63 protein-coding genes (1 of these 63 only partly in view) are annotated in these 53,997 nt (G+C 61.8%); 28 read left to right on the top strand and 35 right to left on the bottom strand.

Annotation, left to right across the window (positions count from 1 at the left end):
• The 6 genes from AC07E3_RS03365 to AC07E3_RS03340 form a co-directional block, all read right to left on the bottom strand.
• Positions 1–642 carry the 5' portion of a succinate dehydrogenase iron-sulfur subunit gene (locus AC07E3_RS03365; protein WP_065816939.1) on the bottom strand. Its footprint begins 141 nt before the window's first position, so 642 of the gene's 783 nt are visible here — the first part of the coding sequence; the start codon lies at positions 640–642; its stop codon lies off the left edge, out of view.
• 12 nt (positions 643–654) lie between these two features.
• Complete coding sequence (gene sdhA, locus AC07E3_RS03360) at positions 655–2,505, bottom strand: succinate dehydrogenase flavoprotein subunit (RefSeq protein ID WP_478360297.1); 1,851 nt, start codon at positions 2,503–2,505, stop codon at positions 655–657.
• An 8-nt stretch (positions 2,506–2,513) separates the two neighbouring features.
• The gene (gene sdhD, locus AC07E3_RS03355; RefSeq protein WP_478360296.1) at positions 2,514–2,897 is read right to left on the bottom strand and encodes a succinate dehydrogenase, hydrophobic membrane anchor protein; all 384 of its coding nucleotides are present in this window, start codon (positions 2,895–2,897) and stop codon (positions 2,514–2,516) included.
• Positions 2,898–2,899: 2 nt separating this feature from the next.
• Positions 2,900–3,307: a succinate dehydrogenase, cytochrome b556 subunit gene (sdhC, locus tag AC07E3_RS03350; protein ID WP_025031366.1), complete on the bottom strand. Its 408-nt coding sequence runs from the start codon at positions 3,305–3,307 to the stop codon at positions 2,900–2,902.
• 227 nt (positions 3,308–3,534) lie between these two features.
• Positions 3,535–3,903, bottom strand: coding sequence for a hypothetical protein (locus AC07E3_RS03345; RefSeq protein ID WP_478360295.1), 369 nt, complete (start codon positions 3,901–3,903; stop codon positions 3,535–3,537).
• A gap of 10 nt (positions 3,904–3,913) precedes the next feature.
• On the bottom strand, positions 3,914–4,405 hold the full coding sequence (locus AC07E3_RS03340) for a GNAT family N-acetyltransferase (RefSeq protein ID WP_478360294.1): 492 nt from the start codon (positions 4,403–4,405) through the stop codon (positions 3,914–3,916).
• A gap of 134 nt (positions 4,406–4,539) precedes the next feature.
• Between AC07E3_RS03340 and AC07E3_RS03335 the strand changes: the two genes are divergently transcribed.
• The gene (locus tag AC07E3_RS03335; protein ID WP_336069855.1) at positions 4,540–4,905 is read left to right on the top strand and encodes a hypothetical protein; all 366 of its coding nucleotides are present in this window, start codon (positions 4,540–4,542) and stop codon (positions 4,903–4,905) included.
• A 9-nt stretch (positions 4,906–4,914) separates the two neighbouring features.
• Positions 4,915–5,751 carry a COG3904 family protein gene (locus tag AC07E3_RS03330; RefSeq protein WP_478360293.1) on the top strand — a complete coding sequence of 279 codons (837 nt, stop codon included), beginning with the start codon at positions 4,915–4,917 and terminating at the stop codon, positions 5,749–5,751.
• A 46-nt stretch (positions 5,752–5,797) separates the two neighbouring features.
• Here AC07E3_RS03330 and AC07E3_RS03325 read toward each other — a convergent pair whose 3' ends face one another.
• Together AC07E3_RS03325 and AC07E3_RS03320 are read right to left on the bottom strand one after the other, a co-directional pair.
• Positions 5,798–6,016: a helix-turn-helix domain-containing protein gene (locus AC07E3_RS03325; RefSeq protein ID WP_336069853.1), complete on the bottom strand. Its 219-nt coding sequence runs from the start codon at positions 6,014–6,016 to the stop codon at positions 5,798–5,800.
• A 5-nt stretch (positions 6,017–6,021) separates the two neighbouring features.
• The gene (locus AC07E3_RS03320) at positions 6,022–6,567 is read right to left on the bottom strand and encodes a DUF2975 domain-containing protein (RefSeq protein ID WP_065816933.1); all 546 of its coding nucleotides are present in this window, start codon (positions 6,565–6,567) and stop codon (positions 6,022–6,024) included.
• Between the two features lie 83 nt (positions 6,568–6,650).
• Here AC07E3_RS03320 and AC07E3_RS03315 point away from each other — a divergent pair, with 83 nt between their 5' ends.
• Positions 6,651–7,262, top strand: a complete 612-nt coding sequence (locus tag AC07E3_RS03315) for a hypothetical protein (protein WP_478360292.1) — start codon at positions 6,651–6,653, stop codon at positions 7,260–7,262.
• Between the two features lie 4 nt (positions 7,263–7,266).
• Here the strand turns inward: AC07E3_RS03315 and leuC are convergent, their stop codons facing one another.
• The 10 genes from leuC to AC07E3_RS03265 form a co-directional block, all read right to left on the bottom strand.
• Entirely contained in the window at positions 7,267–8,682 is a 1,416-nt protein-coding gene (gene leuC, locus AC07E3_RS03310; protein WP_478360291.1) for a 3-isopropylmalate dehydratase large subunit, read from the bottom strand.
• A 261-nt stretch (positions 8,683–8,943) separates the two neighbouring features.
• Entirely contained in the window at positions 8,944–9,465 is a 522-nt protein-coding gene (locus AC07E3_RS03305) for an MgtC/SapB family protein (protein WP_478360290.1), read from the bottom strand.
• A gap of 45 nt (positions 9,466–9,510) precedes the next feature.
• Entirely contained in the window at positions 9,511–10,332 is an 822-nt protein-coding gene (locus tag AC07E3_RS03300) for an amino acid ABC transporter permease (RefSeq protein ID WP_336069842.1), read from the bottom strand.
• Positions 10,333–10,394: 62 nt separating this feature from the next.
• Positions 10,395–11,204 carry a transporter substrate-binding domain-containing protein gene (locus tag AC07E3_RS03295; protein ID WP_336069839.1) on the bottom strand — a complete coding sequence of 270 codons (810 nt, stop codon included), beginning with the start codon at positions 11,202–11,204 and terminating at the stop codon, positions 10,395–10,397.
• 172 nt (positions 11,205–11,376) lie between these two features.
• Complete coding sequence (rplS, locus tag AC07E3_RS03290) at positions 11,377–11,901, bottom strand: 50S ribosomal protein L19 (RefSeq protein WP_065817109.1); 525 nt, start codon at positions 11,899–11,901, stop codon at positions 11,377–11,379.
• 211 nt (positions 11,902–12,112) lie between these two features.
• Entirely contained in the window at positions 12,113–12,466 is a 354-nt protein-coding gene (locus tag AC07E3_RS03285) for a DUF4260 domain-containing protein (protein ID WP_336069836.1), read from the bottom strand.
• Positions 12,463–13,164, bottom strand: coding sequence for a tRNA (guanosine(37)-N1)-methyltransferase TrmD (trmD, locus tag AC07E3_RS03280; RefSeq protein ID WP_478360289.1), 702 nt, complete (start codon positions 13,162–13,164; stop codon positions 12,463–12,465). The genes AC07E3_RS03285 and trmD overlap by 4 nt, the downstream gene beginning before the upstream one ends.
• Positions 13,161–13,724, bottom strand: a complete 564-nt coding sequence (rimM, locus tag AC07E3_RS03275; protein ID WP_336069832.1) for a ribosome maturation factor RimM — start codon at positions 13,722–13,724, stop codon at positions 13,161–13,163. The genes trmD and rimM overlap by 4 nt, the downstream gene beginning before the upstream one ends.
• 50 nt (positions 13,725–13,774) lie before the next feature.
• A complete protein-coding gene (locus AC07E3_RS03270) occupies positions 13,775–14,137 on the bottom strand; it encodes a cell division protein ZapA (RefSeq protein ID WP_478360288.1) in 363 nt (120 codons plus the stop codon).
• An 8-nt stretch (positions 14,138–14,145) separates the two neighbouring features.
• Positions 14,146–14,418 (bottom strand): DUF4164 domain-containing protein, encoded by a 273-nt coding sequence (locus tag AC07E3_RS03265; protein WP_007008306.1) that lies wholly within the window; start codon positions 14,416–14,418, stop codon positions 14,146–14,148.
• A gap of 444 nt (positions 14,419–14,862) precedes the next feature.
• On the opposite strand from AC07E3_RS03265, the gene tkt reads away from it, so the two are divergent.
• The 5 genes from tkt to AC07E3_RS03240 all read left to right on the top strand — a co-directional run bounded on the left by tkt (position 14,863) and on the right by AC07E3_RS03240 (position 22,423).
• Entirely contained in the window at positions 14,863–16,857 is a 1,995-nt protein-coding gene (gene tkt, locus AC07E3_RS03260; protein ID WP_478360287.1) for a transketolase, read from the top strand.
• Positions 16,858–16,993: 136 nt separating this feature from the next.
• Positions 16,994–18,001 (top strand): type I glyceraldehyde-3-phosphate dehydrogenase, encoded by a 1,008-nt coding sequence (gene gap, locus AC07E3_RS03255; protein ID WP_322340276.1) that lies wholly within the window; start codon positions 16,994–16,996, stop codon positions 17,999–18,001.
• Between the two features lie 138 nt (positions 18,002–18,139).
• Positions 18,140–19,951 (top strand): potassium/proton antiporter, encoded by a 1,812-nt coding sequence (locus AC07E3_RS03250; RefSeq protein WP_478360286.1) that lies wholly within the window; start codon positions 18,140–18,142, stop codon positions 19,949–19,951.
• A gap of 137 nt (positions 19,952–20,088) precedes the next feature.
• Complete coding sequence (locus AC07E3_RS03245; protein ID WP_336069821.1) at positions 20,089–21,291, top strand: phosphoglycerate kinase; 1,203 nt, start codon at positions 20,089–20,091, stop codon at positions 21,289–21,291.
• Between the two features lie 109 nt (positions 21,292–21,400).
• Complete coding sequence (locus tag AC07E3_RS03240; protein WP_349365994.1) at positions 21,401–22,423, top strand: class I fructose-bisphosphate aldolase; 1,023 nt, start codon at positions 21,401–21,403, stop codon at positions 22,421–22,423.
• A gap of 95 nt (positions 22,424–22,518) precedes the next feature.
• Here AC07E3_RS03240 and AC07E3_RS03235 read toward each other — a convergent pair whose 3' ends face one another.
• Both AC07E3_RS03235 and AC07E3_RS03230 read right to left on the bottom strand, forming a co-directional pair.
• Complete coding sequence (locus AC07E3_RS03235; RefSeq protein WP_478360285.1) at positions 22,519–22,845, bottom strand: hypothetical protein; 327 nt, start codon at positions 22,843–22,845, stop codon at positions 22,519–22,521.
• Positions 22,846–23,151: 306 nt separating this feature from the next.
• Complete coding sequence (locus tag AC07E3_RS03230) at positions 23,152–23,313, bottom strand: hypothetical protein (RefSeq protein ID WP_336069814.1); 162 nt, start codon at positions 23,311–23,313, stop codon at positions 23,152–23,154.
• 150 nt (positions 23,314–23,463) lie between these two features.
• Between AC07E3_RS03230 and AC07E3_RS03225 the strand changes: the two genes are divergently transcribed.
• From AC07E3_RS03225 to AC07E3_RS03200, 6 genes are all read left to right on the top strand, one after another.
• On the top strand, positions 23,464–25,365 hold the full coding sequence (locus tag AC07E3_RS03225) for a propionyl-CoA synthetase (RefSeq protein WP_478360284.1): 1,902 nt from the start codon (positions 23,464–23,466) through the stop codon (positions 25,363–25,365).
• A gap of 83 nt (positions 25,366–25,448) precedes the next feature.
• Positions 25,449–26,243 (top strand): SDR family NAD(P)-dependent oxidoreductase, encoded by a 795-nt coding sequence (locus AC07E3_RS03220; protein WP_336069809.1) that lies wholly within the window; start codon positions 25,449–25,451, stop codon positions 26,241–26,243.
• A gap of 60 nt (positions 26,244–26,303) precedes the next feature.
• Positions 26,304–26,465, top strand: coding sequence for a hypothetical protein (locus tag AC07E3_RS03215; RefSeq protein ID WP_171900094.1), 162 nt, complete (start codon positions 26,304–26,306; stop codon positions 26,463–26,465).
• Positions 26,466–26,490: 25 nt separating this feature from the next.
• Positions 26,491–27,078: a DJ-1/PfpI family protein gene (locus tag AC07E3_RS03210; RefSeq protein ID WP_478360283.1), complete on the top strand. Its 588-nt coding sequence runs from the start codon at positions 26,491–26,493 to the stop codon at positions 27,076–27,078.
• 112 nt (positions 27,079–27,190) lie between these two features.
• The gene (locus tag AC07E3_RS03205; RefSeq protein ID WP_223005549.1) at positions 27,191–27,565 is read left to right on the top strand and encodes a VOC family protein; all 375 of its coding nucleotides are present in this window, start codon (positions 27,191–27,193) and stop codon (positions 27,563–27,565) included.
• A 12-nt stretch (positions 27,566–27,577) separates the two neighbouring features.
• Complete coding sequence (locus tag AC07E3_RS03200) at positions 27,578–28,288, top strand: helix-turn-helix transcriptional regulator (protein ID WP_007008294.1); 711 nt, start codon at positions 27,578–27,580, stop codon at positions 28,286–28,288.
• A gap of 309 nt (positions 28,289–28,597) precedes the next feature.
• Here the strand turns inward: AC07E3_RS03200 and AC07E3_RS03195 are convergent, their stop codons facing one another.
• Positions 28,598–29,311 carry a DUF1013 domain-containing protein gene (locus tag AC07E3_RS03195; RefSeq protein ID WP_065816913.1) on the bottom strand — a complete coding sequence of 238 codons (714 nt, stop codon included), beginning with the start codon at positions 29,309–29,311 and terminating at the stop codon, positions 28,598–28,600.
• Between the two features lie 228 nt (positions 29,312–29,539).
• Between AC07E3_RS03195 and AC07E3_RS03190 the strand changes: the two genes are divergently transcribed.
• A complete protein-coding gene (locus tag AC07E3_RS03190; protein WP_478360282.1) occupies positions 29,540–31,738 on the top strand; it encodes an esterase-like activity of phytase family protein in 2,199 nt (732 codons plus the stop codon).
• A 103-nt stretch (positions 31,739–31,841) separates the two neighbouring features.
• Here AC07E3_RS03190 and AC07E3_RS03185 read toward each other — a convergent pair whose 3' ends face one another.
• A complete protein-coding gene (locus AC07E3_RS03185) occupies positions 31,842–32,852 on the bottom strand; it encodes an NAD(P)H-quinone oxidoreductase (RefSeq protein WP_478360281.1) in 1,011 nt (336 codons plus the stop codon).
• Positions 32,853–32,956: 104 nt separating this feature from the next.
• Here AC07E3_RS03185 and AC07E3_RS03180 point away from each other — a divergent pair, with 104 nt between their 5' ends.
• Together AC07E3_RS03180 and AC07E3_RS03175 are read left to right on the top strand one after the other, a co-directional pair.
• Entirely contained in the window at positions 32,957–33,151 is a 195-nt protein-coding gene (locus tag AC07E3_RS03180; protein WP_065816910.1) for a DUF1192 domain-containing protein, read from the top strand.
• Positions 33,152–33,355: 204 nt separating this feature from the next.
• Complete coding sequence (locus AC07E3_RS03175; RefSeq protein WP_336069795.1) at positions 33,356–34,618, top strand: MFS transporter; 1,263 nt, start codon at positions 33,356–33,358, stop codon at positions 34,616–34,618.
• 328 nt (positions 34,619–34,946) lie between these two features.
• Here the strand turns inward: AC07E3_RS03175 and AC07E3_RS03170 are convergent, their stop codons facing one another.
• Positions 34,947–35,126, bottom strand: a complete 180-nt coding sequence (locus AC07E3_RS03170; RefSeq protein WP_007008288.1) for a YdcH family protein — start codon at positions 35,124–35,126, stop codon at positions 34,947–34,949.
• Between the two features lie 241 nt (positions 35,127–35,367).
• On the opposite strand from AC07E3_RS03170, the gene AC07E3_RS03165 reads away from it, so the two are divergent.
• The 3 genes from AC07E3_RS03165 (at position 35,368) to AC07E3_RS03155 (ending at position 37,240) form a co-directional block, all read left to right on the top strand.
• The gene (locus AC07E3_RS03165; protein ID WP_171900098.1) at positions 35,368–35,577 is read left to right on the top strand and encodes a YdcH family protein; all 210 of its coding nucleotides are present in this window, start codon (positions 35,368–35,370) and stop codon (positions 35,575–35,577) included.
• A 92-nt stretch (positions 35,578–35,669) separates the two neighbouring features.
• Positions 35,670–36,161 (top strand): 5-(carboxyamino)imidazole ribonucleotide mutase, encoded by a 492-nt coding sequence (purE, locus tag AC07E3_RS03160; protein ID WP_478360280.1) that lies wholly within the window; start codon positions 35,670–35,672, stop codon positions 36,159–36,161.
• 2 nt (positions 36,162–36,163) lie between these two features.
• Positions 36,164–37,240 carry a 5-(carboxyamino)imidazole ribonucleotide synthase gene (locus AC07E3_RS03155; RefSeq protein WP_336069791.1) on the top strand — a complete coding sequence of 359 codons (1,077 nt, stop codon included), beginning with the start codon at positions 36,164–36,166 and terminating at the stop codon, positions 37,238–37,240.
• Here AC07E3_RS03155 and AC07E3_RS03150 read toward each other — a convergent pair.
• On the bottom strand, positions 37,227–37,640 hold the full coding sequence (locus tag AC07E3_RS03150) for a lysozyme inhibitor LprI family protein (protein WP_478360279.1): 414 nt from the start codon (positions 37,638–37,640) through the stop codon (positions 37,227–37,229). The genes AC07E3_RS03155 and AC07E3_RS03150 overlap by 14 nt on opposite strands.
• A gap of 196 nt (positions 37,641–37,836) precedes the next feature.
• On the opposite strand from AC07E3_RS03150, the gene ykgO reads away from it, so the two are divergent.
• Complete coding sequence (ykgO, locus tag AC07E3_RS03145) at positions 37,837–37,962, top strand: type B 50S ribosomal protein L36 (protein WP_007008283.1); 126 nt, start codon at positions 37,837–37,839, stop codon at positions 37,960–37,962.
• Positions 37,963–38,044: 82 nt separating this feature from the next.
• Positions 38,045–38,626, top strand: coding sequence for a tetratricopeptide repeat protein (locus AC07E3_RS03140; RefSeq protein WP_418793045.1), 582 nt, complete (start codon positions 38,045–38,047; stop codon positions 38,624–38,626).
• A gap of 81 nt (positions 38,627–38,707) precedes the next feature.
• On the opposite strand, the gene pyk is transcribed toward AC07E3_RS03140, so the two are convergent.
• Together pyk and AC07E3_RS03130 are read right to left on the bottom strand one after the other, a co-directional pair.
• Entirely contained in the window at positions 38,708–40,144 is a 1,437-nt protein-coding gene (pyk, locus tag AC07E3_RS03135; protein ID WP_478360278.1) for a pyruvate kinase, read from the bottom strand.
• Positions 40,141–40,623: a DUF1036 domain-containing protein gene (locus AC07E3_RS03130; RefSeq protein ID WP_336069782.1), complete on the bottom strand. Its 483-nt coding sequence runs from the start codon at positions 40,621–40,623 to the stop codon at positions 40,141–40,143. Before AC07E3_RS03130 ends, pyk begins: the two co-directional genes overlap by 4 nt.
• Positions 40,624–40,816: 193 nt before the next feature.
• Here AC07E3_RS03130 and AC07E3_RS03125 point away from each other — a divergent pair, with 193 nt between their 5' ends.
• From AC07E3_RS03125 to AC07E3_RS03115, 3 genes are all read left to right on the top strand, one after another.
• Entirely contained in the window at positions 40,817–41,614 is a 798-nt protein-coding gene (locus tag AC07E3_RS03125; RefSeq protein WP_292898089.1) for an N-formylglutamate amidohydrolase, read from the top strand.
• 10 nt (positions 41,615–41,624) lie between these two features.
• Positions 41,625–41,933, top strand: coding sequence for a DUF1244 domain-containing protein (locus AC07E3_RS03120; protein WP_404934214.1), 309 nt, complete (start codon positions 41,625–41,627; stop codon positions 41,931–41,933).
• A gap of 137 nt (positions 41,934–42,070) precedes the next feature.
• The gene (locus AC07E3_RS03115) at positions 42,071–42,334 is read left to right on the top strand and encodes a DUF2312 domain-containing protein (RefSeq protein WP_229449591.1); all 264 of its coding nucleotides are present in this window, start codon (positions 42,071–42,073) and stop codon (positions 42,332–42,334) included.
• 69 nt (positions 42,335–42,403) lie between these two features.
• On the opposite strand, the gene amaB is transcribed toward AC07E3_RS03115, so the two are convergent.
• From amaB to AC07E3_RS03100, 3 genes are all read right to left on the bottom strand, one after another.
• The gene (gene amaB, locus AC07E3_RS03110; protein WP_478360277.1) at positions 42,404–43,918 is read right to left on the bottom strand and encodes an L-piperidine-6-carboxylate dehydrogenase; all 1,515 of its coding nucleotides are present in this window, start codon (positions 43,916–43,918) and stop codon (positions 42,404–42,406) included.
• Between the two features lie 185 nt (positions 43,919–44,103).
• Complete coding sequence (locus AC07E3_RS03105) at positions 44,104–44,997, bottom strand: LysR substrate-binding domain-containing protein (RefSeq protein WP_404934212.1); 894 nt, start codon at positions 44,995–44,997, stop codon at positions 44,104–44,106.
• 114 nt (positions 44,998–45,111) lie between these two features.
• Positions 45,112–46,143: a sugar-binding transcriptional regulator gene (locus tag AC07E3_RS03100; RefSeq protein ID WP_292898093.1), complete on the bottom strand. Its 1,032-nt coding sequence runs from the start codon at positions 46,141–46,143 to the stop codon at positions 45,112–45,114.
• Positions 46,144–46,275: 132 nt separating this feature from the next.
• Here AC07E3_RS03100 and AC07E3_RS03095 point away from each other — a divergent pair, with 132 nt between their 5' ends.
• The gene (locus AC07E3_RS03095; RefSeq protein ID WP_478360276.1) at positions 46,276–47,034 is read left to right on the top strand and encodes a hypothetical protein; all 759 of its coding nucleotides are present in this window, start codon (positions 46,276–46,278) and stop codon (positions 47,032–47,034) included.
• Between the two features lie 9 nt (positions 47,035–47,043).
• Here the strand turns inward: AC07E3_RS03095 and ptsP are convergent, their stop codons facing one another.
• The 5 genes from ptsP to AC07E3_RS03070 all read right to left on the bottom strand — a co-directional run bounded on the left by ptsP (position 47,044) and on the right by AC07E3_RS03070 (position 51,908).
• Complete coding sequence (gene ptsP, locus AC07E3_RS03090; protein ID WP_478360275.1) at positions 47,044–49,032, bottom strand: phosphoenolpyruvate--protein phosphotransferase; 1,989 nt, start codon at positions 49,030–49,032, stop codon at positions 47,044–47,046.
• A gap of 38 nt (positions 49,033–49,070) precedes the next feature.
• Positions 49,071–49,454 carry a PTS glucitol/sorbitol transporter subunit IIA gene (locus AC07E3_RS03085; protein WP_336069761.1) on the bottom strand — a complete coding sequence of 128 codons (384 nt, stop codon included), beginning with the start codon at positions 49,452–49,454 and terminating at the stop codon, positions 49,071–49,073.
• 174 nt (positions 49,455–49,628) lie between these two features.
• Positions 49,629–50,633 (bottom strand): PTS glucitol/sorbitol transporter subunit IIB, encoded by a 1,005-nt coding sequence (gene srlE / locus AC07E3_RS03080; RefSeq protein ID WP_478360274.1) that lies wholly within the window; start codon positions 50,631–50,633, stop codon positions 49,629–49,631.
• Between the two features lie 14 nt (positions 50,634–50,647).
• The gene (gene srlA / locus AC07E3_RS03075; RefSeq protein ID WP_418793070.1) at positions 50,648–51,388 is read right to left on the bottom strand and encodes a PTS glucitol/sorbitol transporter subunit IIC; all 741 of its coding nucleotides are present in this window, start codon (positions 51,386–51,388) and stop codon (positions 50,648–50,650) included.
• Positions 51,389–51,470: 82 nt separating this feature from the next.
• Positions 51,471–51,908: a transcriptional regulator GutM gene (locus tag AC07E3_RS03070; RefSeq protein WP_336069754.1), complete on the bottom strand. Its 438-nt coding sequence runs from the start codon at positions 51,906–51,908 to the stop codon at positions 51,471–51,473.
• Positions 51,909–52,087: 179 nt separating this feature from the next.
• Between AC07E3_RS03070 and AC07E3_RS03065 the strand changes: the two genes are divergently transcribed.
• Together AC07E3_RS03065 and AC07E3_RS03060 are read left to right on the top strand one after the other, a co-directional pair.
• Complete coding sequence (locus tag AC07E3_RS03065; protein WP_336069751.1) at positions 52,088–52,735, top strand: hypothetical protein; 648 nt, start codon at positions 52,088–52,090, stop codon at positions 52,733–52,735.
• Positions 52,736–52,792: 57 nt separating this feature from the next.
• On the top strand, positions 52,793–53,479 hold the full coding sequence (locus tag AC07E3_RS03060) for an HAD family hydrolase (RefSeq protein WP_478360273.1): 687 nt from the start codon (positions 52,793–52,795) through the stop codon (positions 53,477–53,479).
• Between the two features lie 273 nt (positions 53,480–53,752).
• Here AC07E3_RS03060 and AC07E3_RS03055 read toward each other — a convergent pair.
• Positions 53,753–53,997: 2-oxo acid dehydrogenase subunit E2 (locus tag AC07E3_RS03055; protein WP_478360272.1), on the bottom strand; the 245-nt coding region annotated here is incomplete at its 5' end.

Raw genomic sequence — 53,997 nt, 5'->3', positions numbered from 1 at the left:
CTCGCCCGTCTTCTCATCGCGCGAATCGATCAGCCAGCGATAGGCCTGAAGCAGCACGGCGGGACCGAGATAACGCTCGCCATTCCACCAGTAGCTCGGGCACGAGGTCTGGCAGCAAAAGCACAGAATGCACTCGTAAAGCCCGTCGAGCTTGGTGCGGTCCTCATGGCTCTGCTTCCACTCGGTCGCGGGCTCCGGCGTGATCGTCTGCAGCCAGGGCTCGATGGAGGAAAGCTGCGCATAGGGCACGGAGAGATCCGGCACCAGATCCTTCACCACCGGCATGTGCGGCAGCGGGTAGATCTTGACCGCATCCTGAGCAACCTCATCCATGCCCTTGGTGCAGGCAAGCGTGTTGGTGCCGTCGATGTTCATGGCGCAGGAGCCACAAATGCCCTCGCGGCAGGAACGACGGAAGGTCAGCGTCGGATCGATCTTGTTCTTGATGTAGATCAGCCCGTCGAGAACCATCGGCCCGCAATCATCCATGTCGACATAATAGGTGTCGACGCGCGGGTTCTCTTCATCATCCGGCGACCAGCGGTAGATCTTGTACTCGCGCAGATTGGTCGCGCCCTCGGGCTTCGGCCAGACCTTGCCCTCCTTGACGCGGGAATTCTTGGGAAGGGTGATTTCAACCATGACTTCCTCGCCTCAGTAAACCCGCGCCTTGGGCGCGATTTTCTTGGGATCGATGCCGCCATCTTCCGGCTTCAGCATCGGGTCGGTGTGGACGGGACGATAGTCGAGCGTGACCTTGCCGCTCTCATCGACCCAGGACAGCGTGTGCTTGCGCCAGTCCTCGTCGTTGCGGCCGCCCATCGGACCATCCTTGTAGTCCTCGCGGGCGTGGGCGCCACGGCTCTCCTTGCGCGCCTCGGCGGCATAGACCGTGGTGATGGCGTTGGCCATCAGGTTTTCCAGCTCCAGCGTCTCCATCAGATCGGAATTCCAGATCATCGAGCGGTCGGAGACCTTGACGTCCGGAAGCTCCTTCCAGACAGCACTGATGCGCTCGCAGCCCTGCTCCAGCGATTCCTGCGTGCGAAACACGGCGGCGTCTTCCTGCATGGCGCGCTGCATTTTCTCGCGCAGCTCCGCCGTGGGCGTGGAACCGGAGGCATGACGCAGACGGTCGAAGCGCTCCATGATCTTTTCGCAGGCAGCCTCGTTGAGTGCGGGCACTGGCGCATCGCGGTCGACAACCTCGCCGGCGCGGATGGCAGCGGCACGGCCAAAGACCACCAGATCGATCAGCGAGTTGGAGCCCAGGCGGTTGGCGCCATGCACAGAGGCACAGGCCGCCTCGCCAACGGCCATCAGGCCGGGCGCTACCGCATCGGGGTTGTCCTTCGTCGGGTTCAGCACTTCACCCCAGTAATTGGTCGGGATGCCGCCCATATTGTAGTGGACGGTCGGCAGGACCGGGATCGGCTCGCGGGTCACATCGACGCCGGCGAAGATGCGGGCCGATTCGGCGATGCCGGGCAGGCGCTCGTGAATGACCGCCGGGTCCAGATGATCGAGATGCAGGTAGATGTGATCCTTGTTCTTGCCGACGCCCCGGCCCTCACGGATCTCCATGGTCATGCAGCGCGAGACAACGTCGCGGGAGGCAAGGTCCTTTGCCGACGGCGCATAACGCTCCATGAAGCGCTCGCCCTCGGAATTGACCAGATAGCCGCCCTCGCCGCGCACACCCTCGGTGATGAGGCAGCCCGCCCCATAAATGCCGGTCGGGTGGAACTGCACGAACTCCATGTCCTGCAGCGGCAGGCCGGCGCGGGCAATCATGCCATTGCCGTCGCCCGTGCAGGTGTGGGCGGAGGTGCAGGAGAAATAGGCGCGGCCATAACCGCCCGTCGCCAGCACCACCATCTTGGCGGAGAAGCGATGGATCGTGCCGTCTTCGAGGTTCCACGCCACGACACCGGTGCACACACCATCGTCGGACATGATGAGATCGAGCGCGAAATACTCGATGAAGAACTCGGCGTGATTCTTGACGGACTGGCCGTAGAGCGTGTGCAGGATGGCGTGGCCGGTGCGGTCTGCCGCAGCACAGGTGCGCTGCACGGGCGGGCCGTCGCCGAAATTCTGCATATGGCCGCCGAAGGGACGCTGGTAGATCTTGCCTTCCTCGGTGCGCGAGAAGGGCACGCCGTAATGCTCGAGCTCATAGACGGCAGCCGGCGCCTCGCGGGCGAGATATTCCATGGCATCGACATCGCCGAGCCAGTCGGAGCCCTTCACCGTGTCGTAAAGGTGCCACTGCCAGTGGTCGGGACCCATGTTCTTGAGCGAAGCCGCGATGCCACCCTGGGCGGCGACCGTGTGCGAGCGGGTCGGGAAGACCTTGGTGATACAGGCCGTTTTCAGACCCTGTTCGGCCATGCCGAGCGTGGCGCGCAGACCGGCGCCGCCAGCGCCGACGACGACAACGTCGAACTTGTGGTCGACATAGGTGTAGGCGTCTGCCGCCTTCTTATCTGTTGCCTTTGCCATAACCGGGTTCAGCCTCCGAGGGCGATCTTGACGAGGGCGAGGAGAGAAACGACGCCCAGAATGAGGGTGAAGAAGATGTTGCCGATCAGCAGCGCGACCTTGCTGCCCTCACCGTGGACATAATCCTCGATGATGACCTGCATGCCGAGCTTCATGTGATAGAGCACCGACAGAACGGCGAAGGCCAGAAGCACGGTAACGACCGGATTGGCGATCGCCGCACGGACCTCTTCATAGGATGCGCCATTGTTGGCGATGACGAAGCCGATGAAGAAGATGACAAGCGGAATGTTGGCGATGGCCGTGAGGCGCTGGCGCCAGAAGTGATCCGTGCCTTCTTTTGCGGAGCCAAGACCGCGAACGCGGTTAAGCGGTGTGCGCATGTCACTCATGATCAAAACCCTCCGCGAACGGCATAGCCGATGATCCAGACCAGAATGGTCAAGACGATGGAGACCGCGATGGTGGCCTTGGCCATTTTCGTGGCCGTGGCCTTTTCAAGGCCGCGCCCCGTGTCCCACACGAGATGGCGAAGACCGCCGACCAGATGATGGATCATGGCCCAGGTGAAACCGAACAGGACGAGACGGCCGAACCAGGAGCCGTAGATGCCGTTGACGGTGTCGAAGGTTTCCTTCGAGCCGGCGGCGGCGGCAAGCCAGATGACGAAAAGCACCATCCCGAAATAAAGCGCGCCACCGGTGATGCGGTGGACAATCGACATCAGCATAGTCGGAATGAGACGATAGACCTGCAGGTGAGGCGAAAGCGGCCTGGCCTTTACAGTTGTGGATTTGCTCATGGCTTCCCCAATTCGATACCGGCGCGGCGGGGTGGCTGTTGCGAGAGCGACATCGGATCCCGAACTCGCGCCCTGCGGCTGTGGCTTTCTAATGCGGTTTTTGCAGTGCGTCAAAGCCGCAAAAGCAATCCCCTGGCCGAATATATTGCAGCCGGCGGCAGGGACGACCAGCATTGCAGGACTTTAAACGATTGAACGCATTTTTTTCCGATTTTCATGGCGGGCGCCTAACGGCGGCAGGTGATCGGAACCTTGCCGCTGACCATCCATAACGCCTCGCTGCCCTCGATCACGACGGCGTAGAGAGACTCGCCGAATCGCACGCTTTGCCCCGGCGGCGAAGCCGGAAGGTCGATCTCGACACCACGCGGGCTGACAACCGAAATGCCGCCGCTCCTTGGAGTGACCGTCATCTCCATCCCGTCATCGCAGGCCAGTTTGACAGGGCCGGAGAAGGCGAGCGTGGTGGTCTTTTTTGCCTCTTCGGATGGCGTGGCGACACAGCCGGCCAGAATGACGGCGCATCCTGCGACCGCCAAAAGGCCTGACGGGCCGCACTTGCGCAGCCGAAATAGGGACGAATCTGAAGATGTCATGCTGCCGTCTCTATTGCGGGTCCGAATCCGGAGTGCGTTCGCTGGACTGGTCGAAACGAATGACATGCGTGGTCCAGTCAGCGGGGGCGGCCATTGCCTCATAGAGCTTGCGCCCCTCCTCCGGCTGACGCGGCGCATTGAGCGCCAGGCGCGCCCAGCCGCGCTCTTCGGCCTGATCGGCGATCACATCCACCAGCGCCTTGCCGATGCCCTTGCGACGGTGGCCGTGATGCACGAAGAGGTGATCGACCAGACCGTGACGCATGCCCGACACCGGGTCCGGCAGGTCGTAGAACAGTGCAAAACCCACCAGTTCGCCGTCAAGGCTGGCACCCACCACCTCCACGGCGCGGTCCTGCAACAGGGTCTCGGCATAATAGTCGTCGGGACGGCGCGGCGCACCGCGCTTCAGCGACTGCGTATAAGCCGCCAGAAGCGGCGCCAGAGCATGCGCATCCTTGAGGCGCAGCGGATTGATGTCGATCTGATGATTCTCGCCCATGAAGCACCCTTCCCCGAAATTAACCACGTCTGTCAATCGGCATATTGGTGCGGCATGCTCGACGTGACAAAGGTTAAGAAAAGCTTAATGTATGAAGCCTGAGGGGGCCACGAAGATTCAAGGAGCGATGGTGCATGCCTTTCCGATCTCTTTTCGTGGCAGCGGCTCTTGCGGCCGCAGCAGCGACCGCCCCGGCACTGGCCGGCGGCTTTCATGATGCAGGCAACGCCCGTGTCTATGCGGATGCCTATGGAAACCTGGTGATCCACAGCCGCGCCGGCTTCAAGCGCATCATGGTCGGCAAGGGGCATCTTGCCGATGACTACCGTGCGCTCGGCATCGAGGCACCGCGTGAGACGGCCTATCTGGAACGCCGCCACGGCAAGCTCTATCTGCGCCGCTCTGCACCATGCAGCGCCGGCGTTCTGGTGAAGGGCCGCGGCTACATGTATGGCCTCTCTGAGGGCGAACTGCCCGTGCTGACGGCGCCCTGCGACTAGCAGCGATCGATGGACCATCAACTGGCGACAACTGCGGATCGGGCTTTTGCGAGCCGGCGCGTTTTCCGGCCCGCTGCAGCGCTCGATGGCTCCGTGTTGCGTGCCGCGCTGTTCGGCGCCGTCATCGGCACGGCGGTTGTGGCCGGCATGGAACTGCGCGAGCTCGCCGACAGGCACGGCGGCTTGCAGACGGGCCTGCACAGAACGCTTGAACATGCGGCTCAATTGCTGCCACGCGACAACAGTCTCACGGACGCGCATCCGCTCTGGCGACAGCCAACAGACGGCGCAGAAGAGGTTTCGCGGCCGGCGCCCAAGGCCCACAGCCTGTCTATGACGACAAGCCGCGCCGGAGTTCTTGCGCTGAAGGGGATGATTCAGCCTGGGAGCGCCGGTCGCCTGCGTGATGCGCTTGAAAGTTCGGCTTCGCCGATCACCACCATCACACTCGATTCTCCCGGCGGCTCTCTGAACGAGGCCATGGCCATGGCCCGGCTGATCCGCCAGCGCGGACTTTCGACCAGTGTCGAGGCGAGCGCGGCCTGCGCATCTTCATGCCCGCTGGTGCTGGCCGGAGGCAGGGAACGCCACGTGGAACCCGGTGCGACCATCGCCCTTCACCAGTTCTATAGTCCCGGCAGCCTCTCCGACCCACAGCAGGCTCTTTCGGACGCCCAGCTGGTGACCGCGCGCATTTCGCGCCATCTGGATGAAATGGGGGTCGATCCCGCCCTGTGGCTCCACGCGCTCGATACACCGCCGCGCACGCTATATCGTCTCACGCCTGCGCAAATGAGGGCGTATCGGCTGACAACCGGACGGCCGGGACACGCCCGGGGCCACTAGGGTCAGCCCCTGGACGGACCCGGGGGAGCGCCACGGCTCCGTTTCCTCATTGCTCATCCGTTTCCGCCTGATACTCCAGTATGTCTCCCGGCTGGCAGTCGAGCGCCTGGCAGATCTTTTCCAGCGTTTCGAAACGGACACCCCGGACCTTGCCGGATTTGAGAAGCGATACATTCTGCTCGGTGATGCCGATCTGCTCGGCGAGTTCCTTGGAACGCATCTTGCGGCGCGCCAGCATCACATCGAGATTGACCACGATCGGCATGGCGTTCACACGAAATCGCGCTGTTCGGCGCGCACCTCTGCCGCAAGCGCCATGAGCCGCCCGGTCATATACATGATGCAGGCGATGAGAACCGAGAGCATCTCCGCGCTTCCAATCCCGATGGCGAGCATCTTCTGACCCGCTGGATTGCCCATGGTGAGCGCCAGGATCATCAGCATACGAAGCACGATACTGCCTGCCGCCACGGCGACAAAAGCAGCGCTGGCGTGACGCAGCCAGTGGGCGGATTCGCCTGAGAGCGGCTCCTCTGCCGCAAAGGCGCCGAACATGCGCCACACGCAGTAGAGCGCGGTGAACAGCAGGCCAAACTGAACCGCAATCAACGCTGCCGTAACACCGATCGCGGACGAGGTGAAAGCAAGCGGTCCGGAAAGAGACAGATTGTCCCGAACCAGCGTTTCAAAGAGTCCGGGATCGGACAGCGATGCTGCGAAGAACCAGACCGCGCCTGCCGCGATGAAAGCTCCACAAACCAGCACAATAGCCTGCATCAGGCGGCTGAGCCGCCGCAGGCGCGCTACATCATGCATTCTATTCTCCTTCGGATTGCATTAATTAATGTATTACGATAATTATTTATCTCGAATCGTTCTCAATGAAAAGGGTGATCTGAATGTTTTTCGAGAAATTTATCGCCAGGGCCGTCATCGGCGCTGCCTGTGCGCTCGCGCTTTCCGCCTGTGTTTCGGGCAATCCCCGCACGCTCTATGAACTGTCGCGTTTCGACCCGCTCGACGCCGATCCGAAAGAGATTGCGATAGCTGTAAAGGCAGACAGGAACCTGCATCTGAAGCGGGGCGATGTTTTGCTGCGCATGACCCTCGAAAGTGAAGATCGACGCAGGGCGTTCGACGAACACTTCGTGCTGGCGATCACGAATGCCACGCCAGCCGCCGGACTGGCTCAATCGGTGAAGGCCGATGAACATGTTCTCACCGCCGCGATCGCCGCACCGGACATGCAGCGCTTCCGCGACACGCAGGCAAAGGCACGGAACGCGCGCGCAGCAAATGCGACCGATGGAAAGGGCTCAATCAGCGTCTCGATCACCGGCGGCTGCAGACGGGGTGCGCTGGATATGAAAACGGCTTCGGTGCGCAGTTACATGCGAACCGAAGCCGATGGCCGCTTCTTCCCGCTGACGGGAGAAATCAGACTGGCCGACATCTTTGCAAAGGCCGGCCTGCCCGCTGCAGAGGTTCCCGCCTGCAGCGAGGCGAAATAGACGATCAGCCCCTGGGCCACTCGCGGATATCGACGAAATGCCCGGCTATGGCCGCCGCTGCGGCCATAGCCGGCGAAACGAGATGCGTGCGTCCCTTGAAACCCTGACGGCCCTCGAAGTTGCGGTTCGAGGTGGAGGCGCAGCGCTCACCCGGCTTCAGGCGGTCGTCGTTCATGGCAAGGCACATGGAGCAGCCGGGTTCGCGCCAGTCGAAACCGGCAGCCTTGAAGATCCTGTCGAGGCCTTCGGCCTCGGCCTGCGCCTTCACGAGGCCTGAGCCCGGCACGATCATGGCATTCAGACCGTCCTTGACCTTCTGGCCCTCGGCGATCTTCGCAGCTTCGCGCAGATCCTCGATGCGGCCATTGGTGCAGGAGCCGATGAAGACACGGTCGACGGCAATGTCGGTGATCTTCGTCCCCGGAGTGAGACCCATATATTCAAGCGCGCGCTTCTTGGAGAGGCGCTTGGTCTCCTCGGTGATCTCATCCGGGTTCGGCACGACACCGGTGACGGAAACGACATCCTCGGGCGAGGAACCCCAGGTGACGATGGGCGGCAGATTGGCGGCGTCGAGCTTGACGACACGGTCGAACTCGGCCCCTTCGTCGGTGCGCAGGGAATCCCAGTAGGCGAGCGCCATGTCCCATGCCTTGCCTTTCGGCGCGCGCGGGCGATCCTTGATATAGGCATAGGTGGTCTCGTCCGGCGCGATGAGGCCGGCGCGGGCGCCACCTTCGATCGACATGTTGCAGACGGTCATGCGGCCTTCCATGGAAAGCGCTCGGATCGCCTCACCCGCATATTCCATGACGTGACCGGTGCCACCGGCCGTGCCGATCTCGCCGATGATGGCGAGGATGATGTCTTTCGCAGTCACGCCCGCGGGCAGTGCGCCGTCAACCTCGATCAGCATGTTCTTCGCGCGGCGCTGGATCAGCGTCTGCGTGGCGAGCACATGCTCGACCTCGGACGTGCCGATGCCGTGCGCCAACGCACCGAAGGCACCATGGGTGGAAGTGTGGCTGTCGCCGCAGACGATGGTCATGCCCGGGAGGGTGAAGCCCTGTTCGGGGCCGACAATGTGCACAATGCCCTGACGCTCGTCATTGGCGTCATAATACTCGATGCCGAAGTCGGCTGCGTTCTTTGCCAGCGCATCGACCTGAATGCGGCTTTCGGGATTTTTGATCCCGAACTTGCGGTCAGGCGAGGTCGGCACATTGTGATCGACCACGGCGAGTGTCTTTTCCGGATGGCGCACATTGCGGCTGGCCATGCGCAGGCCTTCAAAGGCCTGCGGGCTCGTCACCTCATGCACCAGGTGGCGGTCGATATAGAGCAGGCAGGTGCCATCGTCCTGTTGATCGACCAGATGGTCGTCGAAAATCTTGTCGTAGAGCGTGCGTGCTTTGGTCATTTTGTTCATCCCTAGCGGAGCGAAATGGAAGGCTGGCCGGCTAATCTTGTGTCTCGTTGCATTCCCGGTAGATCGCGAGGGAATGCCGAGCCGGTTGGCGTGTCCGCCTAAGGCAGTCGGCTCAGAAGCGAGCCGGAAACCCGCGCAAAAAAGCGGCTCGGCAGGCGCTTGACGTCCTGCAGAACAAAGCCCTTATAGGCCGGGTTTCCAAATAGTGCTTCCATGACACGGCTAATACCAGCCTTTCACGGGATCGGCAATCTATCCGTCCCGAGAGCTGGCCTGCCCTCCGCCGTGGTTTTTCGGCGGCTTGAGATCGAGCTGCGTTTCGAGACGCCGCATAAGCGCCAGAACCAGCGCGCCCAGAAAACAGGCAAGCCCGGCGATGGTCCACAGGCCAAGTCCAGCGGCAAGACCCGTTGCCGCCGCCAGCCACATACCAGCGCCGGTGGTCAAACCTCGAACCTCGCCCCGTTTGAAAATAATGAAACCGGCGGCAAGAAAAGCGACCCCAGCCGTAATTGCCTCGACAAGGCGGATTGGATCGGCCCGTACCTGATCGTCGCTGAACACCGGCATGGCCACGATCTCAAGCGCAATCACCGCGAACACAGCAGAAGCCAGACACACAAGCATATGGGTACGCAGGCCGGCCGGCCTGTCGGCCAGCTCACGCTCGAAACCCAGAATGCCGCCAAGCAGGGCCGCAACCGCAAGCCGCACTGCGATGACCTGCCATGGCAGCGTGGTTGCGGGTGCGAATTCGGCGATCAAGGCATCCATGCGAGATGAATGCACCCGGACCGCCAAGGTTCCCGGCACTCGGATCTAACGCTGGGCCTGGCTCCTGCGCATGCGCTGCTCAAGCGCGCGGAGCGCGAGCGAGAGGCCAACCGTCAGAATGAGATAGATATAGGCAACGATGGAATAGGTCTCAAAAAAGCGGAACGAGCCCGACGCATAGATCTTGCCCATCTGGGTGATGTCGGCAACGCCCAGCACCGAGACGAGGGATGAATCCTTGACCATGGCCACGAAATCATTGCCGAGCGGCGGCAGGATGGTGCGGATCGCCTGCGGCAGAATAATAAGGCGGAAACGCTGGAAGCGCGAAAGCCCGAGCGCCTTGGCTGCTTCCACCTGCCCCTCGTCCACCGACTGGATGCCGGCACGGAACACCTCGGCGATGAAAGCCGAATAGCCGATGCTGAGCGCGATGATGGCCCGCCACAGAAGCGAGATGTCCCGCACCCTGAGCTCACCCAGAATGCCGGCTTCCTGCAGAGACGCGGTCACCGCATTCCAGCCCGTCACCACAATCGGAACCCCGGCAAAGGCGATCCAGAACAGGAGCACGAGGACGGGCACGCCGCGAATGATCTCGACATAGAAGCGGGCGATCTGCCGGAGTGCCAGCGACCCGGAAAGGCTCATCAGAGCGATGCCAAGACCGACTGCCGTGGCCAGCGCAAACCCGACAACCGTGACAAAAACGGTGATGCCGATGCCCCTTGAGACAATCGTGAAAACCTGCGCGTAGAGATCGCTGGTGGCAATGAGGACTGCGACACCGAGGGCGATGGCCCCGGCGGCAGTGAGCCACCAGGGGAAATCGCGCTTGGTGGCGGGTCTGGAACCTGACACCGCCATCGGCACTAAACGCTTCTCGGCGGGCGGCCGGTCAGACCGGCAAAACGCGGATCAGCCACGTCTTACTCGCCCCTTTTGTATTCGAGAAACCACTTCGTGTTGAGCGCATCGAGCGTGCCGTCCGCCTTCATGGAGGCGATGGCCGCGTTGACGGGCGCGACGAGATCGGAACCCTTGGCGAATATGAAGCCGAAGTCCTCCGAGCCCAGCGGCTCACCGAGCATTTTGAGCGCACCATTGGAAGCGTCCACATAGCCCTGTCCACCCGTGCTGTCAGTCAGCACCACGTCGACATCGCCCGCACGCAGCGCCTGCACGGAAGCACCGAAGGTCTCGAACAACTTGATGCGCGGATTGGCTTCGTCGCCGTCGAGCACCTCATAAACGGCGGTGTAGAAGGGTGAGGTACCGGGCTGCGCGCCCATCAGACCATCCTCATAGGCAGCGAAGCTCTCCGCATCGGTGAAGTTCGTCTCGTCGCTGCGCACGAGCATGAACATCTCCGAACGCATATAGGGATCGGAGAAATCCACCTTTTCCTTGCGGTCGTCGCGGATGGTGATGCCGGTCATGCCCATATCGTACTGACCGTCGGCGACAGACTGGATCATCGCATCCCAGCTCGTGTTCTGATAGGTCACCCTGGCGTTGAGCCGCTTGGCGATCTCGTTCACCGCATCATATTCCCAGCCGACCTGCTCACCCGAGGTGGGGTCGATGAACTGGAGCGGCGGGTAGGCGTTTTCCGTTACCACAACCACTTCTCGGCCCTGAAGATCGGGCAGGTCTTCGGCGGCGGCAGTCGACAATCCTGAGAACATGAATGCAGTGGCTGCGAAGGACGCAGCCAGAAGAGACGTACGCAACGTCATGACCAATCTCCCTGTGGCGGACCGATGCTCGGCCGGGTGATTGGTTCTCCTTAAAGCAGAGCGTTTTGGAGTAAAAGAGCCAAGACGGCTTCAAAACCGCGGCAGCGGAGCCATCAAATGCAAAAAGGCGCACCGAAGCGCGCCTTTCGAATAATTTTGATGCCGAATCTGACTATTCGGCGTTGTTCTCGGCGGCTGCAGCTTCCTGCGCCTTGGCAGCCTCTTCAGCAGCCTTTTCGGCCGCGAGCGCCTCAGCAGCGGCAACCTTCTCGGCCTCGATGCGGGCCTTCTCTTCGGCTGCGGCCTGACGGACGGCGTCGTTCAGGCGGCGTGCGCGCACGCTGGTGTTCTCGGTGATGCGGGCCGACTTACCGCGACGATCGCGCAGGTAATAGAGCTTCGCGCGGCGAACCTTACCACGGCGGACCACCTCGACGCCCTCGACGAGCGGAGAGTAGACCGGGAACACGCGCTCGACGCCTTCGCCATAGGAAATCTTGCGAACGGTGAAGTTTTCCTGGAAGCCGGAACCGGAACGGGCGATGCAGACGCCTTCATAGGCCTGCACACGGGTGCGCGTGCCTTCGGTGATGCGCACCAGAACGCGAACCGTGTCGCCGGGCTGGAATTCGGGAAGCTGACGCTGTGCAGCGATCTTCTCGGCCTGCTCGGCCTCGAGCTGACGGATAATGTCCATCTCTGTGTCCTTTTGTTCTTCACGAACCGTCAGAGCGCTCATCCCAAGGGCAGTTCAAGACCGCCTGAAGAGTGCCCTCCACGCGGAGGAACAGGAGCGAATTCACGTGTTCTTTGGTTAGATCCAAACCGGCCTTGGCCGTTTACGTGCGGCGCACATACACGACATTCCAACCGGAATCAACATGAGAGAGCGATTCTGGCGTCCGAAATCAGTCTGAACCGATCCGTCCCATATGCGTGTCCCTGAACCCGCTTTCATGCTTTAGCCCGTAGCCGAGCGCCCTGTCTATGCCGATATGGGCAGCAAGAATGAGGGCAAGCTGCTGCACCAGCAGCACATCCAGCCAGAGACCGACAAGATAGAACACTACCGGCGCAATCCAGCTATGGACGGCATTATAACACCAGGCGCCGATGCGCGGTCCTGCGAGATAGCCGAGCATGGACAGGTCAGGCGCAAGGATCAGGAGCGCAAACAGCCACCAGTCGCCGCCCGAAGCCCCGTAGAGCACCATCACGACAAGCGCCAGAAACGCGTTTTCAACCTGCAGAAACCGTTTCACTCTTCTCTGTCCTTGTAGACCGACCAGAGATCCGGCCGGCGCTCGCGCGTCAGCTTTTCCGCCTCGGCCCGTCGCCATGCGGCAATCTTCGCATGATTGCCCGACAGGAGAATGTCGGGAATGGGCCTTTCTTCGAAAAGCTGGGGGCGGGTGTATTGCGGATGTTCCAGAAGCCCGCCTTCAAAGCTCTCGTCCTCGCCCGAGGCATCGTTGCCCATCACGCCGGGCAGAAGGCGGATCACCGCATCGAGGAGCACGAGGGCCGCCGGCTCGCCGCCGGAAAGCACATAGTCGCCGATGGAGACCTCTTCGAGGCCGCGCGCCTCGATGACGCGCTGGTCCACCCCTTCGAACCGGCCGCACAGGATCACCGCGCCCGGCCCGGCTGCCAGTTCGCGCACACGCTGCTGGTCGAGCGGCTTTCCGCGCGGGCTCATCAAGAGGCGCGGACGTGGATCGTCAGCCGGCGCGGCATGGTCGATGGCGCGCGCCAGCACGTCGGCGCGCATGACCATACCCGCACCGCCGCCGGCGGGCGTATCATCCACATTGCGATGTTTCGTCGTGGCGAAATCGCGGATCTGGACGGTTTCCAGCGACCATGTTCCAGCCTCGCGCGCCCTGCCGGCCAGCGACAGATCGAGCGAGCCGGGAAACATTTCAGGGTAGAGCGTGAGGATCGTCGCGTGAAACGTCACGAGACATCTCCTTCGCGCGGCATGTCGGGGTCGTCGTCTTCGACGAGACCGGCCGCTACGCGGTCGATCTCCACTTCGCCTTTTGAAACGCGCACATGCGGCACGGCGGCTCGGGTGAAGGGAACCATTGCCGAGCCGCCTTCGGCCAACCCGACCTCGAGAATGTCGCCACCGCCGAAATTGTGCAGCGCCCGCACCCTGCCAACCCGCTCTCCCTCGCCGTCGACAACGGCAAGACCGATCAGGTCGGCATGGTAGAATTCCTCTTCCCCGAGATCATCCGGCAGCGCATCACGCTCAATGAACAATGCGGTCCCGTTCAGCGCCTCGGCGGCGTTGCGGTCACCCACCTCGGCAAAGCGCGCCACAACCACGTTCTTTGCGGGTCGTACATTGAGAACGGTCAGTTTGCGCCCATCCTCGGTGGTCAGCGGACCGTAGTCGCCGATCGCCAGGGGATCGCCGGTGAAAGCCTTGACGCGAACCTCGCCACGCAGGCCCTGCGCCGCGCCGATAACGGCAAGCTGGATGCGGGTATCGCTGTTTTTCTGTCTGCTCATCTGCCTGATTTGCCACTGCGCGGTTCGGGAAAACAGGCTTATGCGCCGTTTTACGGCTTTCCGGCAAGCTTTCCGGCCAGACTTTCCATGCGTGTGGCAAGATCGTTCAGCGCGCCGGTCACGGCGGCGTCATTCTTGCCGGACTGATTCAGGGCATCGTCGCGCGTCTTGCGAAGCGTCGCGACCTCACCCTCCATGGTGCGCATCCGCTTCTGCAGCTCCGAAAGCTCATCCATCACCATGATCCCGGCCATAACCGCCAGCCGGTGGTCGCCGATCTCACCGAAAGAATCTTTTAAATGGGTGATATAACGGTCGAAACGCTGCGCCAGACTGACAAGATGCTCTTCCTGCCCCTCGTCGCAGGCCATGCGATAGGACTTGCCGTCGATCGTGACTGTAACCTGTGCCATCGCCCGCCCTACCGATCCAGCACGGCACGGATGGTCTCCATGGCCGTGACCAAACGCCGCGAGACCTCGCGGTTCACCTCTTCAAGACGCTGGGCCCGTGCTTCGGACTTGTCGATCTCCTGAGCGAGGCGCGCGCGGTCTGCATTCATGCGCTGCAGTTCGGCGTCGGAATCGGCAAACGCGCGATCCCGCTCAATACGCGCCTCAACGGCATCCTCAAGCGAGGACAGCGCCTTGTTCAGACGCTCGATCACCTCCTTGAGCGTGCTTTCACCACTCATGGCCGCCAACCCCAGTCGAGCATCCCCGGAACGCGCCAGCCACCAAAGCGGCGCAGGCATGCGAACTCCGAAAATGTTTTGACACAGGCAATCTTGCTTACTCTCATCCGCCCAGTGATGCACCCAGGCATGTGCCGACAGGCAAACGCACTACAGGTTTCGCGAAGCCTCGGTTGCGAATCGCTGGCCTTACTAACCAGTTACGCCGAAAAGATTAGGCGCCGTGTGAAGGTTCCGTCAACAAAACACGTCGGCTAATCCCCCAAAATGCTGTAACAGGGTTGATACAAAATCTTCCTTCCCCAACGGCAGGCAAACGCCCGCAAACCGCACCTTTGTTGACTTCAAGGCCGCAACTGCTATGTGTCGCCTGCTTTTTCCAAAGGGCCGGGACTGCCCCTGCAGTCTGCCCGACAACTGCCTAAAGCGGACCAGCGAGCAATCATGATCTCACGCGACAAACACGACCGGATGGCCAATGCGATCCGCTTCCTTTCCATGGATGCGGTCGAGAAGGCCAAATCGGGCCATCCCGGCCTGCCCATGGGTGCGGCAGACATCGCCACCGTGCTTTTCACCCGCTTCATGAAGCACGACCCGAAGAACCCGGACTGGGCCGACCGCGACCGGTTCGTTCTTTCAGCCGGCCATGGGTCGATGCTGCTTTATTCGCTGCTCTACCTGCTCGGCTACGAAGACATCACGATCGACGAGATCAAGAACTTCCGCCAGCTCGGCTCGCGCACGGCCGGGCACCCGGAATTTGGCCATGCGGCCGGCATCGAGACGACCACCGGCCCGCTTGGCCAGGGTCTTGCCAATTCCGTGGGCATGGCGATCGCCGAGCGCATCCTGAACGCCCGCTACGGCGACGACCTGGTGGATCACTACACCTATGTGCTGGCTGGCGACGGCTGCCTGATGGAGGGCATCAGCCAGGAAGCGCTGACGCTTGCCGGGCATCTGAAACTCAACAAGCTGATCGTCCTGTTCGACGACAACCAGATCTCCATCGACGGCTCCACCTCGCTGACAGACTCCACCGACCAGTGCGCGCGCTTCGAGGCCTCCGGCTGGAACACGATGCGCATCGACGGACATGATCCGGATGCCATTGCCGGCGCCATCGAATCCGCGAAGGGTTCGGACCGCCCGACCCTGATCGCCTGCCGCACCACCATCGGCTTCGGCGCACCGACCAAATCCGGCACTGCAAAGGTGCACGGCTCCCCGCTCGGTGCGGAAGAAATCGCCGGTGCACGCAAGGCGCTGGGCTGGGATGCCGAACCCTTCGCCGTTCCTTCCGACATTCTCGACGACTGGCGCCTGGCCGGCCTGCACTCGGCCAAGGAGCGCAAGGCCTGGGAAGATCGCCTTGCGGCCGCCGACGCGGAAACGCGGGGCGAGTTCGAGCGCCGCATGCGCGGCGACCTGCCGGAGACCTTCTCCGCGGCCATGCTCGAATACAAGGAAAAGCTGGCCGCCGAACCGCCAAAGGTTGCAAGCCGCAAGGCATCGGAGATGGCGCTCGAGGCAATCAACGCGGCCCTGCCGGAAACCATCGGCGGCTCGGCGGACCTGACCGGCTCCAACAACACCAAGACGAGCCAGACCGGCCCGATCAGCGCCGAGGACTTCTCCGGCCGCTATATCCACTACGGCATCCGCGAGCACGGCATGGCCGCCGCCATGAACGGCATGACGCTGCATGGCGGCATCATCCCCTATGGCGGCACCTTCCTGACCTTCTCGGACTACGCCCGCCCGGCGATGCGCCTCGCCTCGCTGATGCAGATCCGCTCCATCTTCGTGATGACGCATGATTCCATCGGCCTCGGCGAGGACGGCCCGACCCACCAGCCGGTGGAACATCTGGCCGCGCTGCGTGCAATCCCCAACCATCTCGTGTTCCGCCCGGCGGATGCAATCGAAACGGCAGAATGCTGGCAGGTGGCGATCGAAAGCCGCAAGGCACCGTCCACGCTTGCCCTTTCGCGCCAGAACCTTGCACCGGTACGCACCAGCCATGAAGCTGACAATCTCTGCGCCCGTGGTGCCTATGAGCTCGCCGGTTCCGACGACGACGCCAGGGTGACGCTCTTTGCCACCGGCTCGGAGGTGGAAGTCGCAATGGCTGCCAAGGCCCTTCTCGATGCCGCCGGCCATCCGGCCCGTGTCGTTTCGGTGCCCTGCTTCGAACTGTTCGAGCAGCAGAGCGACGACTACCGCAAGGCAGTGATCGGCAACGCCCCCGTAAAGGTGGCCATCGAAGCCGGCATACGCCAGGGTTGGGACGCGATCATCGGTTCCGACGGAATCTTCATCGGCATGACCGGCTTCGGTGCCAGCGCGCCAGCGCCTGAGCTCTACAAGCATTTTGGCATCACCGCCGAAGCAGCAGCCAGCGCCGCGCAAAAGCGGCTGGCAGAGCTCGGTTGAGCCCGATAGTGGCCCTGTTACGGTTTGGGGCGGGCGAATGCCTGCCCCGCCATCTGGATTCTCGACGCAGACGCCGCTATGAAGCGGCGTCTCCTTCCGTGCCTGCGCACGGCCACCCACTCTCCGGAGGAAGTTCATGACCGTCAAAGTTGCCATCAACGGATTTGGCCGCATCGGCCGCAATGTCGTACGCGCGATCTACGAGTCGGGCCGCAAGGACATCGACATCGTCGCGATCAACGATCTCGGCCCAGTCGAGACCAATGCCCACCTTCTGCGCTATGACAGCGTGCATGGCCGCTTCCCATCCGAGGTGAAGGTCGACGGCGACACGATCAGCATCGGCTCCGATTCCTTCAAGGTTTTTGCAGAACGCGATCCCTCCAAGCTGCCGTGGGGCGAGCTGGGTGTCGACATCGTGATGGAATGCACCGGCATCTTCACCGCCAAGGATAAGGCATCGCTGCATCTCGACGCCGGCGCCAAGCGCGTGCTGGTTTCGGCTCCGGCTTCCGGCGCCGACCTGACGGTTGTCTATGGTGTCAACCACGACAAGCTCTCCAGCGAGCACCGCGTGGTCTCCAATGCCTCCTGCACCACCAACTGCCTGGCGCCGGTGGCCAAGGTCCTGAACGATGCCTTCGGCATCGAAAAAGGCTTCATGACCACGGTTCACGCCTATACGGGCGACCAGCCGACGCTCGATACGATGCACAAGGATCTCTATCGCGCCCGCGCCGCTGCGATGTCCATGATCCCGACCTCGACGGGCGCCGCCAAGGCTGTCGGCCTTGTCCTGCCGGAGCTTAACGGCAAGCTGGACGGCGTTTCCATTCGCGTTCCGACCCCGAATGTTTCGGTCATCGACTTCAAGTTCGTGCCGAAGAAGAAGGTTACGGTAGAAGAGGTCAACCAGGCGCTCGTCGCCGCCGCCGATGGCGGCCTGAAGGGTATCCTCGCCTATACCAACGAGCCGCTTGTCTCCATCGACCTGAACCACAACCCCGCCTCCTCCACCTTCGCGCTCGACCAGACCAAGGTGATCGAAGGTGACCTGGTTCGCGTCATGTCCTGGTACGACAATGAATGGGGCTTCTCCAACCGCATGGCCGACACGGCCGTGGCCTTCGGCAAGACCATCTGACACGGTTTACAAGCCATTCTGAACGCCCGGCCACCGCGCCGGGCGTTTTTCTTTTGGCCCGGCCCTTGCATCTCACTTCCGCCGCATCTTTTATGAAAAAGAACAGCAACTTGAGGCAGGCGGGATCGAAAGAGGCGGATGGATCAGGGCATTTATCTCATAACGCTCGTGGGCACGGCTCTTGTGCTCTTCGCCGCGTTTTCGAGCCTGATTGCCTTTCGCTTCGGCGCACCGCTCCTCCTCATCTTCCTGGGCATCGGCCTGGCAGCCGGGACAGACGGGCTCGGGCTTGATTTCGACAATGCAGCGATTGCCTATTTCATCTGCTCGCTGGCATTGGCCGTTATCCTTTTCGATTCAGGGTTTGGCACGTCCATAACAGCGTTCAGGCAGGCCGCAGCGCCCGCCATCGTCCTTGCGACCATCGGCGTGTTGCTGACCGCCGGGCTCGTGGGCGTTGCAGCCTACTATGTAACGGGCTTCAGCTGGCTTGAGTCCTTCCTGCTTGGCGCAACCGTGGCATCGACCGACGCGGCGGCCGTGTTCTTCCTGCTACGGGTGGGCAACATCTCCGTGCGCGAGCGGGTGCGATCGACGCTGGAAGTCGAATCGGGATCGAACGACCCGATCGCGATCTTCCTCACGCTCTCTCTCGTCGGGCTGATCGCAGGTGGCGAAGCGATCCAGGCGGGAGAACTGGCGGTCGACGTGGCACTCGGCTTCCTGCAGCAGATGGGGATCGGACTCGTGGCGGGCCTCGTCGGCGGCTGGAGCATCGTGCGGCTGGTGGTCCGACTCAGGCTGGAACAGGGACTTTTGCCCATTTTCGTCCTTGCTCTGTCTCTGCTTGTGTTTGCGCTGGCCGGCGCCATGGGCGGTTCGGGCTTTCTCGCAGTTTATGTGGCGGGCCTGATCGCCGGCAATGCCAAGCTGCGCTCGACCGCCATGCTAAAGCGCTTTCAGGACGGCGTGACCTGGCTGGCGCAGATCATCATGTTTCTCGTGCTCGGCCTGTTTGCGACGCCGTCGCAATTTGCCGAGATCATTCTGCCGGCACTGTTTATCGGCCTGTTTCTGATTTTCGTCGCCCGTCCGCTGGCGGTGACGCTCTGTCTGATGCCGTTCCGCTTCTCGCCCGCCGAAAGCGCCTTCATCTCTTGGGTGGGCCTGCGCGGTGCCGTGTCGATCCTGCTTGCGATCACACCGCTGATCGACGAACTGCCGAATGGCCGCCCCCTGTTCAACATCGTTTTCATCATCGTGCTTGTCTCGCTGATCGTGCAGGGCTGGACGGTGGGGCCGCTGGCACGCCGGCTGGGGCTGACACTGCCGCCACGCATGGGGCCGCTGAACAAGGTTGAGCTGGAACTGCCCGGCTCCGCCCGTCATGAACTCCTCGCCTATCGCGTGGTGGCAGGGAGCCCGGTGGAGCGCGGCCAGCGCATTCCACGCTGGGCGAAGCCGTCTCTGGTGGTGCGCGACGGGCGCTCCATGACCTATCAGTATGCCGGGCGGCTCGCCGCCGGCGACCATGTCTATATTTTTGTGCCTGACCGCTATCCGCGCCTGCTCGACCGCCTGTTCGCAAGCCCGGCGGAGGTGGACCCGGAGGATGCCGATTTCTTCGGCGCCTTTGCTGTCGACCCCGAGCGGCCGGCGTCCGACATCGAAGCAGCATATGCGCCGGGACTGAGCGAAGACGACCAGAAGAAGACCATTGCCGACCTCATACGCGAACGGCTCGGTGGACGCGCCGAATATGGCGACCGGACGACCCTGGGTGAAATCGAACTGATCGTGCGCGATGTCGATGAAGACGGACGCATCAGTGCCATAGGCCTTTCGGTTGAACCGCACCCGCCCGAAGCGCGCCTGCCGCTGCTGCTCAACCCCCGCGAGATCCTGCGCCGCATCTTCCAAAAGAAGCAGCCCCCCGGCGCCAGCGCATAATCGCAACCACCATCTTGCACCCGCCGCACGGCGCTGTATGGTCGCCGACGAATTCACATCACTCTTCCACCAGCGGTTCCGGGCGGCCGACTTCTTCCCACCATCCGCGAACCCCTCACAGGAGACATCGACGCATCATGCCGGATTTCAGGACCCTTGACGATCTCAACGACATTGCAGGCAAGCGTGTGCTGGTGCGCGTCGACCTGAACGTGCCGGTGAAAGACGGCAAGGTGAGCGACACCACACGGATCGAGCGCGTCGCGCCGACCATCCAGGAGCTTTCGGGCAAGGGCGCGAAGGTGATCCTGATGGCGCATTTCGGCCGACCGAAGGGCAAGCCTGATCCGGCAGCATCGCTGGAACCCATCGCCTATGCGGTGGAAAGCGTGCTCGACCATCGTGTGCACTTTGCAAAGGATTGTATCGGCGCGCCGGCGGCGGAGGCGATTGCCGAAATGACGAATGGCGACATCCTGCTTCTGGAAAACACGCGTTTCCACGAGGGCGAGGAGAAGAACGATCCCGAATTCGCAAGGGCGCTGGCCGAGAATGGCGACATCTATGTGAACGATGCTTTCTCAGCCGCCCACCGCGCCCACGCCTCGACAGAGGGGCTCGCCCATCTGCTGCCGGCCTATGCGGGCCGCACCATGCAGGCGGAGCTGGAAGCGCTGGAAAAAGGGCTCGGCAAACCGGCCAAACCCGTGCTCGCCATTGTCGGCGGCGCGAAGGTTTCCACGAAAATCGACCTCCTGATGAATCTGGTGAAAAAGGTCGACGCCCTGGTGATCGGCGGCGGCATGGCCAACACATTCCTCGCCGCGCGCGGCACGGAAGTCGGCAAATCTCTGTGCGAACACGATCTTGCAAAGACGGCAAAGCAGATCATGATTGAGGCGGCGGAAAGCGGCTGTGCGCTGATCCTGCCGGTGGATGCCGTGGTGGCGCGCGAGTTTAAGGCTGGCGCGGAGAGCGAAACGGTCGAGATCGAAAGCGTGCCGGCGGATGCCATGATCCTCGATGTGGGCGCAAAAAGCGTCGAGAAGGTCAACGAATGGCTCGACCGCGCCGACACGGTGGTGTGGAACGGTCCGCTGGGTGCGTTCGAGATCGAACCGTTCGACGCAGCGACGGTGGCGGCGGCGAAGCACGCAGCACATCGCACCGCCGAGGGACTGCTCGTCTCGGTAGCCGGCGGCGGAGACACGGTGGCGGCGCTGAACCATGCCGGAGTGGCAGAGGAATTCTCATATGTGTCGACAGCAGGCGGTGCATTTCTGGAGTGGATGGAAGGCAAGAAACTGCCCGGCGTGGAGGCACTTTCGAAGACCCGTTAAGCAAAATGTGAATAGCCTGTCATTTCAATCGATTAGGGGTCTTAAGGGCGCATTCCGTTTGTCATCGTCATCTGCTATCGCCCGGTCATGAACAGACAGGAGACCTGAAATGAGCGAACGCCTTGAGGATATTGCAGCCGCCATGGTGACCCCCGGACAGGGGATACTGGCGGCGGACGAGAGTTCCGGCACCATCAAGAAGCGCTTCGACACGATCGGGCTGGAATCGACGGAAGAGAACCGCCGCGATTATCGCGAGATGATGTTCCGCGCCGAGGCGGCGATGAAGGACTGCATCTCCGGCGTCATCCTCTACGATGAGACGATCCGCCAGAAGGCTGCCGACGGCACGCCGCTGGTCGATGTCATCAAGGCCTCCGGCGCCGTGCCGGGCATCAAGGTCGATGGCGGCGCCAAGCCGCTGGCCGGCTTCGACGGCGAAACCATCACCGAGGGCCTCGACGGCCTGCGCGACCGTCTGGCCGAATATTACGGCCTTGGCGCGCGCTTCGCCAAATGGCGCGGTGTGATCTCCATCTCGAACGACCTGCCGAGCTGGGGCGCGGTGAAGCAGAACGCACAGGCGCTCGCACGCTATGCTGCGCTTTGTCAGGAAGCAGGCATCGTGCCGATCGTCGAGCCGGAAGTGCTGATGGACGGCAAGCCGGGCGATCACTCCATCGACCGCTGCTACGAGGTCACCGAGTGGGTTCTGAAGACAGTCTTCGCCGAACTCTACGACGCGCGCGTCTCGCTTGAGGGCATGGTCTTGAAGCCGAACATGGTGATCGACGGCAAGAACGCCCGCAAGGCGAGCCGCGAGGAAGTGGCCGAAAAGACCGTGCGCTGCCTGAAGTCGACCGTTCCGGCCGCGGTGCCCGGCATTGCGTTCCTTTCCGGCGGCCAGTCGGACGAGGAAGCGACGGCGCATCTCTCGCTCATGAATGCCGGCTTCGACATGCCGTGGGCGCTGACCTTCTCCTACGGCCGTGCGCTGCAGGCTGCCGCGCTGAAGACCTGGGCCGGCAAGAAGGAAAACGTGGCAGCGGCGCAGAAGGCTTTCGCGCACCGCGCGAAGATGAACAGCCTTGCCGCCACCGGCCAGTGGAAGCAGGATCTCGAGGCCGCCTGATCAATCAGGCACATCGAGAACGCATATCGCGGCCCGTCGGCGATTGTCGGCGGGCCGTTTCCGTTCCGCAGCACGCGCGTCAGGATCGGTCAGCCTCAGGGCACCGTCCACGCCTGGGTGGCCGGAGGAGGCACGTCGACCCAGGAGTGTCCGGATGCTACGAAGCAGGTCCGCTTCAGCGGATCCGTCACAATCAGCGTCCAGGTCCCGGCGGACGACGTATAGAGTTCCATCACGGCCCGGTCACCGACCAGACCAAAGCCGGCCTGCCGCTCCTGAAACCTGCTCTCCAGCCAGGAGATAACTTCAGACCGTGGACCGCACGCCCTGACCTGCGCATGCGCGCCTCCTGCAAGGGCAGTAAACATCACGGCTGCGCCGAGTATGGCGGCAGCGTGCCTGATGATTTTCTTGGTAAACATCGCATATCTCCTTCGCCGTTCCGTCCCGGCAAGGGAAATGCGATCTCAGCTCCGCAGAGCCGGGACGGGACAGGCCGGTTCCGACGTCATCATCGCGTCGCTCCTTTCTTGATTTCCGGTCTGTTTGCGGGCGGTTGCGGCACCTGCCGCTCCCGCCTGATTCACACATGATGATGAATGATCGAAAACGCCAGATGCGATCACTGAAGAGTGATGGGATCGAACACGGGCAGGCCAGTCGGTCCTTGCGCTTCAACAAGCCCAGAAACGGCCTGTAAGCGGCGTTTGCAGACCGTGTTTCACGCCCTATTCGCCGCCGCGTAAAAGAATGGTGAGCGACACCGCGGCAAGCGCGATAAGGGCCAGCTTCCAGAAATCGGCACGGCGCCTGAGACCCGGAAAGCCAAGCGGCTTGATGATGTGCACAATCATCATCGCCAGGATGAGAAGCAGCAGGATTTTGGTCATGAAGGCCCGATTCGCGAAGACATATCCTGTTGTGCCTCCCTGCCTGTCGCCTGTCAAAACCGCACCCTTCGCCGCAAGTCTGATTTACGCGCGGCCACCCGATCCGCTAACCTCCTCGCAAAGAGGCTCAAACCGCAGGGAGGAGGCGGGATGGCGTCGCGCTATCACGAGGTCTACGGAAACTGGAAACAGAATCCGGAGGAATTCTGGGCGGAGGCTGCCGCCGAAATCGACTGGTTCGGCCCCTGGGAGAAGGTTTTCGACGCCGGGGCCGGCGTTTACGGACGCTGGTTTCCCGGCGCGACCTGCAACACATGCTTCAATGCGGTGGACCGGCATGTCGAGGGCGGGCGAAAGGATCAACCCGCCCTCGTCTATGACAGCCCCATCAGCCGCCGCCAGAAAAGCTTCACCTATGGCGAGCTGAAAGACGAGGTCTCGGCGCTGGCTGCGGTGCTGAAAGATTTCGGCGTCGGCAAGGGCGACCGCGTGGTCATCTACATGCCCATGGTGCCGGAGGCGGTGTTCGCCATGCTGGCCTGCGCGCGCATAGGCGCGGTGCATTCGGTGGTGTTCGGCGGATTCGCCGCCCGCGAACTGGCCGCACGCATCGACGACGCAGCGCCAAAGGCAATCATCTCGGCCTCCTGCGGGCTGGAGCCCGGCCGTGTGGTGGCCTACAAGCCGCTGCTCGACCAAGCGATCAGCCTCTCCGCCGCCAGGCCGGAGGCGTGTCTGATCCTGCAGAGAGAGGAACAGCGCTGCGACCTGACGGAAGGCCGCGACCACGACTACGCCGAACTGGTGAATGCCGCACGGGCCGAGGGCCGCGTGGTGCCGTGCGAGCCGGTGCTTGCAACCGACCCGCTCTACATCCTCTATACGTCTGGCACGACAGGCCGGCCCAAGGGCGTGGTGCGCGACAATGGCGGCCATATGGTGCGGCTCAAATGGTCGATGTTCAACGAATTCGGCATCAGGCCGGGTGAAACCTTCTGGGCGGCATCGGATGTGGGCTGGGTTGTGGGCCACTCCTACATCGTCTATGCGCCACTGCTTCATGGCTGCACCACAATCCTCTTTGAGGGCAAGCCGGTCGGCACGCCCGATGCCGGCGTGTTCTGGCGGGTAATCGCCGAACACAATGTGGCCGCGCTCTTCACCGCGCCGACCGCGTTTCGCGCGATCCGTACGGCAGACCCGGACGCGGAGATGCTGGCCCCGCACGACCTCTCCGGCTTCCGCACACTCTTTCTGGCTGGCGAGCGCGCCGATCCCGACACCGTCAAATGGGCGGAGAGGACGCTGGGCGTTCCAGTGATCGACCATTGGTGGCAGACGGAAACCGGAGCACCGATCAGCCAGGACCCAATCGGGCTCGGGATGCTCCCGGTTAAATATGGCTCCCCCGGCGTGCCTATGCCGGGGTATGACGTGCAGGTTCTGGACGATGCGGGACACGAGGTGCCGGCAGGCACACTCGGCAATGTGGTGGTGAAGCTGCCACTGCCGCCTGGCGCATTGCCGACGCTCTGGAACGACGACAGGCGGTTTCGCGATGCCTATCTCAGCGAGTTCCCCGGCTACTACAAGACGGCGGACGCCGGCTTGCTGGACGAAGACGGCTATCTCTTCATCATGGCGCGCACGGACGACATCATCAACGTGGCGGGCCACCGACTTTCCACCGGCGGCATGGAAGAGGTGGTGGCCGAACACCCGGCCGTCGCCGAGTGCGCGGTGATCGGCATTGCCGATCCACTGAAGGGACAGGTGCCCTGCGGCTTCGTGGTGCTGCATGGAAAGAACACAGCCGATATGGGCACGGTGGAACGTGAACTGATCGCCATGGTGCGCGAGCGCATCGGGCCTGTCGCCGCATTCAAGAAGGTCGTGCCGGTGAAGCGCCTGCCCAAGACACGCTCGGGCAAAATCCTGCGCGCCACCATGCAGAAGATCGCCGACCATCAGGAATGGACCATGCCGGCCACCATCGACGACCCGGCCGTTCTGGATGAAATCGGCGAGGCGCTCGGCCGGTCGGACTCCTGATCACGCGTCAGCAGGCCGCACAGCTCTTGACCTTCCCGCGCCTGCGGCGCAGGGTCCAGCCGTTTTCGGCATGAGGATTTAACATGGCACTGGACGGCAAGACAGCAATCGTAACGGGCGGCGCGGGCGGTATAGGCTATGCAATCGCCGAGCGGTTTCTGCGCCACGGCGTCAAGGTCGTGATCGCCGACCTGGAGAGTGAAAAAGGCGCGCAGGCGCTGGCCGACCTCGAAAAACTGGGTGATGCGCGCTTTGTGAAGGCCGATGTGAGCAAGCGGCTCGACGTTCACAACCTGCTGGCCGAGACGATCGATGCCTTCGGTGATGTCGACATTCTCGTCAACAATGCAGGGATCGTGCACGCAGCCGATTTTCTCGATCTCAAGGAGGAAGACTTCAACCGTGTGCTCGACACCAATCTGAAGGGCACCTTCCTGACAGGCCAGGCGGTCGCGCGCTATATGGTCGAGAAGGTCGAAGGCGGCGGCGCGGCCGGCACGATCATCAACATGTCGTCGATCAACGCCATTCTCGCCATCCCCGAACAGATCGCCTACACGGTATCCAAGGGGGGTGTCAGCCAGCTCACACGCGTCATGGCGCTGGCACTGGCGCCCTACGGCATCCGCGTCAACGCTATTGGCCCAGGCTCGATCGCAACCGACATGCTTGCCAGCGTGAACAGCGACCAGGCAGCGCGCAACCGGATGCTTTCGCGCACGCCGCTCGGTCGCATCGGGGAGCCTGGCGAAATCGCATCGGTGGCAACCTTTCTGGCCGACGACGATGCGAGCTACGTGACGGGACAGACCATCTATGCCGATGGCGGTCGGCTGCCGCTGAACTACACGGTTGAGGTCAAGCCGGAAGGATCCTGACAAAACGCTGTCACCACCGCGGAGCGATAATACTCCTGCCAGAATCAGGAGATTGTTGCCATGTCAGACTTCCCCGGAAGCTTCCTCAATGCTGTCCGCCGCTGGGCCGACCAAACCCGTGAGCGCCGGCGGCGCAGGCTGACCAGACGAATGCTGAACGACCTGCCGACCGCCGTGCAACGCGATATTGACTGGGACCCCGCCAGCCGCCATCGGCGCTGAGCCTGCCGCACTTCAAGGAGATGCAATGAGTGATCGCAAGAAAATCGGCTTCGTCTTCATCGAGAACTATGCCGACTGGGAATACGGCCTTCTCGCCGCTTCCGCCGTGGAATGGCTTGGCGCGGATGCCGTGGCGCTGACGCCTGGCGCCGGAACGGTGACGTCGATCGCCGGTTTTCGGCGAACCGGCGACCGAGGGGTCTCTGCGGAGGAAAACGCGGATCTCGGCGCTGTTGCAGTGATCGGGTCCGACCGGTGGACCGTGGCCGATGCACCGGACATCGCCCCGCTTCTGCAGGCGGTGGGAGCCCGTGGTGGTGTGGTGGGCGGCATCTGCGCGGGCACGCTTGCACTCGCACGTGCAGGGCTTTTCCAAACCCGCACCCACACCAGCAACGGCGCGGACTGGATCGACGAGAACCTGCCCGACTACAAAGGCAGAGAGAATTATCGCGATGTGCCTTTCGCCATCTGCGATGACCGCGTGGTGAGCGCACCCGGCACCGCACCTGCCACCTTTGCTTCAGCTTTCCTCGAAGCTGTCTTCCCTGACAAAATGGAGATGCTGACGGAATTCCGAGCGATGATGGCGCGCGAGTTTCAGCCCGGCTGAGCACGTTCTCAATCTCAGGCAACACCTTTTCAGCCCTCCTGACGGAATGTTGTCAGGAGGGCTGTGTCATTCTTGCCCCATCGACAATATCGACAATGGAGGGTTGTGAGGCATGTCCGATACGTTGCCGCTAAACGCAGTGGTCTGGGCGGAGATCCCGGTGACCGATCTCGATCGCGCGCGGGACTTCTACGCCGCGGTGGTGCAGAACGAACTCGTGCTGCGCGAGGACGGGCCCAACCCGTTCGCCATCTTCGACACACGCGATCCGCAGGATTCTGTCGCCGGACACATCTACCCCGGCAAGCCGGCTCCGGAGGGAACCGGCCCGACGATCCATCTTGCGGTGCCGGCCCCGCTTGAAGACGCCATGGAGCGTGTCACAAAGAATGGCGGCAAACTGGTATCACCCATTATTACTATTCCTGCCGGCCGTTTCGTGTATTGTCTCGACCCCGACGGAAACAGCTTCGGAATTTTTGCGTGAGGAGAAATACGCATGCGCCGTGCTGACCGACTTTTTCAGATCGTCCAGCATTTGCGGGGCGGGCGCCTGGTTACGGCGCGTCTTTTGAGCGAGCGTCTCGAGGTTTCCGAGCGCACGATCTATCGTGATATTGCCGACCTGCAGTCGACCGGCGTGCCGATCGACGGTGAAGCCGGTGTCGGCTATCTGATGCGGGAGGGGTTCGAGCTTCCCCCGCTCATGTTCACACGCGATGAGATCGTGGCGCTGGTGGCCGGTGCGCGCATGGTTCGCGCCTTTGGCGGCGCGGCCATGGCGCGGGCGGCCGAGGAAGCCCTGATCAAGATAGGAACCGTGCTGCCCGAGCCGGAGCGCGACCGCATTGCCCGCACCGAAATTCACACCCCGCGCTGGGTGGTGAGCGACATGGACCGCCAGGCCATCGACACGCTGGAGCGTGCGGTGGAGACGAGGGACGTACTCTCCATCGATTACCGGGATGAAGCCGGGCGCACCTCCGAGCGCGACGTGCGCCCGCTTGGTCTCTGGTTCTGGGGCAAGGTCTGGACACTGGTGGCGTGGTGCGAGTTGCGCGGGGATTTCCGCACATTCCGCATCGACCGCATCGCAACGATGAAACCGGCAGGTCGGACTTTCCGCCCTGAGCGAGGCAAGCAGCTTGCCGACTTCTACCGGCGCATGGAAATGCACGAAGCCATGATGGGCAGAGCCTGCGCGAGCTGAGGGATGCCCCCCGGCAGCCGGGGAGCGATCTAAACTATTGATGGAGCATCGGAATAATCCGAAAACCGGTTTCCACTTTTCGGTCCGATGCAATAGATCGCCGTGCGTCCATCCGGACGCACAAAGGACGATCTAAATTATTAATGGAGCATCGGAATAATCCGAAAACCGGTTTCCACTTTTCGGTCCGATGCAATAGATCGCCGTGCGTCCATCCGGACGCACAAAGGACGATCTAAATTATTAATGGAGCATCGGAATAATCCGAAAACCGGTTTCCACTTTTCGGTCCGATGCTCAATATTCGGATCAGGACCGCTCGTCCTCTTCTTCTTCGTCCGCATCGCTGGATTTCAGCGACGAGAGCTTGGCAAAGACCGCATCCGCGTCGAGTTCCTGCTCGTCGGAGGACGTCTCGGACGGAGCCTGCTCACCGATCGGCAGATCCTCGGTCTCGGAAGCCGGGAGCAGGGTCTCGCCGGTGCTTTCCTGCGGCGGCAGGTACTTTGCCGCGCGCTGCACTTCCAGATCGAGATCGATCTGCGAGCAAAGGCCCAGAGTCACCGGGTCCATCGGCACGAGGTTTGCCGAATTCCAGTGCGTGCGCTCACGGATCGCCTCAATGGTCGATTTCGTGGTGCCCACAAGACGCGAGATCTGCGCATCCTTGAGCTCGGGATGATTGCGCACCAGCCAGAGAATGGCGTTGGGGCGATCCTGGCGCTTGGAGAGCGGCGTGTAGCGGGGGCCCTTGCGCTTGGTCTCGGGCACGCGAACCTTCGGCTCCGAAAGCCGCAGCTTGTGGTTCGGGTTGCCCTCGCCAAGGGCGATTTCCTCGCGGGTGAGCTGTCCGGTCATAACCGGGTCCATGCCCTTGATGCCCTGTGCGGCATCACCATCGGCAATCGCCCCCACTTCGAGCGGGTGGAGTTTGCAGAATTCGGCGATCTGATCGAAGGTCAGTGCCGTGTTGTCGACCAGCCAGACGGCGGTGGCCTTGGGCATGAGAAGCGTGTTGGCCATGTGTCAAGAATCCTCTTCCTTCGCCCGCGTCCCTGGCGCGGGCGGTGGTCATAACCACCGATGTTGGGAAATATCGCCCGCGTTATAAACTGAAACGTCCCCCTGACGCAACAAATTGCGCGACACGGCAGATGGGGAGTGTCACCGAACCGTCATCGATGTGTCATCGGCCTGAAATCAAGGCTTCCGATTGTGCCGCTCCTATGGGTCTTGAGGGAGTTTTCAGACATGGGACGCCACGCAATCATTCTGGGCCTGCTGGCAAGCACGGCCGTCATTCTGCCCGCGCATGCGGACATGGCATTCAACCGCATCGCCACCTTCCCGGTGGCGGAGAACCTGCCGGCTGATGCCGATGTGACAACAGAAACCTCCTCGGAGATCATCGCACGCAGCGCAGATGGCAAGACGCTGATTTACTCCGACAGCCCGCTGGGCGGTGTGGGTTTCGTTGACATCGGCGATGCCAGCGCCCCGAAGGCGGGCGGCATGCTCAGGCTGGACGGCGAGCCTACCTCGGTGGCTGTGGCGGGCCAGAAGGCCATCGCGGCCGTGAACACCTCCGAGAGCTACACAAGCCCTTCCGGCAATCTCGTGGTGATCGACATGGCGGCGAAGACCGCCGAGAAGTCCTGCGATCTGGGTGGCCAGCCGGATTCAGTGGCCGTCAGCAGTGACGGGCGTTTTCTCGCCGTCGCCATCGAGAACGAGCGCGACGAGGACCTGAACGACGGTGTGATCCCGCAGATGCCCGCCGGTGACCTGAAGGTCTTCAATCTCAACGACGGGGTTCCCGACTGCGGCAGCATGAAGACCGTCTCCCTGAGCGGCCTTGCAGAGATCGCACCGGAAGACCCGGAGCCGGAATTCGTTGATTTCAACGACGCCGGCGAGATCGTCGTCACCATGCAGGAAAACAATCACATCGCCGTGGTTGCAGCCGAGACCGGCGAGGTGACAGGCCATTTTTCCGCCGGCCAGATCAGCCTGGAAAACATCGACACGCTGGACAATGGCGCCATCGCTTTCGATCAGAATGTGCAGAACCTGAAGCGCGAACCGGACGCCGTGAAATGGCTGGACAGCGATCGGTTCGTCACCGCCAATGAAGGCGATTATGAAGGTGGATCGCGCAGTTTCACCATCTTCAGCAAGTCAGGCGACGTTCTGTTCGACAGCGGCAATGATCTTGAGTTCCGCGCTGCGGCTGCCGGCCACTATCCCGACAAGCGCTCAGACGCCAAGGGCACCGAGCCGGAAGGACTGGAAGTCGCGACCTTCGGCGATCAGCAGTACATCTTCGTGGCACTGGAGCGCGCCTCGCTCGTCGTCGTCTACCGCGACACGGGCGGTGCGCCGGAATTTGTCCAGGTCCTGCCCTCCGGCATCGGCCCTGAAGGCCTCGTGGCCATACCCGAACGTAACCTGCTCGTTACGGCAAACGAGGCCGATCTGGTGGAAGACGGCGCGGCCCGCTCTCACGTGATGGTCTACGAACTGACCGAAGGAGAGCCCGTCTATCCGACCATCGAATCGGCGCGTGACGACAATGGCGTTCCGTTTGGCTGGGGCGCCCTCTCCGGCCTCGTGGCAGATTCCGAAAAGCCGGGCACACTCTACGCCGTGTCCGACTCCTTCTACCGCAACCAGCCGGCCATCTTCACCATCGATGCGACCGAGACGCCGGCCCGGATCACCGCCAGGACCATCGTCACGCGCGGCGGCATGGCAGCCCAGAAGCTCGACCTCGAGGGCATAGCCAATGACGGCAAAGGCGGCTTCTGGCTCGCTTCGGAAGGCCGCACCGACCGTCTGACGCCACATGCGCTCTTCCGCGTCGACGCCGCCGGCGAGATCAGGGAAGAGATCGCGCTTCCCGCGGAGCTTCTGGCAGTCGAAAAGCGTTTCGGCATGGAAGGCGTGACCGTGGTCGGTGAAGGCGATGACCAGATGCTGGTCATGGCCATTCAGCGCGAATGGGGCGACGATCCCAAGGGCCAGGTGAAGCTTTTGAGCTACAGACCCGCCAGCGGCGAGTGGGCCGCCGTGCGCTACCCGCTCGATGCAGGCGAGAAGGGCTGGGTCGGCCTCTCCGAGATCACCGCTCACGATGGAAAGCTCTATATCGTCGAGCGTGACAACCAGATCGGCACGTCTGCGAAGATCAAGAAGCTCTACAGCGTGTCGCTCGACGGCTTTCAGCCGGCGGCGCTGGATGCGGATCTGCCGCTGGTCGAAAAGACACTGGAGCGCGACCTGTTGCCCGACATGAAAGCCGCGACCAACGGCTATGTGGTCGACAAGATCGAGGGTCTCGCCATCGACGCGGAAGGCACGGCCTACTTCGTGACCGACAATGACGGTGTGGACGATTCATCCGGTGAGACGATTTTCGTCAATCTCGGCAAACTCGACGCCACAAACTAGAGCAAATCCAGGCAACGCGGAAACGCGGTGACACAGCCTCCCAGGGCGAGAAAACCCCGGCACAAGCGCCGGGGTTTTCTTTTGGGTCAACGCCTCCCCATGGTCAGGCGACTTCGAGCACGATCTTGCCGATATGGGCACCCTCTTCCATGCGTTCATGCGCACGCCAGGCCTCTTCAAGAGGAAAGGTCATGTCCATCACGGGCGAAATGCGGCGCGCGGCGAGAAGCGGCCAGACATGCGCTTCCAGCTCGGTGGCGATACGTGCCTTGAACGCCACGGAACGGGGCCTGAGCGTGGAGCCCGTATGGACAAGCCGCTTGCGCATGACCTGCGAGAAATCGACCGTAGCGCGCGAGCCTTTCAGGAAGGCGATCTGCACGATGCGACCGTCCATGGCGGCGGCGGCATAATTGCGTTCGATATAATCGCCGCCGATCATGTCGAGGATGACATCCGCCCCATGACCATCCGTCTCTTCCTTGACGGCTTCGACGAAATCCTCGTCACGATAATTGATCGAACGCACCGCACCCAGAGAGGCGCAGGCAGCGCATTTCTCGGCCGAGCCTGCCGTGGCGATCACCTTCGAGCCCAGTGCCGTGGCCACCTGGATGGCCGTTGTGCCGATACCCGAGGAACCGCCATGAACGAGCAGCGTTTCGCCCGCCTTCAGGCCGCCGCGCTGAAACACATTGTGCCACACGGTAAAGAAGGTTTCAGGCACCGCTGCCGCTTCGGTGAAGATGAGACCGTGCGGGATCGGCAGTGCGTTGGTCTCATGCGTGAGGCAGTACTCGGCATAGCCGCCACCCGGCGTGAGCGCGGTAACGCGATCGCCCACCTGCCAGCGCTTCACGCCTTCGCCCACCGCAGCCACCTCGCCGGCCGCTTCCAGACCCGGCAGGTCCGAGGCGCCAGGCGGCGGTGGATAAAGCCCCTTGCGCTGAAAGACATCCGGCCGATTGATGCCCGCAGCGCGCACCCTTATCAGAATCTCGCCCTCACCGGGCTTCGGCACGTCGCGCTGCTCCGGTTTCAGCACGGTCGGTTCGCCGGGTGTGCTGATCGCAACCGCCGTCATCGTTTCTGGAAGCGTTGTGTGGTTCATCATGCCCCTGTTGATTTGATAAAGATCTGACAACACAATCGGCGAGCGGTGCTGCCGGATCAAGGGTAATCCCACACGCGGCGCTGCGAGCGACGGGAGAGGACACGATGGCCATTTTCGAGGAAGAAGAGAAGAAACCTGGTTCGGGACATCAGATCGGGCAGGATCTCTCGCTGCTGTCCGTCGATGAACTCAGAAACCGGATTGCAAAGTTGAAAGAGGAAATCGTGCGCCTCGAAGAGGAAGTTGAAAGCAAGGGTGCAACGAAAAACGCCGCAGAGGCGTTGTTTCGCCGCGACTGAGACACACCGGACAGCGCAATCCCGGCCTTGAGCGCCGGTTTTGCGATGCTCCACGGAAGGTTATTCGCGCATATTGCCGGATACGTGTCTCGAAGACGCGGTTGGACTTTCCACGGGCCTTGTTCATGCCATGTTTCAGTGGCGAGGGCAGGCTGGCCAAAGACACCCGATCAGTTCGAACGCACACCCCTTCGGAATCATTTCATGCTGTCACCTCTCGGTTCCATCATCGCGCTTCTCCTTGGCACGGCCTTCCTGTTGACCGGGTCTGGACTGCATGGGCTCCTGCTGCCGTTGCGCGGGCAGATGGAGGGGTTTCCAACGGCCTCCCTGGGTGCACTGGGTGCCGCATGGGCGGCAGGCTTCGTGGCCGGCTGCTTCGTGGCGCCGCGCATTGTGCGCCGGGCGGGCCATGTGCGCGCTTTCGGTGCCTTTGCCGCATCGGGTGCGATCATTGCGCTTCTGACCGGCATGTGGGTGGACCCGGCCGGCTGGGTGATTCTGCGTATTTTCACCGGCTTCACCATGGCCGGCGCTTTCATGGTGATCGAAAGCTGGCTGAACGAGAAATCCACCAATGAGAACCGCGGCACCGTTTTCGGCATCTACATGATGCTGACCTACGCATCGCTGACAGCAGGCCAGATGACAGTGGCCTTCGGCGATGTTTCCAACACGATCCTGTTCATGACAACGGGCATTCTGTTCTGTATGGCCCTGATCCCGACCGCCGTTTCCAAGGCCGTGAGCCCCGAGCCGCTTACGCAGGCTTCGCTTGATCTGAAAGGATTATACGTGAACTCGCCAGTCGCCTTTCTCGGCTGCGTACTTGTGGGCATTGCAAATGGCGCCTGGGGCACGCTGGGCGCCGTGTATGGCGGCCAGATCGGGATTTCGACACTGCAGATCGCAACGATGATGAGTATTGCCGTTCTTGCAGGGGCCGCTCTGCAGCTTCCCGCGGGCCGGCTCTCCGACCGGATGGACCGGCGTTTCGTCATCTCCGGCGCCGCATTCGGCTCCGGTCTCGTCGGCCTCCTGATACTCCTGACAGCACCGCGCGACGGAACATATGTGATCGCCATGACAGGGGTTTATGGTGCCTTCGCCTATACGCTCTATTCGATCATCGTCGCCCATGCGAACGACCATGCATCGCCCGAAGATTTCGTGAAAGTGGCAAGCGGGCTGCTCTTCCTCTATGGCTTCGGCACCATGATCGGACCACTGATCGGTGGCGTGTTGATGGAAATCATGCCGCCGGAGAGCCTGTTCCTGATCACCGCGCTGGCCCATTTCGGGCTGGGTGCCTACGCATTGCTGCGCATCTCGCAGCGTGCCCCGGTTCCGGTCGACGAGCGCGAAGCCTTTAAAACGCTCCCGGCGGAGCGGGCGGTTACGCCACAGGCAGCGGTTCTGGATCCGCGCAGCGATACCGACGAATCTCTGACCGAAACTGTCGAATAAGTTTCATGAAACCCGTCTATGGGTGGTGTGTCGTAACCCGCCTCAGGCGATGAAACGATAAGGCCCCCGCACCCGGACAAACACCGAGGCGGAGGCCAGAGGCCCTGTGCGGCCAACACGTCTTGAAACGATCTCCCAGACACCCAGGCGAGCCTTTAGGCATCCTGGTTCGTGTTCTTGGCGTATGACGAAATCTGTTTGGTCGATTTCGCTTCGCAAAGTGCTCCTGGGGCATGGGATCGAAAAGCGGAAACCGGCTTTCGGTTGTCCCGATGCTCTCCAGATAAGCTAGATCGTCTTTTGCGCGTCCGAATGGACGCACCGCGACCTAGTGGCGGGTAACCGCCGACTTGAGCTTTTCCATCTCGTCCTTGATGGCCAGCTTGCGCCGCTTGAGTTGAGCAACATCGAGTTCGTCAACAGAGGGGTGTAGCTTGGCATCGTCGATTTCGCGCTCCAGCTCACCATGTTTACGCTTCAACTCTGCAAGATGGGATTCAAGAGACATGATTGGGATCTCCTTTGCTTCCTCGAGAATTCGCCAGCCGATGCCCGCCCGCAGGAACTGGCGATCAGGACAGTGTGCCACCACAAATGTGGCTTGTCGAACACAGTCTGGTAGCATTTCCTGAAACATTGAAATGTGATATAAGCGCCTCCGCTGCCGGGACTGTCCCGACGGCGTCGCTGGGTTGTGGACTCGTCCCGCGGGTTACAGCCGGGGTTTCGCGCATGTGGGTCAGCTGACTGTGGTGACATCTGAACAGGAACAGGCGGAGATTCGTCTCGAATTCGCCCGCCTCAAACAGGATCACGCGGATTTCGATGCCGCAATCAACGCCATGATCGCCACGGGGTGCGATCCGCTCCGTATCCAGCGCATGAAAAAGAAGAAGCTGGCCCTGAAGGACAGGCTCCAGGAATTGGAAGACAACATCATCCCGGACATCATCGCCTGATTTTTCCAGGTTCTTAAGGGCTTGCCGCCGCGCAAGCTTGCGATGACGGCCGGTTTTGACTACAGCCTCATTTTTGATTGCGAGGGGATTTGATGGCTGAGCGGTCCGCCCGAGTGGCGATTATCATGGGAAGCCAGTCCGACTGGGCAACGATGCGCCATGCCGCAGACACGCTCGACCAGCTCGGTGTCGAGTATGAGGCGCGTATTGTCTCTGCGCATCGCACACCCGAACGTCTTTATGACTTCGCCAGAAACGCCCGCGACGAGGGATTTCAGACGATCATTGCGGGTGCGGGCGGTGCCGCCCACCTGCCTGGCATGACCGCCGCAATGACACCGCTCCCCGTATTCGGCGTCCCGGTGGAATCCAAGGCGCTTTCCGGGCAGGATTCGCTTCTCTCCATCGTTCAGATGCCAGCAGGCGTTCCCGTGGGTACGCTCGCCATCGGCCGCGCCGGCGCGATCAACGCAGCGCTCCTTTCTGCTGCGGTGCTGGCGCTTCAGGATGATAGCCTGGCCGACCGCCTCGATGCATGGCGCGCAGAACAGACGGCGCAGGTCGCCGACTATCCGGTCGACTGAACATGACCGCTCCTCTTCCCCAAGGTGCGACCATCGGCATTCTCGGTGGCGGCCAGCTTGGCCGCATGCTGGCAATGGCCGCTGCCAGGCTGGGTTACCGCACCGTGGTGCTGGACCCCGCCGGGGACAGCCCCGCAGCGCAGGTCGCAAGCGGCTTCATCCACGCCGCTTACGATGACACGCCTGCTCTGAAGAAGCTTCTCCAGCAGTGCGACGTCATAACCTACGAGTTTGAGAATGTGCCGGTCGCAACGGCCCTGTCCCTTTCGGAGGAAATGTCTGTCTTCCCCCCTCCGGAAGCGCTGGAGGCCGCGCAGGACAGGCTCGCCGAGAAGATATTCCTGAACACAGCGGGGATATCCACAGCGCCGTTCCTGTCTGTGGACAACGACGACGATCTCGCGCGCGGACTGGAGCGTTTTTCAGGTGGCGTCCTCAAGACACGCCGCATGGGCTATGACGGCAAGGGGCAACGTGTTTTTCGCAGTGCCGATGCCGGCGCTCATGAAGGCGTCTTTTCCGAGATGGGTGGTGTTCCACTCATACTCGAGGCCCTGGTTCCGTTTCGGCGGGAAATTTCCGTTATCGCGGCGCGCGCGGCTGACGGCAGCACCGCCATATACGACCCGGCCGAGAACGAGCACAGGGATGGCATCCTGCATCGCTCGACCGTGCCCGCCCATGTCGACGCTGGAACCCTCGCCGCGGCGAAGCAGGCGGCCATCGATATCCTCGGTTCACTGCACTATGTGGGCGTGCTTGGCGTGGAGTTCTTCGTGCTCGACAACGGCAAGGTCCTGGTCAACGAGATTGCGCCCCGCGTGCACAATTCCGGACACTGGACCGAGGCGGCCTGCACGGTCTGCCAGTTCGAACAGCACATCCGCGCTGTCGCCGGCCTTCCGCTTGGTGACACGGGCCGGCACTCGGACTGCGTGATGGAAAATCTGATCGGCGATGAGGTTCTGCGCGCGCCCGAATTGCTGAAAGAACCCGATCTGATGCTCCACCTCTACGGCAAGACCGAAATCAGGCCCGGCCGCAAGATGGGACACTTCACCCGTCTCATACGCAGCTGAGATCGCCTTCCTTGCAGTCGGCCAGCTCTTCGAGCTGCCGCGTACGCGCCTCCGTGAGTTCTTGAAGGCACTGGGCGCGGATCATGGGTTCAATGGAGCCGCCGCGTACCGCCAGCGTCGCAAGATCGCACTGGGCGTCACGAAAGCGGATCCATGCCCGCTGAGCGTCTCGCAGCAGCGTGCGTGCATCTTCATTGTCTGAATAACGCTTCCTGACGGCGCCATACTGCGCGTTGAGTGCCTTGTCGGCTGCCTCATAGTCCCGGCCTGCGCACTGCGTCATGTCGAGCTGCGTCTGCGGATCGTCGCAATCGGGCTCCTGGGCCAAGGCTCCAGCCATGGAAGCCGAAACCGCAATCGCCAGGATCGCGATCGAGTAGAGATGGCTGCGAAATGACATGTGAAACTCCTTTAACCTGCACCAGTGATACAGAACTGATTTTCCGAACAGCGGGAATCGCCTGATTCATACTGCCGGACCCCGCCGAAAGGTTGACACGGACAAGCATCCTCGTCTATGAGCCCATCGACTTGTGGCGCGCCATGGATGCGCGCCTTCTCATTTCGGGCCGCAAGGCCAACCACGGACAAGAACGATGAAGATCAAGAACTCGCTCAAGGCGCTGAAGACCCGTCACCGGGAAAACCGCATGGTCCGTCGCAAGGGCCGCATCTACATCATCAACAAGTCCAACCCGCGCTTCAAGGCACGGCAGGGCTGACGCGCCGGTCTCGGCGGTCTTCACGCGAAATTCAGTTTCCCTTTCACCATGCCGCGCCTATCATTGCGGCATGGTACGATTCATGATCGCAATTCTCGCTGCCGTTCTCATGGGCCTGCCAACGGCACAGGCGGCTGAGGGTGGCAAGCCTGCATCCGGTGTGGAATCACCGGTGCCCGACAGGCAGGCGCGCCTCGACGCACTCTTCACCGATCTCAAGAAAGAAACCAACGAACGGGCCGCCCGCCGCATAGCGCTGCGGATAGGCGAGACCTGGAACGATTCGGGCAGCGACACGGCCAACCTCCTCGTCGGCTGGGCGAATGATGCGATCAAGGCGGAAAAACTCTCCGTCGCGCTCGACTTTCTCGATCAGGTCACCATGCTCTTCCCCGATTACGCCGAAGGGTGGAATCGCCGCGCCACGGTGCATTTCATGATGAGCGACTATGCCCGCTCGATGGCGGACATATCGCGCACGCTGGAGCTTGAGCCGCGCCATTTCGGCGCGCTGGCGGGGATGGCCCGCATCCTGCAGGCCACCGGCCGTCAGGAACAGGCGCTTACCGCCTATGAACAGGTTCTGAACATCTATCCAATGCTGCGCAGCGCGCAGAACGCCGTATCCGAGATATCCGACAAGCTGGACGGCCAGGGCATCTGAGCGGCGTCAGCCATGCGCACGGACGTGGCGGAAACCGACCGGCGAACCCATTCCGCCGGTCGTTTGAACCTCTGCGCAGGGTCAGATACCGCCCAGACCGTCCGAGCCGATGTAAGCGATGCGCAGCATGTTGGTCGCGCCAGGCGTGCCAAGCGGCACACCGGCGGTGACGATGACGCGGTTGCCCGGCTTGGCAAAACCCTCTTCATAGGCAATGCGGCAGGCCCGGTTGACCATGTCGTCCAGATCGGCGGCGTCCTCCGTGACCACGCAGTGCGTGCCCCAGACGAGCGACAGGCGCCGTGCGGTCTCCACCACCGGCGAAAGAGCGATAATCGGTACCTGCGGCCGCTCACGGGCCGCACGCAGCCCCGTGGTGCCGGACGAGGTGTAGGAAATGATCGCCGAGAGATTGAGCGTCTCTGCGATCTGCCGTGCCGCCATGGAAATCGCGTCGGCGCCGGTCGGCTCCGGCTCGGTCCGCTGGCCGCTGATAATGGTCGGATAGGTGGGATCCTGCTCCACCTTGGTGGCGATTGAGTTCATTGTCGCAACCGCCTCGACCGGATAGTCGCCGGCCGCAGATTCCGCCGACAGCATCACCGCGTCGGCCCCCTCGAAAACGGCGGTCGCAACGTCGGACACTTCCGCACGGGTCGGCACAGGCGCGGAGATCATCGATTCCAGCATCTGCGTGGCCACGACGACCGGTTTGCCGGCGCGGCGGCAGGCGCGGGTGATCTGCTTCTGAATGCCCGGAACGGCCTCGAGCGGCATTTCCACGCCAAGATCGCCGCGCGCCACCATGAGCGCATCGGAAAGTTCGATGATCTCGGCAAGGCGCTTCACCGCCTGCGGCTTCTCGATCTTGGCCAGAAGCGCAGCCCGTCCGCGCGCCACCTTGCGCACCTCGGCCAGGTCTTCGGGCCTCTGGATGAAGGAAAGCGCGATCCAGTCGACATCGGACGACAGCACCGCATCGAGATCCTTGCGGTCCTTGTCGGTGAGCGCGCCCATGGGAAGATCGGTGTCGGGCAGGCTGACGCCCTTGCGGTCAGAAATCTTGTTGCCGGCCACCACCTCGCAGGTAATCGCCTTGCCGTTGTTCTTGAGCGCCTTGAGCTGCAGCCGTCCATCGTCGATCAGCAAACGATGCCCCGGCTCCACGGATTTCAGAATCTCGGGATGCGGCAGGTGGACCCGCTTGTCGTTGCCCGGCTCGGGATTGTTGTCGAGCGTGAAGGTCTGGCCGATGGAAAGCTCGACGCTCTTCTCGGCAAAGGTGCCCACGCGCAGTTTCGGCCCCTGCAGGTCAGCAAGGATGCCAATGGGATGACCAACCTTTTTCTCAACCGCCCGAATGCGTCCCACCAGGGTGCGCATCAGCTCGTGGCTGGCATGGCTCATATTGATGCGGAACACGTCGGCGCCGGCCTCGAAGAGGCGCTGGATGCTCTCTTCTTCCGAGGAGGCGGGCCCGAGCGTGGCGAGAATCTTGACCTTGCGATTGCGCCTCATTGGGAGGCATCCGAATTCGTCAGTGTGTTGTTTTCGGCCGGCCCGTCAGTCAAATCCACCATCCAGTTTTCCTGCTCGCGCGTGTCATATTCCTGGAAGCCGGCACGCTGGAAGCCCCGCGCAAAACAATCATTGGTACCGGCAATCTTGAACTCGGTCAGTGCGACGCACATCTGCACCTTCCCCTCCCAGCGGCCGCCACTCGCAGCGTCCTCTGCGTAGAGGTAGTAATAGCGTGATTCCAGCGGCCCCTCGATCAGAGTCTTGCAGCTCGACTTCTCGATCCGCCACCATCCCTCGCTCACCCAGCCCGAAGCGGTGCGGTATCCGATGGCGACACCAACGAGGTTTTGTGTGGAATTGCAGACGCGGAAATCAGCAAGCGCAGGCGTGGGCGCAAGAACTGCGCCTCCCAATCCGGTCGCGGCAGCAAGCAGAAAGGCCCCCCGGCGTTTCGCGTGTGACGCCCGTCGAAGCATTTTTGAGAACCTTGAATTCGACCTGAGCATATTTTCCTTTTCGGCAATGTCCGGGCCCCTGTCAACGCGCCATCGCCCGCCAGCGCGTGTTTTCCATCACAGCCTTGCAGAACAGCGCGCATCATGAAAGGACGAGATTACGCCGTGATAGGCGCACATTTATGACCGCACCAGTTTTCCCGGGACCTGCCTGATGAACGCCCTCACCTTCACATCACCGTTTGAATTGATTCCCGGTGATCCCGCCAGGGGGCTGGTCCTGGTTGCCGACCACGCAAAGCGGGCGCTGCCTGAAACATACGGCGCGCTAGGTCTGCCGGCATCAGAGTTTGAACGTCATATTGCCTACGACATCGGCGTGGAGGCGGTGACCCGCGCCCTCTCCGCAAGGCTTGGCGTACCTGCGGTTCTGGGCGGCTTCTCAAGACTGCTCATCGATCCCAACCGCGGCATCGACGACCCGACCCTGATCAGACAGCTCTACGACGGAACGATCATTCCCGGAAACTACCCTCTGCCCCCGGAGGAGCGGCAAAACCGGATTGAACGCTTTTATCAACCCTTCCACCACGCCGTGGCCGAGGCGGTGGATGGAGTGCGGCAAACAACCGGTGGCGCACCATTGATCATCGCCATCCACTCCTTCACGCCGTCGCTGCTCGGCCGCAAACGGCCCTGGGAGGTGGGTGTGCTTTGGGACATCGACAACCGGGCGGCCGGCCCGCTGATTGCAGCGCTGAGAGCCGATGGCGATCTCACGGTGGGCGACAACGAACCCTATGACGGCGCCTATCCTGGCGATACCATGCATCAGCACGCCACGACGCGAGGCTTTCCCTATGCGCTCATCGAAATTCGCCAGGATTTGATTGCCGGCCAAGACGGTGCAATCGCCTGGGCAGAAAGGCTGGCCCCGATGCTTGAAGCCATCAATACGCGGCCCGATATCCATCAGGTGAAGCACTTTGGGTCTCGAACGGATCATATGTGAGGGAGAAGGCATGACAACGCTGAGTGAGGAAAAAAAGCGCGACCTGGAAGCCGCCGCTTTTCGCCGTTTGATCGATCACCTGCGCGCCCGGACAGATGTCCAGAACATCGACATGATGAACCTGGCCGGCTTTTGCCGCAATTGCCTGTCCAACTGGTACAGGGACGCCGCCGAAGCTGAAGGGATCGCGCTTTCCAAGGAGGAGTCGCGTGAGATCGTCTACGGTATGCCCTATGCGGAATGGCGCGAGAAATATCAGACCGAGGCAAGTGCGGAACAGAAAGCGGCTTTCGAGGCCAATCGTCCGGAAGAAAGCTGACCAACCGTCAACCTGGCAAGCAAGAGCTTCGCCCAGATCAGCAAATCCCTTGACCGATGGGGCTCTCTGGGGCATCGAACCTGCCACGCCTCAACGCCCGACTCGCGGGCTTTCAGAACAATCGACCGGAGTTTCGCATGGCCGACGACATCACGACCGAGACCGCCGACACAGTGGCCGCTGGCCAGCTTCGCGCCTTCATTGAGCGTGTAGAGCGACTTGAGGAAGACAAGAAGACCATTTCGGAGGACATCAAGGAAGTCTACGCCGAAATGAAAGCCAACGGCTTCGATACCAAGGCCGTGCGCACAATCGTGCGCCTGCGCAAGAAGGACCAGGCCGAACGCCAGGAAGAAGAAGCCATGATCGACCTCTACAAAGCCGCACTCGGAATGGAGTGAACCCGGCGGAAAACCGGATAAAGAAAAGGGCGGCCCGAAGCCGCCCTTTGCAATTAATGGCCTGTGTTCCTATTCGATGTCGAAGGAGACGCCCTGCGCGAGCGGCAGCTCCTTTGAGTAGTTCACCGTATTTGTCGCACGGCGCATGTAAGCCTTCCAGGCGTCGGAGCCCGATTCGCGGCCACCGCCGGTTTCCTTTTCGCCACCGAACGCACCGCCGATCTCAGCGCCGGATGTGCCAATGTTGACATTGGCGATGCCACAGTCTGAACCACGTGCGCTGAGAAATTCCTCGGCCTCACGCATATCGGTGGTGAACACGCAGGATGAAAGCCCTGCCCCCACGGCGTTGTGAAGTTCAAGCGCCTCGTCGAAATCGCTGTACTTCATCACGTAGAGGATCGGAGCAAAAGTCTCTTCAAGAACGACACCCGCCTGTTCCGGCATTTCGACCAGAGCCGGATGGGCGTAGTAGGCATCGGCATCACCGCTGTCGAAACGCCCGCCGCCAACGACCTTGCCGCCGAGCTTCTTCGCCTCTTCAAGCGCTTTCTGCATATTGTCGAATGCACCCTTGTCGATCAGGGGGCCAACCAGCGCATCGGTCGTGAGCGGGCTGCCGACGGACACCGATTCATAAGCCTTTCGCAGACGCGGCAGGAGCGCGTCGTAGACGGATTCGTGCACGAAGAGGCGGCGCAGTGTGGTGCAGCGCTGCCCGGCGGTGCCCATGGCACCAAAGGCAATGGCACGCAGCGCCATGTCGAGATCTGCCGAAGGGCAGACAACGCCGGCATTGTTGCCACCAAGCTCCAGCAGCGCGCGGGCAAAGCGCTTTGCCAGGCGCGGACCGACTTCGCGGCCCATCCGCGTGGAACCGGTGGCCGAAACCAGCGGCACCTTCGGATGATCGACCATCACTTCCCCCACGGCGCGATCGCCAATGAGGACGGTGAGAAGATCTGCCGGCGCGTCATCTCCAAAGCGCTTGACTGCCCGTTTGAAGATGGCCTCGCAGGCAAGCGCTGTCAGGGGCGTCTTTTCGGACGGTTTCCAGACGACGCTGTCGCCGCAAACGAAAGCAAGAGCGGCATTCCACGACCACACCGCCACCGGGAAATTAAAGGCGGAGATGACGCCAACGACGCCGAGCGGATGCCAGGTCTCCATCATGCGATGTCCGGGGCGCTCGGTGGCAATGGTCAAGCCATAGAGCTGCCGTGAGAGGCCGACCGCGAAATCGCAAATGTCGATCATCTCCTGGACCTCGCCGAGGCCCTCCGAGCGAATCTTGCCGACCTCGATCGACACCAGACGGCCCAGGTCGTCCTTTGACGCGCGCAGTTCCTCACCAAGAAGCCGCACCAACTCGCCGCGCCGCGGCGCGGGCACATTGCGCCATGTCTTGAAAGCCTCTTGGGCGCGCTCGATGGCAGCACCGGTCTCGTTTGCCGAGATGGAGGAGACTGCGGCGATTTCCTCGCCGGTGACCGGCGTGCGCACCGAGAGGTCGCCACCGGTAAAAGCCTTCTCGTCAACGCCGAGGCGGTTCAAAAGCTCGCGTGTTTCATTCTTGACGTTCATGGGTGCTTCGCTCCCTGGATAATCTTTTTGCGAAACGCGGACAAATGCCGCGCGGCCAGACCGGCCCCTGCCCGGAATGTAGGGAGGGCCGCTAAGGATGGGAAATGGAAAATCGGACTGTATTCATGATGTAGGGTCATGCAAACCAGCCTGACCGGTGGCAAGGCAACACAAGGACCACCACGCTAGACCTGCGCGAGAATCCATGAAACGAAGGCGTCCGCCAGTGGGTTTTCGACACCCAGCGGCCGAACGATGAAATAGCTGTTCTGCGTCTTGAGGGCTGTGTCCCCCACCTGAACCAGAAGGCCGGAGCGCAACTCTTCTTCAATGAGGTAGGCAGGCACAAGCCCGGCCCCAAGCCCCGCAGCCGCACCGGCGATGACCATGGTGAACTGATCAAACTGCTTGCCAGGGAGCGCTGGAACGTCCTGCAGCCCGGCCTCATGCATCCAGTCACCCCAGGCTCCCGGTCTGCTCTGGAGATGAAGAAGCGGTGCGTCGAGAAGGCCTTCCGGGCCACGAACTCCGTTCATCTCCATGAATTGCGGCGAGGCAACCGCGATCATCTCCTCATCGCAGAACTTGGTTAGCTGCGCATCTGGCCAGTTGTCACGCCCGAAATGAATGGCCACGTCGAAGCGCTCGTGAGCCAGATCGAAGGGATTGATGCGTGCAGTCAGATTGATCCCGATGCCCGGATGCGCCTTCTCGAATCCCGGCAGTCGCGGGATGAGCCATCGACTGGCAAAGGTAGGCAGGCTCGCCACATTGAGCGTTGCCCCCGACATCCCGGCGGCGATGGCCCGATGCAGGGTCTGGGTGATGCGACTGAGATCGTCCTCAAGGGCATCGGCGAGATTTTTGCCAGCCGGTGTCAGGACCACGCGCCGCCCCACACGCCGGAACAGGCTGAAGCCGAGCGCAGTTTCCATGTCGCGAATGTGGCGGCTGACAGCGCTCTGTGTCAGATTGAGCTCCTCCGCAGCCAGGGTGAAGCTCTGATGCCGCGCGGCGGATGCGAAGCTGCGCAGAACGGAGAAGGAAGGCAGAAAGCGCCGCGCAAACCTGTCCACCATCGTAGAATAAAGCTCCCCTATGCGATCTGCCGCCGACTTGAATGCTTTTGACACTTATAGCCGCGCAGAGACCGAATTCACACATCCGGCCTGAAATTGATGGATTTGCGGCGATCAGGCTTGAGCGAGGATGCTGCGGGCGCTCTCCTCGTCCGTGATGAAGACTGTCGGCTCAACGAGTTTCATGGCGCCGATAAGCGCTTCGATCTTGTCATCACCACCGGAAGTCAGGATGCGCATCGGCGCCCGGCGCAGACGATCGACATCAACGGACATCACACGATCGTTGATCGGATGGTCCACGAGTTGCCCATCAATATCGTAGAAGTGATAGAGAATGTCACCGACCGCGCCCTTTTCCTCGAGAGCAGCACGCACTGCCTCGGTCAGATAGCCTCCGCGATAAAAAGTGGTGGCGGACGCTAAGCCACCCACCGAGACAATAACGGCGTCCAGCGTATCGGCAAGTGCGAGGATTTCATGCAGACCGCAACGCTCGACCAGAGCCGTTTTCGTTTCGACGCTGTCGACCACGGCAGGTGCGGGAATGAGATAGCCATCGCCCTGGAAGGCGCGCGCAAACCGCCATGCGAACTCGGCGGGATTAAAACGCCGGGCAACGCCCACGCCACCGAGAAGCGAGATCACCTTGAAATCTGCCAGCGGTCGCGCTCGAATGAAGGGCAGAGAACCGAAAAGCGTGCGCCCCCAGCCGACACCTACCGACATGCCGGCCGCCATCACATCTGATACGAAACTGCCGGTGGCCGCACTGATTGCGGGAATGGGGTCTGCGTTGGGGTCAGAAAGCGGCGCGACAACTGCACGCTCCAGCCCGAAGCGATCCTCCAGCGCGCGCTCGATGCGGGTTATCTCCGCAAGGTCGCCTTCGATGGTGATCTTCACTTCGTTGCGGGCGCGCGCATCGGCAAGCATCCGCACCACGCTGACCCGGCCTATACCGAGGATCTCTGCGATTTCGTTCTGCGTCTTCTGCTCGACGAAATACATCCATGCGGCACGCACGCGCAATCGATCCGTCTTGCTGGTCACGCCTCCCCTGCCCGGCACAATCGCGATCTCCCCGGAACTGGTCGTACCGGCGGGCTGCCCAGCGGACTGTTTGCGCGCCTTCGCCTTGCTCATATGGTCTTCCTGCATTTTTCCCCCGGGGCGGATACAAGCATCTGGCTTGATTTCCGGAAAGACCAAAACAATGATGTCGCCATCGGGTCAATGCCCGGTAGCAGAAAACTGATTACCCAGGGATACTACTTTATGCTCCGTGACGCCTCGCAAGACATGGCGATTCATCTCAAGGACCGCTTGCGGGACATACGAGACTTCCTGCGTTCTCACAGGTATGAGCGGCAGGCGACAACCGCCGCAGGCAAGCACTTCAGCGACATGGAGAAACTCCTGGGGCGTGCCGCGAGCATGGTAGACGACACACTGACGCTGGCCGAAACCGCATCCCGGACCGTACTTCCAGGTGCGCAGAAACACGAACTGGTCCTATGGCCGCTCGGCGATTATTTCAGTGATCCAAACGCTGGTGAACACGCTTTCAGGCGCCACATGTATCGTGCAGCAAAAATCCTGGCGGCCACCCTCGAGTCTGCCGGGCCCCCAGTGATTCGCGAAACCGGGTTCACCGCGGCCCATGAGGCGCTACGTCAACGGCAGGGCCACATGGTTCTGGCTCTGAAGAATGCCACCGAACACGAAGCGAAGCGTGCACTGATCGCTGGCATGCTTGCACATCTCGTTCAGGACATTTGCCGCAGCGCTTTGAGCGATCCGGCAGCGTCGCCTTCCACACAGGATGCGAAAGCAGGCATACTTGTCTTTGCACCGGCGCTCCTCGCCTCGGCGCTGATCGGGTTCGACGAGAGTCTGCCCGCTTCGGATCTGCTTGACATCGCCACGATGGCCATTTCAGCGCGCCGGGATCGGATGGCCCGCAGCCTCGCGGCGGACCAACCGATCGCCGACCTGACGGCGGTCTTTGAAAGCCTGCTCACCCATCTTCCATAGACGGTGTGATCAGGCCGTTGTCTCAAGAAGCTCCGAGAGCTGTTTCTTGGTTGCCTGGATGGACGCGGGGCTCATGCTGAGCTCCGTCAGCCCCATGCGGATGAATTCCGGTATGAGATCGGGGCGCGCGGCGGCCTCGCCACACATGCCGATTTCGATACCCGCTTCCACCGCAGCCTTTGCCGCCTGCTCCACCGCCGCCATCACGGCCGGATGAGCGGCGTCGTTAAGATTGGCGACCGAGGGATTGAGGCGATCCGCAGCCATCACATACTGGGTCAGGTCGTTGGTGCCGATCGAAAAGAACGAAACCTCCTTTGCCAGTGCTGCTGCACCGAAAACGGCAGCGGGCGTCTCGATCATGACCCCCAGCGGGAATTCGCCGCAGGCGACCCCCTCGGCTTTCAGCTCGGCTGCACATTCATCGATGAGGGCGCGCGTGCGGCGCACTTCCTCAACATCCGAGACCATCGGCAGCATCACTCGCAGATTGCCATGAACGGCAGCGCGCAGAAGCGCCCGCAGCTGCACCTTGAAGATATCCGGCCGATCAAGGCACATGCGAATGCCGCGCCAGCCGAGGAAGGGGTTCTCTTCTTCCGGAAACTCCACGCCGGAGATCGGCTTGTCACCGCCAATATCGAGCGTGCGCACGATAACCGGATGGTCCGGAAAGGCACGGGCGAGTTCCGCATAGGTTTCCGCCTGCATGTCCTCAGAAGGAAGGTGCATATGGCGCATGAAAAGAAGCTCGGTGCGGAACAGGCCAACGCCCATCGCGCCGGCCTCCTGGGCGGCTTCGACCTCTTCCAGCGAACCGAGATTGGCGGCAACCTGGATGACCGTTCCATCCGCCCGACGCGGCACCACATCCTTGTAAGCTTTGAGAGCTTCCTTTTCACGCGCGGCAGCCCCGATCATCTCGGCAAAACGGGCACGGGTCTCCGCATCCGGCTCGACAACAACCTGCCCCGTATGGCCGTCGATGGCTGCTTCCTTGGCTTCACGCAACTGGTTGACGGCCTCACCAAGGCCAAGCACCGCCGGAATGCCGTGGGTGCGGGCGATGATCGCCACATGCGAGGTAGCGCCGCCATGTCCACACACCACACCGCCAAGGCGCTTGAGTGGCGCGCGCGCCAGATCCCAGGCACCGATGTCCTCGGCAACCAGAATTGCACCGTCTGGGATGTCATCAAGGCGGGCATCTTCTTGCCCGAGAAGCGTCAGACATATCTGCCGCGCAATGGACTCCATGTCCTCGGCACGAGCCGCCATATAGGCATCGTCCAGCTTGCGAAACTCATCTGCCAGGTTTGAGGAGGCGGCGATAACGGCGGACACGGCATCGAGTCCACCGTCTATGGCAGCGAGGGTCTCATCGCGCAGCGCATCGTCGGAGGCAATGTCACGCAGGGCCGCGACAATTCCGCGGTCGCTTTCCTGCATGCCATCGGATGCAAGCGAGCGGTCGAGCTTCTCCTGAAGCCGCACAATGGCGTCTTCGAAGCGCTTCTTCTCCGGAGCGATCTCATCGGCCGAAAGCGTCTTGTTGGCTGGAACGATCTGCTGCGGGAAATGCGCAAAGACCGGACCGAGGCCGAGGCCGGCGCTAGCGGCAACACCATGGATGCCTCCGTCCGCCACGGGTGTTGATGCCTCTGCGTCAACTTTCTTCGGGGCAGGTTCCTTCTGCGGCGGGACCGGCTGCGTCGCGCTCTCGCCGGCACCTTCCTCGACGCCCGAAAGCGGGTTTTCCAGATAGGCAATGAGTGCATCGACGGCTTCAATCGCATCGGCACCGTCGGCACGAATGGAGACTTCGTCATTCTCCTTCACGCCGAGCAGCATCAGCTTGACCGAACTCTTGGCACTGACGGCCTTCTCTCCCTTGACGATCTCCACGTCGCTCTCGAACCCCTTGGCGAGGCGCACGAAGCGGGTTGCGGGTCGGGCGTGCAGGCCGTCCTGCACTCGGACAATGGTCGAGCGTTCCATACCGGTCTCGTGTCTCTGTCTTCGATTTCGCGACGGCGTCAGGCGCCGATGGTGATCACGGCATCCGTCTTCAGCGCCGCGACAAGCCTGTCCGGCTGTACTACGGACGCGCAGATCTCGCCAGGGCGCTCCACGGCGGTCGCGCCGTTGAAATTCACCACGACATGCCCGATCTCGCGCACCTTGTTCCAGGCAGCTTCGCCTATTGCGGTGATTTCGGCCGAGACGGCCTCACCCACGGAAACACGCGTCCCGGGCACCGGCGCATCGGCAGAGGGCCCGTCCTGAACCGCATGAAGAACGGAAACCTCGGCAAGTTCCTCCGGCGCACCATCAGCAAACAGAATCAGGACACCACCCTCAGCCAGATCCGCGACTTCCGGACCCACCGCAGTTATGCGCGTTTTGAGAAACACCGACATACAAGAAAACTCCATGCAAACTAGAGCATCGGACCGAAAAGTGAAATTCGGTTTTCGGGCTATTCCGATGCTCCATCAATAGTTTAGATCGTCCTTTGTGCGTCCGGATGGACGCACGGCGATCTGGTAATCCGGAGGCGGCGGCCACCCCAAGGCAGCCGCCGGCTCCGATGGTTAGAGCACCACGAGGCTCACAGCCCAGGCGAGAGCCACGGAAACCGGGCCCATGATCTGACGGCTGATAAGCACCGCCGGAACACCGATCTCGATCGTCTTGGGCTTGGCTTCGCCGAGCGCGAGGCCCACGGGCACGAAATCACAGCCCACCTGCGTGTTGTAGGCAAACAGGGCCGGCAGCGCCATGGCGGGCGAAATCGTGCCATTGGCAATCTGCGGGCCGATGATCGCCACGCCGATCACCTGCGCAATCACCGCGCCCGGCCCGAGAATGGGAGACAGGAACGGCAGGCCGCAGATGGCCGAGATGATGAGCAGACCGATAATGTTGTTTGCCAGCGGACCCATGGGCTGAGCGAGAACATCGCCGATACCCGTATAGAGGATCAGGCCGATCAGCATGGTCACGAAGGCCATGAAGGGCAATACGTTGCGGACCACCTGGTCGATGGTGCGGCGGCCGGCGTTGAAGAAAATGCCGACAACGCGCCCCATGACGCGACCGACGCTGCTGATGAGCCCCACAAGCCCACCCTCACTGGAGGGTGCTGGCGCAGCGGCAGAAGCCTGCTCCGCGGCGTCGCCGGCACTGGCGGCACCACCGGCAACCGTTGCCGCCTCGCTCCCGTCAGCCATCTCGATGCTCTCCGGTGTGACACCGGACACATAGATGTCCTCGGTGATGAACTGGGCGAGCGGACCCGCCTGGCCGACTGGGGTCAGGTTGACGGTCGGAATGCGCTTGCGCGGATAAACGCCGCAGCGCGCGGTACCGCCGCAGTCGACCACGACCACAGCCATCTCGCTTTCGATCGGCGGGCTCTTGAAGCCGTCGACCGCTTCGGCGCCGGTCATGTCCGCAATGCGCTGCGCCACCGGATGAATGCCGCCACCCGTGACGGATACCACCTTGTTGCGCTGCGCCGTCGGTTCGATCACCAGAGGGCCGCCCCAGCCGGAGGAGCCCTTCGAAATCTTTACTGCTTTATAAGTTTTCGCCATGTCCTGCCCCTCCCCTAGAGCTCAACGCCCTGGCGGCGCGCCATGATGGCGGTGATCTTCTCGGTCAGCATGCCCTTGAGCAGGATGACAACGAGGCCGACAAGCGCATACCAGATCGCCACGGTGATGTGATAACCACCGGGGACAACGCCCTGGCTCTCAAGCTCGAGCAGCGCGACGAGGATACCGCCCCAGACGAAATACTCGCCCGGATTGATATGCGGGAACAGGCCGAGCGGCGGGTGCACGTAAGACACCGCAGCGTCATAGAACGCAGGCTTGTGCTTTTCTTCCAGGAACGAGCCGAAGGTGTATGCCATCGGGTTGGTGAGGAAGAAGACCGCAAGAACCGGAAGAACCGTGTAGCGCGTGAGCGCGATGCGCCCGGCACTCTGGGCAAGGCCATGCACGCGCTTCTCGCCCACCAGTTCGGTGATGGCATAGAAGGCCGTCATGAGCACGACCAGCGTCGGGATGATGCCGGTGACGAAGCCGGCGAAAACTTCGCCGCCTTTCTGGAAGATGCCGATGAAATATTTGCCGGCGGCCGTGAGCCAGCCAAGCTGCTCTTCCTGGGCAACCGAATCCAGCTTCTGCCGGAACTCTTCGACCGAAATGTCGCTGCCCGCCTGCGCAAGCACGACAAGATCGTTGGCTGCCGCCTTGGCGGCCAGCTTGCCGGTAAGCGCGGCATCGCCCGCCACCGTCCCGGCCATGTGCAGCCCCTGCATGGCCGTGTCGGCATGCTGGGCCATTAGTGAAATGACAGACATAGTCCTCCCTCTCTCTTCGGCTCACCTCGTTGCCTGAGCCCCGGTGAGCGTGCAATCCCGTATGTCATGCTTTTGCCGCGGCCAGAGATTCCCGAAGCGGCGGTTCGTCCCCCGCTCGCGTACGGTCTATCTGCGCCACTGCCTGGCTGATTGCTGCAGTAAGGCCGGGCTTGTCTTCACCGAAGATCGCCGGCTCGGCCCGCAGCGCATCGAGAGTCATGCCCTCGAATTCCTCATGTCGTTTGAACTTTGCAAAAACCGATCGCCCGCTCATCGTCAGAACGCGGCGGACAGAAAGATCCGGCGCGACAACGACAATGGCAATCGCCCCGCGCTTCAGAAAGCGGCCGTGAAAAGCGCCCGTTCCCACAAAGCCGTCCGTATATTTCTGCGTGATGCCCTTGAAGACATCGGAATAGTGTCGCATCTGCAGCCAGACGCCGTAGGACTGCAAAGCCCATACGACCGCGAGGAGCAGAAGCCCCCATTGCCATATTGCCATCAGGCCGTTCCTCCCGAAACGCTCATCCCAAGCGCACGCACTGCATACTCACTAATCCTGAACTAAGAACATTTGTTTTTTAGAATGTCAAATTGTATATTCTCTTCCGCCAGGAGCGTGGGCTTATTTGGTTGGAACCCGCCCACTGCGTGTTATTGTCCGGGCGAAGGAGTTCACCGTTGGACCTCGATTTCAAAAACGAACTGGCCGTGATGCCCGATCTGCGCCATCGGCTACGTCAGCTGCGCTGGTTTCGTGCAACCTTTCGCGGCAATGCGAAAGCGGTGACGCAGCACTACGGCGTTGAGTTCGTGTTGAGCGAGGAGAAGCTGACACGCGTCTTTCTCGACTGGGTGGAAATGGTGGATGCGCAAAAAGCCTATGCCCGGCTCGATCGCGGCGATTTCATCATCTACGCCGCCGGGCTGGCGCTGAAGGAGATGATCCGCCACGCCCCCGTCTCCATTGCCCAGGGAAGCGCTGTTTCAAGCGCAGCCGACAATGCCGACATCGTGACCTTCTGGCCTGAGGGCTTCCTTTATACAAACTACTGCGTCTGCGCGATTGCTGCCATCTTCGAGCAGGAGTTTGGCCAGACGCCACGGCTCAACCGCTGCGCCGACGACCTGCGCACCTGGTGGTCCTACCGCGAAAACACACGCGAAATGCCTGCCTCCGCAGTTGCGTTTCTTGATCGGTTTTTCGGTGCGGAACCCAACTGGGTTGCGCCTGATCTGATCGAGGGACGGCTGGCCATGCGTACGGCGATGGAAGCGAAGCGCAAGAGCATCGAGGCCCCCTCGATCTTTCCCGATCCCGCGACGTGAAAGAGCGTCTGCCGGAACCCGTCCACACATCAGTTTCATGCCAATTTCGGAGTTTCCATGAGCAAGCCCCTGATCATATTCGATTGCGATGGCGTCCTCGTCGACAGCGAGCCGCTTGCCGCAATCGCCTATGAGCGTGTCTACAACAAGCACGGCCTCGCGCTGACCCGTGATGTGGTCGGCCAGTGCATCGGCATGAAGCAGGCCGATATCATCGTCCGCATTGAGGAACTCACGGGGCACGCTTTTCCCGCCCACGCCGAAGGAGACATCTGGCTGGAGACCAGGGCGCTTCTTGAGGAAGAGCTGGAGCCGACACGCGGCATTCTCCCGTTCCTGCGCAATCTTGAAACCGCACGCTGTGTCGCCTCGTCATCTTCGATGGAAAGGATCGCGCTAAGCCTTGATGTGGCCGGTATTGCGGAATTCTTCGCAGACAATGTCTTCAGCACGTCGATGGTGAAGAACGGCAAGCCGGCCCCGGACATCTTCCTGTTCGCAGCCGAAAAGCTCGGCGGCGAGCCCACCGCCTCCGTGGTCATCGAGGATTCGCCATTCGGTGTGCAGGGTGCGGTTGCAGCCGGCATGACCGCGATCGGCTTCACTGGCGGCAGCCACACCTTTGACGGTCATGCGGAGAAACTACGGGCCGCCGGAGCCCACGCCACATGCGCAAGCTGGAGCGAGGTGGAGTCCGAGCTCACCCGGCGCGGCTTCATCCGCGAAACCGTAGCGGACCTTTAGAGTATTTTGCAGTCAGGTGGAATCACCTGACGTCCGCATAAATGCGGAAAAACAGATAGATAGAGCGGAGTGGCGTTTCCGTGAAACGGTGATCCGCTCTAAAGAAAAAGGCGCTGCCCGTGATGATCCAGGCAGCGCCAAGTTACGCGGTCAAAGTTCCAGGGTTACCCCCGGTTGCCCACCCCAATAGCGGCCTGTCTTTTCGTCATAACGACAAGCCGCTCCCCCTCTGCTTCCCCGGCAACGAGCCCCTCAGCAAACCGGGGACGCAAATCAAACCAGCATCGCCATCGGATTTTCGATGACCTTCTTGAAGGCGGCGAGGAGTTCGGCGCCAAGCGCGCCGTCCACCGCTCGGTGGTCGGTCGAAAGCGTCACCGACATCACCGTTGCCACCTTCACCTCGCCATCCTTCACCACGGCCCGCTGCTCGCCCGCGCCAACCGCGAGGATCGTCGCATGCGGCGGGTTGATGACGGCGGCGAAGTCCTTGATGCCGAACATGCCGAGATTGGAAA

It is taken from the genome of Nitratireductor lacus (assembly GCF_056431025.1).
The sequence above is the reverse complement of the archived record's forward strand: the minus strand, read 5'-3'. Positions and strand labels throughout refer to the sequence as shown.

Bases quoted from the DNA above. Each gene is read 5' to 3' on its own strand.
- sdhA (WP_478360297.1), bottom strand. From the start codon at position 2,505: ATGGCAAAGGCAACAGATAAGAAGGCGGCAGACGCCTACACCTATGTC.
- sdhD (WP_478360296.1), bottom strand. From the start codon at position 2,897: ATGAGTGACATGCGCACACCGCTTAACCGCGTTCGCGGTCTTGGCTCC.
- sdhC (WP_025031366.1), bottom strand. From the start codon at position 3,307: ATGAGCAAATCCACAACTGTAAAGGCCAGGCCGCTTTCGCCTCACCTG.
- AC07E3_RS03345 (WP_478360295.1), bottom strand. From the start codon at position 3,903: ATGACATCTTCAGATTCGTCCCTATTTCGGCTGCGCAAGTGCGGCCCG.
- AC07E3_RS03340 (WP_478360294.1), bottom strand. From the start codon at position 4,405: ATGGGCGAGAATCATCAGATCGACATCAATCCGCTGCGCCTCAAGGAT.
- AC07E3_RS03335 (WP_336069855.1), top strand. From the start codon at position 4,540: ATGCCTTTCCGATCTCTTTTCGTGGCAGCGGCTCTTGCGGCCGCAGCA.
- AC07E3_RS03330 (WP_478360293.1), top strand. From the start codon at position 4,915: ATGGACCATCAACTGGCGACAACTGCGGATCGGGCTTTTGCGAGCCGG.
- AC07E3_RS03325 (WP_336069853.1), bottom strand. From the start codon at position 6,016: ATGCCGATCGTGGTCAATCTCGATGTGATGCTGGCGCGCCGCAAGATG.
- AC07E3_RS03320 (WP_065816933.1), bottom strand. From the start codon at position 6,567: ATGCATGATGTAGCGCGCCTGCGGCGGCTCAGCCGCCTGATGCAGGCT.
- AC07E3_RS03315 (WP_478360292.1), top strand. From the start codon at position 6,651: ATGTTTTTCGAGAAATTTATCGCCAGGGCCGTCATCGGCGCTGCCTGT.
- leuC (WP_478360291.1), bottom strand. From the start codon at position 8,682: ATGACCAAAGCACGCACGCTCTACGACAAGATTTTCGACGACCATCTG.
- AC07E3_RS03305 (WP_478360290.1), bottom strand. From the start codon at position 9,465: ATGGATGCCTTGATCGCCGAATTCGCACCCGCAACCACGCTGCCATGG.
- AC07E3_RS03300 (WP_336069842.1), bottom strand. From the start codon at position 10,332: ATGGCGGTGTCAGGTTCCAGACCCGCCACCAAGCGCGATTTCCCCTGG.
- AC07E3_RS03295 (WP_336069839.1), bottom strand. From the start codon at position 11,204: ATGACGTTGCGTACGTCTCTTCTGGCTGCGTCCTTCGCAGCCACTGCA.
- rplS (WP_065817109.1), bottom strand. From the start codon at position 11,901: ATGGACATTATCCGTCAGCTCGAGGCCGAGCAGGCCGAGAAGATCGCT.
- rimM (WP_336069832.1), bottom strand. From the start codon at position 13,724: ATGAGCAGACAGAAAAACAGCGATACCCGCATCCAGCTTGCCGTTATC.
- AC07E3_RS03270 (WP_478360288.1), bottom strand. From the start codon at position 14,137: ATGGCACAGGTTACAGTCACGATCGACGGCAAGTCCTATCGCATGGCC.
- AC07E3_RS03265 (WP_007008306.1), bottom strand. From the start codon at position 14,418: ATGAGTGGTGAAAGCACGCTCAAGGAGGTGATCGAGCGTCTGAACAAG.
- tkt (WP_478360287.1), top strand. From the start codon at position 14,863: ATGATCTCACGCGACAAACACGACCGGATGGCCAATGCGATCCGCTTC.
- gap (WP_322340276.1), top strand. From the start codon at position 16,994: ATGACCGTCAAAGTTGCCATCAACGGATTTGGCCGCATCGGCCGCAAT.
- AC07E3_RS03250 (WP_478360286.1), top strand. From the start codon at position 18,140: ATGGATCAGGGCATTTATCTCATAACGCTCGTGGGCACGGCTCTTGTG.
- AC07E3_RS03245 (WP_336069821.1), top strand. From the start codon at position 20,089: ATGCCGGATTTCAGGACCCTTGACGATCTCAACGACATTGCAGGCAAG.
- AC07E3_RS03240 (WP_349365994.1), top strand. From the start codon at position 21,401: ATGAGCGAACGCCTTGAGGATATTGCAGCCGCCATGGTGACCCCCGGA.
- AC07E3_RS03235 (WP_478360285.1), bottom strand. From the start codon at position 22,845: ATGTTTACCAAGAAAATCATCAGGCACGCTGCCGCCATACTCGGCGCA.
- AC07E3_RS03230 (WP_336069814.1), bottom strand. From the start codon at position 23,313: ATGACCAAAATCCTGCTGCTTCTCATCCTGGCGATGATGATTGTGCAC.
- AC07E3_RS03225 (WP_478360284.1), top strand. From the start codon at position 23,464: ATGGCGTCGCGCTATCACGAGGTCTACGGAAACTGGAAACAGAATCCG.
- AC07E3_RS03220 (WP_336069809.1), top strand. From the start codon at position 25,449: ATGGCACTGGACGGCAAGACAGCAATCGTAACGGGCGGCGCGGGCGGT.
- AC07E3_RS03215 (WP_171900094.1), top strand. From the start codon at position 26,304: ATGTCAGACTTCCCCGGAAGCTTCCTCAATGCTGTCCGCCGCTGGGCC.
- AC07E3_RS03210 (WP_478360283.1), top strand. From the start codon at position 26,491: ATGAGTGATCGCAAGAAAATCGGCTTCGTCTTCATCGAGAACTATGCC.
- AC07E3_RS03205 (WP_223005549.1), top strand. From the start codon at position 27,191: ATGTCCGATACGTTGCCGCTAAACGCAGTGGTCTGGGCGGAGATCCCG.
- AC07E3_RS03200 (WP_007008294.1), top strand. From the start codon at position 27,578: ATGCGCCGTGCTGACCGACTTTTTCAGATCGTCCAGCATTTGCGGGGC.
- AC07E3_RS03195 (WP_065816913.1), bottom strand. From the start codon at position 29,311: ATGGCCAACACGCTTCTCATGCCCAAGGCCACCGCCGTCTGGCTGGTC.
- AC07E3_RS03190 (WP_478360282.1), top strand. From the start codon at position 29,540: ATGGGACGCCACGCAATCATTCTGGGCCTGCTGGCAAGCACGGCCGTC.
- AC07E3_RS03185 (WP_478360281.1), bottom strand. From the start codon at position 32,852: ATGATGAACCACACAACGCTTCCAGAAACGATGACGGCGGTTGCGATC.
- AC07E3_RS03180 (WP_065816910.1), top strand. From the start codon at position 32,957: ATGGCCATTTTCGAGGAAGAAGAGAAGAAACCTGGTTCGGGACATCAG.
- AC07E3_RS03175 (WP_336069795.1), top strand. From the start codon at position 33,356: ATGCTGTCACCTCTCGGTTCCATCATCGCGCTTCTCCTTGGCACGGCC.
- AC07E3_RS03170 (WP_007008288.1), bottom strand. From the start codon at position 35,126: ATGTCTCTTGAATCCCATCTTGCAGAGTTGAAGCGTAAACATGGTGAG.
- purE (WP_478360280.1), top strand. From the start codon at position 35,670: ATGGCTGAGCGGTCCGCCCGAGTGGCGATTATCATGGGAAGCCAGTCC.
- AC07E3_RS03155 (WP_336069791.1), top strand. From the start codon at position 36,164: ATGACCGCTCCTCTTCCCCAAGGTGCGACCATCGGCATTCTCGGTGGC.
- AC07E3_RS03150 (WP_478360279.1), bottom strand. From the start codon at position 37,640: ATGTCATTTCGCAGCCATCTCTACTCGATCGCGATCCTGGCGATTGCG.
- ykgO (WP_007008283.1), top strand. From the start codon at position 37,837: ATGAAGATCAAGAACTCGCTCAAGGCGCTGAAGACCCGTCACCGGGAA.
- AC07E3_RS03140 (WP_418793045.1), top strand. From the start codon at position 38,045: ATGATCGCAATTCTCGCTGCCGTTCTCATGGGCCTGCCAACGGCACAG.
- pyk (WP_478360278.1), bottom strand. From the start codon at position 40,144: ATGAGGCGCAATCGCAAGGTCAAGATTCTCGCCACGCTCGGGCCCGCC.
- AC07E3_RS03130 (WP_336069782.1), bottom strand. From the start codon at position 40,623: ATGCTTCGACGGGCGTCACACGCGAAACGCCGGGGGGCCTTTCTGCTT.
- AC07E3_RS03125 (WP_292898089.1), top strand. From the start codon at position 40,817: ATGAACGCCCTCACCTTCACATCACCGTTTGAATTGATTCCCGGTGAT.
- AC07E3_RS03120 (WP_404934214.1), top strand. From the start codon at position 41,625: ATGACAACGCTGAGTGAGGAAAAAAAGCGCGACCTGGAAGCCGCCGCT.
- AC07E3_RS03115 (WP_229449591.1), top strand. From the start codon at position 42,071: ATGGCCGACGACATCACGACCGAGACCGCCGACACAGTGGCCGCTGGC.
- amaB (WP_478360277.1), bottom strand. From the start codon at position 43,918: ATGAACGTCAAGAATGAAACACGCGAGCTTTTGAACCGCCTCGGCGTT.
- AC07E3_RS03105 (WP_404934212.1), bottom strand. From the start codon at position 44,997: ATGGTGGACAGGTTTGCGCGGCGCTTTCTGCCTTCCTTCTCCGTTCTG.
- AC07E3_RS03100 (WP_292898093.1), bottom strand. From the start codon at position 46,143: ATGAGCAAGGCGAAGGCGCGCAAACAGTCCGCTGGGCAGCCCGCCGGT.
- AC07E3_RS03095 (WP_478360276.1), top strand. From the start codon at position 46,276: ATGCTCCGTGACGCCTCGCAAGACATGGCGATTCATCTCAAGGACCGC.
- ptsP (WP_478360275.1), bottom strand. From the start codon at position 49,032: ATGGAACGCTCGACCATTGTCCGAGTGCAGGACGGCCTGCACGCCCGA.
- AC07E3_RS03085 (WP_336069761.1), bottom strand. From the start codon at position 49,454: ATGTCGGTGTTTCTCAAAACGCGCATAACTGCGGTGGGTCCGGAAGTC.
- srlE (WP_478360274.1), bottom strand. From the start codon at position 50,633: ATGGCGAAAACTTATAAAGCAGTAAAGATTTCGAAGGGCTCCTCCGGC.
- srlA (WP_418793070.1), bottom strand. From the start codon at position 51,388: ATGGCCCAGCATGCCGACACGGCCATGCAGGGGCTGCACATGGCCGGG.
- AC07E3_RS03070 (WP_336069754.1), bottom strand. From the start codon at position 51,908: ATGGCAATATGGCAATGGGGGCTTCTGCTCCTCGCGGTCGTATGGGCT.
- AC07E3_RS03060 (WP_478360273.1), top strand. From the start codon at position 52,793: ATGAGCAAGCCCCTGATCATATTCGATTGCGATGGCGTCCTCGTCGAC.